Below are 57,262 nucleotides of genomic sequence, written 5' to 3' on the forward strand. Positions count from 1 at the left end.
CTCTGCTTTGGCGGCTTCGCGTGCGAGGGAACGATCACGCATTTCCTCGAACTTGGTGGCCTGACGCTCGAGGTCTTCGAGGAACACCGCCAGTTCTTCACGCTTGGATTCCCCGACACCGGTGAAGTCCTCGCGTTCGAAGATCTGCCACTTCCGTAGCACTGGCCACACCACGTCTTCGAGGTGCTGACGCAGATCGTAGATGCCGTGCTTGGCCATCAACACACCGTTGCGGCGGAAGTTCGGCATCCCGGCACCAGGCATCTGGAAGTTCATCACGATATGCGAGATCGCTTCCAACGTCTGATCCGGCGCGATGTCGAGCGCGGCAGCGGTGACGTTGCGGTAGAACATCATGTGCAGGTTCTCATCCGCCGCGATGCGCTGAAGCATCCGGTCGGCGATCGGGTCGTCGCACACCTTGCCGGTGTTGCGATGCGAGACACGCGTGGCGAGTTCCTGGAAGGTAACGTACGAGACCGAATGCAACAGTCCGGTTTCTGCGCCCGCCGGCGAGGCGAAACCGTTGGTCATGTGAATCATCCGGGCCTGCTCGAGCGCGACCGGATCGACACCGCGGGTGACCACCAGGTAGTCGCGCATGACGATGCCGTGCCGGTTCTCTTCGGCGGTCCACCGTCCCACCCAGGTGCCCCAGGCGCCGTCCTGTGAAAAGTTTTCGGCGATCTCGCGGTGGTAGGAGGGCAGATTGTCCTCGGTGAGCAGGTTGGTGATCATCGCTGCTCGCGCTACCTCGGAGAGTTTGCTCTGCTCCGGTTCGTAGTCCACCCCACCGAGTGCGGCGAAGTTGCGGCCTTCGTCCCACGGCACGTAATCGTGCGGGTGCCACTCCTTCGCCATCGACATGTGGCGGTTCACGTTGTCTTCCGCAACAGGAACCAGCTCGTGTAGCAGCTCCAGCTGTGTCAGATCCCTCGCCATGGACATGCCTCCTCTAGTGAAAAATACCTACCTAAGGGTAGGTCGATTTCCCTATCGGCGGGGACGTCCACGCGAGACTCTGTTAGATGTTGCAAACCCCGCTCACCACACTTGGGTGCCCTCACATGTGCTGGGCGCCAGCCACCTGAGCCCTGGAGTGATCCCAATCTGCAAGCAAGGTGAGCAGGCCCGACACCAACGGCAACGGCTGATCCAGCATGACGTGATGTCCGGCCAACGGGATCTCGATCACCGGCGCCGATCTGCCGAACATTTCGTACATGTCCGACGCTACGTCCTGGGTGACCATGCCCCGTTCGGCGCGGAACAACGCAGCCCGGCAACGAACCGATCGAAGCAGCTCCGGTGACGGGCGAGCGCTGCCGAACATGCTCGGATCGAACTTCCACGACCATCCGCCGTCGACCTCTCGCACCGACCCGCGGGCAACGTGGTCCATCACGTACGGCAACGAGTCTGCTTGGTCGGGAACAGTGCGGAACCGCACCAACGCTTCGTCCAGAGCGGCATAGACCTTCAGCGGTCCGAACGCTCGCTTGTCGCGCGCTGCGGTCTGCTCGGGTGAGGGAGATCGAAGCGGGGTGTCGATCACTGCCACGCCCGCAATTCTGGCGTCGCCCTTCGCGGCGTCCATGCAGACCCAACCGCCCATACTGTGCCCGATCAACACCGGGGGGCGAATGAAGTTCGACGCTTCCGCCACCGCGAGAACTTCGGCAGACCAGTACTCGACTTTGTAATCTTCCCGCCATGCCGAATCTCCGTGGCCGGACAGATCGAGCGCTACGACGCGATGGTCGCGGGCAAGAAATGGCGCGACGTGATCCCACCATCCCGAGTGCGCAGCACCGCCGTGGACAAGAACGACGCCGGGAAGATCTTCCTCACCCCACGAGCGGACATGAATCGAGGAGCCGAGCACCTCGATGTCGCTTTCGACCGGCTTGATTGCCACCGCATCCGAGAACCACTGCGGCGCATCGATATTCGTCACTATACAAGTCCTGCTTCCAGTGGGGACGTCGTTTGTTCCGGGCGGCATCGATGGCAGCGGCTACTCATTCGAGGGACTCTCCTTTTGCTGGAAACACTTTTCGGACTGCCGATTCGGCGCGATCCCGTCGGATGAGACCCGCGGTCTTGCACGAAACAGCGCCGACGTCACGGATACAAGTTTTGCATAACCTAGTTTCCCGGCTTTTCTCCCGCTGCGGATTCGTCCGTTTCGATGGTCGGCACACCCAGAACCAACGGATGTGTTCGTCCTGCCGACCCGAGTTCGGAGCCGAACCCCTGAGGATCAGCGACAGACGCCAGCGCGATGTCGAGGCCATCGGTCCATTCGCGCGCGATCTGAGCGTCCAGGGCGTCCAATCGAGCCAAGAGTGGGGGGTGCTGATCAGGCGGACAGGACGCGAGCAACGTCGCGAACAGCGAGCGAAGCCGGCGGTAGACCTGCGCGGAATGGGCGCTGAAGTGCCGAATCTCGTCGGTTGCAATCGCCACGTAATCGGGCCAGGTACGGACCGTCCCACGAATGCGTGTCGATACCGAGTCCGACGCCTCCAACCGAACTCTCGGCGCCAGCGTCATCAACAAATCCTCGAGATGGTCGATCGCCTGCACGGCTCGGCCGGGGTCGTTGATCGCGGGCGAAAGGCCCTTCAGTGCGATGTCGACGATGGCCGTCAGCCCAGCGGCCGGACTGACCGTCGGGCTATGGGTATCACCGAACACCAGGCACGCCATCAACTGATGCGGTCGCATTCGTAGCTGCGGCCCGTTCACCTCGAACAACACCGCGTCTTGCGCGACGAACTCACCGACATACGGCATCACCTCGATGGTGACACCCCATTTCTCAGCCAGTCGCTCGATACCGGAGAGGTTGACAGCCAACAGAATTCGACCGTCGGGTGAGAGTTGACGGAGCCGGATCGTTCTCGACTCACCCAGCGGCTCGGACATGTGGTCGTTTGGCTGCGTCTTCAGGACCGGAGTCTTCAGGTCCGGTGCGGCAGCGAAGTCCGGCCGTGGTCCTTGCTCCAGTTCCTCGATGAATCCCGGGTAGGTCCGCACGATCGAAGATCGACCCTGTGCTGCGATCCATCGCAGCAGCCGTGAGGAATTGAGCACCATCCCCACCCGTGACACCAGAGCGATGAACAGGAACGCACTGACCAACGCCAACAGTATGGCGATGGACGTCGAGATGATCGGTGCTGTCGTCTCGCCGGACAATGCCAGATCCGAGGCGATGACGACGGCGAAGACGAACGTGGACAGGAACATCCCGATCGAGACGCGCATGATGAGCTCCTGCTGCAGCATCGGCACCACCCGTACCGAGATCTGCGAGGCACCGAACTGCATAGCCAACGTGATGGCGGTGAAGACGAGGCCGGTGAGCGTCACCATGCCGCCGGCAATCACCGCGAGTAACGTCGCGGTGGATCCGATATCGAATGCCGATTCGGCGCCCACCGCGGAATCGCTGTCGGCGAACTCACTGTCCAGATCCACCAGAACCAGTGCCAGGATTATCGAGCACGACACCAGAATCATCGGTAGTCGCCACATCGGTGTCCGCCGCAAACGTCGGCGAGTTCGATTCCACCGCAAAGCGGTCAGGAATCGATTGGGGAGCTTGGTCGGCGCATGCCGATCGGGCGCCGCGACTTCGACTGGCGATGCAGCAAATTCGATCGGAACACCGAAGCGACCCGACAGTGCCTCCTGAACGAAGATCTTCGCCCGGATGACCGGCTCACGGAACCGCTTCTCGCGGGTGAACGCTTTCGCTCGTTTTCCTGGCTTGTCGGCGTATCGCCACCGATCCCAAGGCGACAACGGTCGACCGAGCCGGATGGCACCGACGATGAGTAACGGGGTGAAGAACAGGCCGATCAATCCTGTCCACAGCTTGCCCTTGAGCAGGGTGATCGCCGCGAGCCCCAGCTGAAGCGCCAATCCGAAGAGGACCAGGGCAAGAGTGACCAACGATCGATCCTGCTGATAGACGTCGAAGTCTCCGGTGAATCCGATGGGGTGAACGCCGAGAAGATAGAGGCCGGAGATCGCAATGGCTACGAAGACCGCGTCGATGGAGGACCGGCCTTCCTCCGCCCAGTAGACGTCGCGAAGATGCAGGATCAGTGCGAACTCGTCGAGCATCAACGCACTTCCGATGCCGAAGACGCTCGCGAGAATGCAGTTGGCAACGGGGGTCTCGTAGTTCGCGATGGCCACCAGCGCGAACCCGGAGACAAGGACCATGACCAGTCCGAACATCACGTGGTGAATATGCATGCCACCTGGTGTGACGTTGCCGGGCCACCAGGACACTTCGGCCCTGATCATTCGAACGCTGAACCGAATGAAAAGAAATGCCAATAGGAAAGACACGAGTAGAAAGAACAGCGGAAGACGGCCGTTGTTCACGACCGTCTCGGTGAACCATGTACCCATCGCGACCTCCTCGCTCGATCGAGCGAGGTCAGCCTATCTCTGCGCAGGGTCTGTATGTTGTATCAGCGCTGGGCGGACTCATCAGGCGGTCAGAAAACCCATCCGCGAAGCGCGATGAAGCGGAGCGCGCCGGTGGCAGCACTCACCGCGATGACGGCGACGACCTGCAGGATCCACGACGATCCGGGAAAAACAATATGAACGACGGCGAGGGCCGCGGTGCCGAGAGCCAGACCGGCGAGGGCGAGACCACCCGCCTCCCACTGCGTCTGCAACCATCCGACACGCTGCGTCGCATGAAAGGTATGCCGCCGATGGAGTTCATTGGCAAGAACTGTGCTCGCCGCGATTCCGGCAATATTTGCAACGAAGGTACCCAGAAAGGCCAATCCGAGGAACAGTCCGATATAGACGATGTTGCTGGACGCACCCACGAAAACGAATCTGACGAATTGTGCCTGGGCCGATTCACCCATGAAACGTGCCTTGATCTCTGTGGCACATATTCTCGGCCGCGTGTCCAGCGTGCTGCTCACGTCATCGTCTCCAGTTTTCGACGTCCTGGACCGAATACAGTCCTCCCGGTCCAACAGCGGGCGCACGAGATTCAAGGCCCAACTATGAGCCAAGTCACCCGTACCATCCGGCTAGGACGCGGTATCGCTCTTTTTCTTGTTGCGCGAGCGACGATCGAGATCGAAGTTCATCAAGTCCGGCTTGATCGATGCCACGAACAACATGACACAACCGAAGACCACGAGAACGACCGTCAGAACGATGACGACGATCCCTATGAATGCACCGATGCTTTCCATAACTGCCCTACCTCCCGTGTTGCCCCTTACCGTACTGGGCGCACTCGGCGTCGGTCGAATCCACCCCGTACCGAGTACTGGAAGTTGTACTGTCCGAAGCCATGATCACATCGACCGAACATCAACCACGACGCTTCGAGGGAAAGGTTGCCTTCATTACCGGCGCCGCCCGCGGCCAGGGAAGGGCCGAAGCAATAAGGCTCGCATCGGAGGGTGCCGACATCATTGCGGTCGACATCTGTGGCGAGTTCGAGTCGACATTCTATGACGGGTCCACAGCGGAGAATTTGCAGGAAACGGTGGCTGCAGTCGAAGCACTCGATCGCCGGATCGTCGCCACCCAAGCCGACACCCGAGATTTCGCAGCTTTGTCGGCTGCGTTGAACGACGGAGTCGAGCAGCTCGGCCGGCTCGACGTCGTCATCGCCAACGCCGGAATCTGCGCGGCGGGGATGTCTTGGGAAATCACCCCAGAGCAATGGAAAGAAACGATCGACGTCAATCTCACCGGCACCTTCTTCACGGCAAAGGCTGCGATTCCAATATTGCTCGGTCAGGGCACAGGCGGATCGATAGTCATGACCAGTTCGGTCGCCGGGCTACGCGGGCTGCCATTTCTCGCGCACTACACAGCGAGCAAGCACGGCATCGTCGGGTTGTGTCGGACGATGGCCAACGAGCTCGGACAGTTCAATATCCGCGTCAACACGATTCATCCGCACGGCGTCGCGACCGGCATGCAGCCCGGCGACATGATGACTCTCATCGAGAAGTACGGCGCTTCACTCGGGCCGATTTTCATGGGTTCGTTGCCCGACCCGGTCAGCGAGCCGGAGGACATCGCGGCAGCTGTCGCCTGGCTCGCCTCGGATGAGGCGCGGCACGTAACCGGCATTCAGTTGCCCTTGGATCTCGGAACTCTTACTCGCTGATCGCTGCGGTCGTGGCGTCGTCGACGAGGAAGTGCATGGACGAACTCAGCTTGCTGGTCGACACCCGTATGCAGCGAGAAAGACATCCACGCCCTCGGCGACAACGTGCTCGATATCGGTCACAGATGCGATCGAGTTGACCGTGCCGACACCTCCAACGGATCGGCGGATCCATTGGAAGAGCAATCTGCGCATTACTCGTCGCCGGCAATCGAACAGATCTCGCAGCAGCGTTCACTCAGGCTCATCTGGCGCTTGTGGTCGCTGCTGTGGGAGCCGCAACCGGGACCTGGCTCATCTACCGCGCGACGAAACCAGCCCGGTTGACCCGAGTCCCCGAATCCGGCACTGTCGACGATAGTCGCCGTGGGGTCGACGCGAACACGGACAGAATCGGGTCGACACGATGGCGCAGAGCTTCGGGAGATACAGCCACCATTACGAGCGGGAACGCCCAAGAGACGCCCGGTGCATAGTGTGCGGGGCGGGCGAGGACTCACACGACAAGCGAATCGAGACGACGGACCGAGTAGTCGAAGTCGAGGTCGCCAAAGTGGCGGACCACCCGATCGAGGCCGACTTGTCGGACTCGATCGGGTAGCTATCGAGACGAAGGGCTAAGAACTAGCCCGAGCCGGGGCGTATCGCCTGATCGCACGCATCGGCAGTTCCAGCCAAGCGGGCCGATTACGTGCTTCGTACTCTGCCTCGTAGACAGCCTTGTCCAGCTCGTAAGCGCTGAGCAACGCTGATTCCTCGCGTGGGTCCGACCCAGTGACCGATGCATAACCGTCGCAGAACGATGCCGAGTTTCTTCTCGCCCACTCCGAGGCCCTGGCGTAGGTCGCCTCGGTCGCGTCCGGATCGTCCAGCAGCAGATGATGAGCCGCATAGTCGAACGATCTCAACATTCCGGCGACATCACGTAGCGCACTGTCTCGCTGTCTACGCTCTTCCAGTGGCTTTGCGGGCTCACCCTCGAAGTCGATGAGCAACCAACCGGCCGAGGTGCGTAGGACTTGACCGAGATGCAGGTCGCCGTGGATACGCTGCACGGTTACCGTGCCCGCTGCCTCGGCTCCTGCGATGAGCTCGCGAGCAGCCGGAAGATGGTCGGCCAGTTCCGGAATCACTTCCGCCGCAGCTTCGACCCGAGCGAGAATCTCCTCGACGGCCGTCGAGGAGCCCGCGCGCTCGGCCGTACCCAACTCCCTCGCCAGATCCGCATGCACGTGGGCGACTGCAGCACCCAGGTCGTATGCCTCGCCGGAGAAATCGGAATCCAGCTCAGCTGGCTGTCGGTCGCTCGCCAGCAGGTCGCGGACACTCGCCAAGGCGGTGGTCCACCCCTCTGCAGCGTCGGCCACGAAGTCCTGCGCCATGCCGAGCATCGAGACTTCACCATCCGCCTCGGTCTCGATCCAGGCTCGCAGCGGAGCGACGAATCGGCATCCGGTGGCCGCCAACGCGCGATGAAGTTCGATGTCCGGGTTGACGCCCGGGGAGACCTGTCGAAAAAGTTTGAGCAGCAGCACTTCACCTAGCACCACCGAAGTATTCGACTGTTCCGCGCCCAACACCCGACCGAGCATTCCGGTCTCGACCGTTTCACCCGGCACGTTTCGGAAGTCGAGGGAGCCGATCGGCTGGGCGGCCGACAATGCGTCGGAATACAGCGCAATGATCTTCGGGTCACGCAAACCGTCGTATACGAATACGCCCTCTCGCACCGGCAACTGCCAGGGTGCCAAATCCTCGACTACAGTGCGCTGAAAGCCGAGTGGCACCTGGTAGCGCTGGACGCGGCCACCTTCGGCCACGTGCGCGTCCAGTCCGACGTCGACCAGGACGTGCTCTGCCTCCACCCCTGGCCGCGACCCTAGGGAGACCCGCGAGGCAACGGTGAGAGAGACGATCCGAGAACCCTTCGCGGCGAACCAGCGTTGCTGCGGAAGCCACGCCCGAAGTGCAGTTTCCAACTCTTCCGTGCTGATGTGCGTCGAATCGGTCATAGATGAGTTCACTGGCCTCCGCATTCGCTCGGTCTACTTCTCACTCTAACGATGGATCCGCCGATATGCGCGAGCTGAGGCGAGCTGAGGCGAGCTGAGGCGAGCTGAGGCGAGCTGAGGCGAGCTGAGGCGAGCGCAGAGTGGTCGAATCTTTCGAATACGGCTACCCGATCCCCCTGATCTCACACACCTGATGCACTGGATCGTTTTTCTTTCGTCGCGCGAAAGTTATCCGGGCCTGGCGACTATCGATCGTTCGACTCGTAGAGTGGGCCCATGTCCGCTCCACATCCTGCAAGCTTCGCCCCCATTCCCCACATCGACGTCCATCGCGCCGGTGATCGCGCGAAAACCCGTGTCACATGGCTCAGTTCGAAGCATTCCTTCTCCTTCGGGCAGCATTACGACCCGGACAATACCCATCACGGACTACTGCTCGTCAACAACGACGACACCGTATCTGCCGGAGAAGGATTCGAAACCCACCCACATCGCGACATGGAAATCGTGACATGGGTGGTGCAGGGCTCGCTCGTACACCAGGATTCGATCGGCCACTCCGGAGTCATCTATCCCGGCCTCGCACAACGCATGAGCGCAGGCAAAGGGATCATGCATTCGGAAAAGAACGACTCCTGGCGGCTGACCGGCGAACAGCACCACGAGCCCGTTCGATTCGTTCAGATGTGGGTTATGCCTGACACCCCTGGCATCACACCCGGATACGAACAACTCGAGATCGACGACGAATTACTGCGCGGCGGACTGATTCCCGTGGCATCCGGCATGAAGAAGCATCACGGGCAGTCCGCGATCGGCATCTCCCAGAAGTCGGCTGCCATGCATGCAGCACGGTTACAGCCCGGGCGACCGATCACGATCCCCGAAGCGCCGTTTCTTCATGTTTTCGTCGTCTCCGGGACAGTCCAGATGGAAGGCGTCGGCGAATTGTACGAGGGCGACGCCGTACGTCTGAGTTCCTCTGGTGGACAACGGATCGAGGCAACCGTACCTGCCGAGATACTGGTGTGGGAGATGCACAAACGCCTGGGTGGATGAGCAACACAGTCGATGACAGGTTGATCACGGCATCCAAATAGTCGAGTCCCCGGCCAGGCAAGGCGCTTAGACTCTCCAGCACTCACGCTCGTACGCATCGGAGGTCTCCGCCGTGTCAGACCAACCGCCACCCGAGAATCCACCCCCACCCCAGGATCCGCCCCCGGGTGGCTATCCCCCACCAGGTAACTACCCACCGGGTAACTACCCACCGGGTAACTACCCACCACCGGGTAACTACCCACCGCAGGGTAACTACCCACCGCAGGGCAATTACCCGCCGCAGGGCGGCTACCCACAGCAAGGCGGCTACCCACAGCAAGGTGGCTACCCACAGCCTCCACCGCCGCAGCAGAATACCGCCGGCATCGTGGCGGTCGTGCTCGCGATCCTCGGCATCGTGCTCTGCTGGACGGTCCTCGGCGGCATCATCTTCGGATTGCTTGCTGTGGTTCTCGGTTTCATCGGCCGTTCGAAATCCAAAAAGGGCACCGCAACCAACGGGGCCGTCTCACTCGCCGCGATAATTCTCGGTCTGGTCGCGGTTGCGCTGTCGATCGTCCTGCTCGTGGTCGGTATCGGACTGTTCAACAGCAGCGGAGGCAAAGACTTCGCCGACTGCATCAGTGATGCCGGCACCAACCAGAGTGAGCAGCAGCGATGCGCCGACAAGTGGCAGCAGAACATCGAGAACAGGTTCGACGTCACCATCCCCAACCAACCCAACTGACAACTACGCAGGCGCGACCGCGACCGCGACCGCGAACGCGACCGCGTCAGCCGTCGTCACGTGTTCGCATTGGGCGGCGGAGTGAGCCTCGCCGGACTCTTCGCTCGTCACCACGTCGGAGTGCGGTGATGGATACATCGGAGCCGTCGACCTGGGCATTCAATCACCCGTGCGGCCGGCGCGCACCGGTGGATACGCAGCTACCGGATCCGCAACGACGACTTGGTTGCCACCGAGGCGCTTGGCCTCGTACATTGCCCAATCTGCTTGCCGAAGCAGATTCGTCACGGTGCACACTCCGTCGCCTTCGCCGGAAGCAGAGTGTGCGACGCCGACGCTGACCGTCAATGGGCAGCTGTCCTGCGGCGAGTGCAAGCGAGTGCGCATCCATTCGGCTACCGAGATCGCTTGTTCGGCGGACACCGTCGTCACCACTGCGAACTCCTCTCCGCCGGTCCTCGCGACGAGCACTTCGTCGACGAGAAGTCTGCGTGCGATCAGGGTGAGCGCCAGGTCGCCCCCTTCGTGTCCGAAGCGATCATTGATCGATTTGAATCGATCGACGTCGATGACCAGGACCGACACCTCACTCCGACCTCGCAGAAACCGCGGGAGCGCCTCATCGAGCCCTCGTCGGTTATGCAGGCCGGTCAACGGGTCGAGCATCGCGTCATCTGCGTCCACCCGAAGGTTGAGCAGTATCGACTGGAGAAATACGGGCGTCGTGAACATGACGGGCAATAGCATGATCAGATGCGACCACGCGAGACCGTGATCGAGAGTGGGTGACGCCAGAATAAGTAGGAACATCCCTGCCACCGTTACCGCAGACCAGAGCAGATGCGCCATGAGTAGCTTCGGACTGTGAAAGACCTGGACGTACAACCCGGTTGCCGCGAGAAGTACACATACCGGAAACGACATCTGTATCGACCCGTAGGACAACAGTGCCATGGTGGTGCCGATATCGGCGTAGATGACGAAGAGTGTGCTGATCCGCTCACTGGGCCACGGACCGCGCACCCACAGGGCACCGACCACGAACGACGAGATGACAGCGGACACCAGGACGGTCCTGCTCACCACCGAACTCGGTGGAACCGCCGTCAGAAAAGCTGTGAGCCCGGCGAGCCCGAAGAATATGCAATTGAAACCGACTCCGATGCGGTAGGCCGTCAAGACACCGCGCGCCTGGAAATACTTTCCCATCCGCATGTAGTTGCAGGGCTGAGCCCACCATCTGCGCAGAAATCTCACGGTGCAGTGCCTTCCACGCCGTTACCCACCCCGTTGTCCCCCGGGGCCGCGATGGAACCAGGTTCATTCCGCGATCAGACTTCGCGGTAGTTTTCGATACGATACCCATTCCCGCTGGTCTCGGCGCGCTTTAGCGATCCCCGTTCGGCTTCGGGTCTCGGGTATCGGCCGAATCCTCACAAGAGTGTAAAGATGGATTGCATGACTGCTGTTGTTAATTCCGGAATCGACCTCGGCTACGCAGACCCTGACACGCGCGCGCAAGACGACCTGTTCGTGCATGTCAACGGCAAGTGGCTCGAAAACTATGCAATCCCGGCCGACCGGGCGGTCGACGGCGCATTCAGAACTCTCTACGACAAGGCCGAAGAAGACGTTCGGGCGATCATCCAGGAGTCCGCAGCCTCGAATTCACCCGTGGGCACCGACGCGCAGAAGATCGGCGACCTCTACTCGAGCTTCCTCGATGCCGATGCCGTCGAGGAAGCCGGTCTGACCCCGATTTCCGCGGAACTCGCTGCCGTCGCCGACGCGACCGACCTCCTGACACTGGCCGGCGTGCTCGGGGGTCTGCAACGCACCGGCATCGGCGGGGCGATCGGCCACTACGTCGATACCGACGCCAAGGATTCCTCCCGCTACCTCGTGCACTTCTCGCAATCGGGAATCGGTTTGCCGGACGAGTCGTACTACCGCGAGGACAACTACGCCGAGATCCGCGGCGCCTACGTGGCGCACATTTCGAGGATGTTCGCTCTCGCCGGGGTCGGTTACGATGGCGAGCGCGTTTTCGATCTAGAGAAGAAGCTCGCCGCAGGTCATTGGGATGTCGTCGCGCGTCGCGATGCCGAGAAGAGCTACAACCTCGTCGAATTCGCTTCACTCGCTCGGGACGAGCCCGGATTCGATTGGACCGCATGGATTTCCGGACTCGGCGGCACTACCGAGCAGTTTGCTGAGATTGTCGTTCGTCAACCACCGTTCGTGTCCACCTTCGCCGCACTGTGGGTTTCCGCAGACATCGAAGACTGGAAGGCATGGTTGACGTGGCGCGTCATCCACGGCCGAGCGAACCTCCTCACCGAGGCTTTGGTCGAGGAGAACTTCGCCTTCTATGGAAAAACTCTCAGCGGTACCGAGGAGAACCGTGAGAGGTGGAAGCGTGGAGTGTCACTCGTGCAGGATCTGCTCGGTGAATCCGTCGGCAAACTGTACGTCGATCGTCATTTTCCGGCCGACGCCAAAGAACGCATGCAGGTTCTCGTGAAGAATTTGCAGGAAGCGTACCGACGCAACATCTCCGACCTCGAATGGATGAGTCCGCAGACTCGGGAGAAGGCACTCGAAAAGCTCGAGAAGTTCACTCCGAAAATCGGCTACCCCGATCGCTGGCGCGACTATTCGGCCATTTCCATCGATGCGGGTGACCTTGTCGGAAACTACCGCCGCGGACATGTCGCGGAATATCAGCGCGAGCTGGACAAACTCGGGGGACCCGTGGACCGCGACGAGTGGTTCATGACTCCGCAGACGGTCAACGCCTACTACAACCCCGGAATGAACGAAATCGTCTTTCCCGCAGCGATTCTGCAACCGCCGTTCTTCGATGCGGCAGCAGACGACGCCGCCAATTACGGAGGTATCGGTGCCGTCATCGGCCACGAAATCGGCCACGGATTCGACGACCAGGGCGCCAAGTACGACGGCGACGGCAACATGGTCGACTGGTGGACCGACAGCGACCGTACCGAATTCGGAAAGCGCACAGCCGCATTGATCGAGCAGTACAACCAGTTCGAGCCCAAGGCACTCCCCGGTCACCGCGTCAACGGTGAGTTCACCATCGGCGAGAACATCGGCGATCTCGGCGGGCTGTCCATCGCCATCGCCGCGTACGAGATCGCGCTCGGCGACGAGCAAGCCCCCGTACTCGATGGACTGACCGGCCTTCAGCGGGTCTTCTTCGGTTGGTCGCAGGTGTGGCGGACCAAGGCACGCGACGAGGAAGCACTTCGCCGACTCGCGGTCGACCCGCACTCACCACCGGAATTCCGCTGCAACGGTGTGGTGCGCAATCTCGACAGTTTTCACGAAGCCTTCGATGTAAAGCCTGGAGATGCGCTGTACTTGGAGCCGGAAGAGCGCGTCAAGATCTGGTAGGCGCCTCGAGTAGGAGGGGAGCAAGAAAGATGAAAGCTCGAATCAGGTGGCTCGCCGCACACGGGGTCGTGCGCTACGGCGCCAAGAAAGCAGCGCAAGCCGGCGACCCACAGGCCATGCTCGTGGCCGATCCCGCAACACGGGAGAATCCGCGAGAGGTGTTCGAGCGCATTCGCGCGTCGGGACCGTTGGTGAAGACCCGGATTACCACGATCTCGGTCAGCCATCGCGTCGTGTTCGACCTCCTACGCTCCGACGACTTCCGCGTCAGCGAACTCGGGGCTAACCTCCCGAGGACGCTGCGCTTCATCGAAAAACACACGCGCTCGAGTGCACTGCACCCACTCAAGCCGCCCTCACTTCTCTCCGTCGAGCCTCCGGAACACACGCGTTATCGCAAGCTGGTCTCCTCGGTCTTCACTCCGCGCGCAGTCGCCAGGATGCGGGAGATGGTGCAGGATACCGCGGACGGACTACTCGACGACCTCACGGCAGGCGGGGTCGAAGTAGACATCGTCGACAAATACTGCGCACAGCTTCCGGTCGCGGTGATCAGCAACATTCTCGGCGTGCCGGACAGCGATCGGGCGCGTGTCCTCGAGTTCGGCGAAATGGCTGCACCGAGTCTGGACATCGGCTTGTCGTGGAAACAGTTCAACCAAGTCGAGAAAGGGCTGGAAGGTTTCGATGCCTGGTTGGGCGATCATCTCGCCGAATTGCGCAAGAACCCGGGCAACGACTTGATGAGCCAACTCATCGCGGCCACCGAGGACGGGGTCGGGCTGAACGACGAAGAGCTCCGCTCGACTGCCGGGCTGGTACTGGCAGCCGGATTCGAGACGACGGTCAATCTGCTCGGGAGCGGAATTCGACTTCTTCTCGACCACCCCGACCAGCTCGAGGTACTGACACGCGACCCTTCGCACTGGCCCAACGCCGTCGACGAAATGTTGCGCCTCGAATCACCGGTCCAGCTCACGGGTCGACTGGCCCGTCACGACGTCGTCGTCGAGGGCATCGAGGTACCCAAGGTCGGGCTGGTGGTCCTCGTGCTGGCAGGTGCCAATCGTGATCCGGACGTCTTCGACGACCCGTATCGGTTCGACGTCACCCGCACGAACGCGAACAAACATCTTTCGTTCTCCGGTGGGCGTCACTACTGTCTCGGTGCATCGTTGGCGAAGGCCGAGTCCGAAGTCGGACTGAAGACGCTCTTCGACAGATTCCCCCACCTGCGATCGGCAGGTGAGGGAATCCGGCGAGAAACCCGAGTCCTGCACGGCTGGGCCTCCCTACCCGTAAACCTCGGGCAACCTGCGGCTACAAGCGCAAGCCGGTAGTAGCGCAGAAGAAAAACACCTCGTCGAGGTTCGGAACGAGGCGCACCGTCTGGCCGAGACGGACATCCAGCTTCCGATCGATCCGAACAGCGAACCGGCCGGACTGGGTGCTCCAGTTCGCGCCGGGCTCGAGCGCCGCGTACAGGTACGATTCGGCGCCGAGTTCCTCGATCAGCTCGACTGTCGACGCCACCGAGCCTTCGTGCTCGCCCACGAGCCGCCACGATTCCGGCCGAACTCCCAGTACTACTCGCCCCACGGTGTCACGGAGAACAGGGCCACGAGGAAGGGGAATGCGAAGATCCCCGATCACCGCCGCACCCTCGACTACCGGAGCATCGACGAGATTCATTCCAGGAGAACCGATGAACCCTGCCACGAAGGTATTCACCGGATTGTCGTACAGCTCCCTGGGTGGAGCGATCTGCTGCAATTTCCCATCGAGCAGGACCGCAACTCGATCACCCATCGTCATGGCCTCGACCTGATCGTGAGTGACGTAGACCGTCGTCGTACCGAGTCGCTTCTGCAGCCCAGCGATTTGTGCCCTGGTACTGACGCGAAGCTTGGCGTCGAGGTTGGACAGTGGTTCGTCCATGCAGAACACCGTGGGCTTACGAACGATCGCCCGCCCCATGGCAACTCGCTGGCGTTGACCACCGGACAACTTGCCCGGCTTGCGGTCGAGCAGCGCTTCGAGCTCGAGCATCTTCGCAGCCTCATGGACACGCACCGCGGTGTCCGCCTTGCTCATTCCTGCGTTCCGTAGCGCAAAACCCATATTGTCGGCGACGGTCATGTTGGGGTACAGCGCGTAGTTCTGAAACACCATCGCGACGTCCCTTGCCCGTGGTGCGAGCCCGGTGACGTCGATCCCACCGATGTCGATTCGGCCGCTCTCCACCGATTCGAGCCCGGCGAGCATCCGCAACGATGTCGACTTACCGCATCCCGACGGCCCGACCAGCACGATGAACTCGCCATCGGCGATATCGAGATCGAGACTGTCCACTGCCAGCGACTCCGCACCCGGGTATCGGTGCGAGACGCCGGCGTACTGAATCGCTGCCATTACGCGGGAAGGTTCGGGGTGATCTGGCGGTCGATGATCTGCTGGAGCTGATCGGCGACACTCGCGAATGTGGTTGCCACATCGGCATTCTGCAGCGCGATCTGCTCGAGACCCGTACCGATGATCTTGTCAGCACCGGGAACGAAGACGCGGGCGTAGTCCTGACTGCGAGTGAACGCAAGCTGATCGACAGCCGTCTTCGCATTCGGGTTGGCCGCGAGGAACGCAATCTCGCTCGGATCCTGCTGGGCAGACTTACGAACCGGCATGTAACCGGTATTCTGTGAGAAGTACGCAGTGTTGGCGCCGTTGGTCACGAAGTCGATGAACTTGAGCGCGTTGACCTTACGTTCCTCGGAGATTTTCGACGGGATGGCCAGTCCGGCTCCACCCGTCGGGCATCCCGGCTTTCCATCCGACGACGGCAGGAATGCCGTGCCGAACTCGAACGACGCGCTCTTGGTGATGGTGGACAAGTCGCCCGTCGATGCAATGGTCGAGGCGAGGATGCCGGCACCGAAGTCGTTGGCGATGTCATTGGAGACCGCTGCATATTTTTTGGTGTGGACCATGTCCTTGAGGAATTGGCCTGCGGCAATTGTCTTCTCATCGTCGAACTTGAGGTCGAAGCCCTCGGAGTAGCTGCCACCGAATGTCCAGATCGGCCCTTCGTACGTCCAGCCGAGGTAATCGACCGCGTTGCCCCAACCGTGCGCCAGCTTGCCGTCGCCGACGACGGCCTGGATACGTGGGCCCCATTCGTCGAATTCGGCCCACGTCGCGGGTCCGCGATCCGGCAATCCTGCCTGCGACCAGACAGCCTTGTTGTAGTAGAACAGTGGGGTCGACCGCGCGTACGGTAGCGCCCAGTGGTTGCCGTTCCAGTTGTAATCGGCGAGAAGCGAATCGACGTAGTCGGCAGAGTCGACGCCTGCTGCGGAGAAGTGCTTGTCGAGCGGTTCGATCGCGCCGGTGAGCGCGTAGTTGAACCACCACACATCGGACAGCACGACGACGTCCGGGACGTCGTTACCGGACAGTGCCGCGTTGAACTTCTGCGACACCTCCTCGTAGTTCTTGCCGCCGTCGATCAAGTTGACGGTCAGGCCCGGGTTCTCGGCTTGGAAGCGCGAGATGAGCTCCTTCTCGAACTCCTGTGACTTTCCGGGATGGTTCGACCAGAAGTTGATGGTGTTCGCGTCACCGGCCGCTACGTCCCCTGACGAGCTGGTACCAGGGCTGCTGCATGCTGCGAGCGCCGCACCTGCCGCCAATGTTCCGGTGAGAGTGAGGAAACCGCGCCGATTGAGATTCGCCATGATGTTGTGCTCCTGTCGATGAAGATGAATCAGCCTTTGACCGCACCGGAGGTGAGGCCTTTGATCATGTGGCGTTGGAGGGCTAGGAAGACGATGAGAATGGGAAGGATGGTGAGGATCGTGGCAGCCATCACCGCGCCCCAGTTGGTATAGCCCTCGCTGTTCTGCAACAGCGTCAAGCCGACCGGCAGCGGTGCGACCGAGGAGTCGTCGGACATCAGGAACGGCCAGAGGTATTCGTTCCACTCGGTGACAATCGTGATGATGGCGAAAGCGACCATAGTCGGACCGGACAGTGGCAGAACCACACGCAGCAGCAGCCTGATCGGCCCCGCTCCGTCCATTCGTGCCGCTTCGATGATCTCGGCGGGAAGCGACAGAAAGTGATTGCGCATCAGGAACGTTCCGAAAGCCACGCCCGCCAGCGGCAGAATTATGCCTTGGAAAGAGTTGCGCCATCCCAGATCTGAGATCAGCGAATAGTTCGAGATGACCGTGATCTGATTGGGCACCATGAGTGCCGCAATAATCACCAGGAACACGAAGTTCTTCCCCGGAAATCTGAGGAATACCAGGCCATACGCGCTCAGGACACCAAGCACGAACTTGATCGACGACGTGGCGACCGTGATGATCAGTGAGTTCTTCAGATAGGTGAAGAACGGCACTTCGGTCACTGCCTCGGTGTAGTTCTGTGGACGAAACACACCCGGCCACCATGTCACCGGCTGGACATAGATATCGCCCCGCTCCTTGAACGAGGTGATGAGAATCCAGAACAGTGGCAGCCCGATCATGATGAGTACCAGCACCATCGCGATATAGCCGAAGACAGTGGAAAGGCGCCGGTTCCGAGACACGTCGGGAATGTGGACCGGCGGCGACGTCTCCGCAGTGATACGCGGCGCAGTGAGTGTCATCGCTGGTCGTCTCGATCCATGATTCGAACTTGCAGGAGGGTGATGATCAACAGGACGACGAACATGATCGTTGCCACCGTTGCGCCGTATCCGGCACGGAAGTTGCGGAAAGTCTCTTCGTAGACCTGGAACACCATCGTCGTCGTGCCGTTGCCGAGTGGCCCTCCACGCGTCATCACGTTGATGATGTCGAAGACCTGCAACGAATTGAGCAGGACTGTGATCGAAAGAAAGAAGGTCGTCGGACGTAGTTGTGGGAGAAGAACTTTACGGAAGGTAGTCCACCTACCAGCGCGGTCGATCTCCGCCGCCTCCATGAGTTCCTTGCGAACTCCCTGCAGCGCAGCGAGGTAGATGACGAATGCGTAGCCGAGGTTTTTCCACAGATACGTCACCGTCACCATGAACAATGCCCAGTGCGGATCCTGATAGAAATCCGGGGAGGTCAGCCCGACTCGGTGCAGAAGGTCCTGCACGAGACCGAAGTTCGGATCGAACACGAACTGGAAGGCGATTCCGATCGCAGCGCCCGAAATGACGAATGGGGCGAAAATCGCGGACCGAACGAAGTTGCGGCCGCGGAGTTTCCGATCGAGCAGCATTGCCAGCGCAAGCCCGAGCACCAGGCTGCCGACCACTGCCACGATGGTGAACACGACAGTGTTGCCGACGATGATCCAGGTGTCGTCACGAGAGAACCATTCGCGATAGTTGTCCAAGCCGATGAACTTCGACGTCGGCGAAGAAAGATTCCAGTCGTAAAAGGAGAATTGGAAGTTCTCGATCAAAGGTCGGTAGGTGAACACGACCAGCAGAACGAGATTGGGTCCTAACAGAATCAGGAACAGTGCGTAGTCACTCCACGGCCGACCGAAGAATGATCTTCGGCCTGCCGTGGGCAGCACTCGTTCGGTCGTTGTACTCACATCCGGGACTGTGCTCACCCGCAACGAATGAAAGGTGAACTACTCCCGAACTAACAAGTACGGCAAAGCCAAGAGCTAGCGGTTCCAGTCACCCAAGCCGTCGGAGCCGCTCAAAGTGCCGCCACCACTGTTGACGACAACGACGGGATCCCCCTTCTGTGAATTCTCGAAGAACCATCGTCCGTCCTCCGTGCTGACGTTCAGGCAACCGTGGCTGACATTCTCGTAGCCCTGTGAGTCGACCGACCAGGGGGCGGCATGGACGAAGATACCGCTGTAGGAGATGCGCGTGGCGTACTCGACGTAGGTGCGGTATCCCTCGGGCGAATCGACCGGTACGCCGTAGGTAGACGAATCCATGTACATGTCGCGGAACTTCTCGTCGACGAGGTAGGTGCCGTTGGGCGTCTCGTGCCCAGCCTTGCCCATCGATGTCGGCATCGTCTTGACGACCTCACCGTTGCGCGTGATCGTCATGGTGTGGGTTGTGTCGTCCGCGGTGGTGATGACGGAGTCCCCTGTCGAGAAGTCGGTGCGCGACCCAGCTGCCTCGACGGTCACCTGCGTATGTGCCGGATAGAACTCGTTGGGCAACCACCGGACCTGACTGTCGTTGATCCAGTAGAAGTGACCGTCGACAGCGGGTGAAGTGGTGACGTGAATTGCGCGTTCGGCCGCTCCGCGATCGCCGATCGCCTCGTTGAAACGGATGGCAATCGGCTGCGCGACGCCGACTACTTCACCGCTGGACGGGCTGATGGACGGATCGGAGAAGTTCGCAGGTGACAGGCGCGGGATCTGCGGCTGAGGCACCGGCGCGGCCGGGTCCGACGAGCCAGGGAACGAGGGGAGGGCGGGTGCCTCGGGACCGCCGGGCCACAGTGGAGCGGCCTGAGCCGGCGCGATCAGCGCACTCATACCCACTGCAGCCGTCACGGTCGCTAGAGACAGCCGGACTGCCAATCGGCGCGATGTCTTAGATGCGAATGCCATAACTGTTCGGTCCATCCTTAGTCTTCCCCGAGCGTGCAGATCAAAAGCCATTAACACATACCCGGCCGACATTGTGCGAATCGAAATCGAACGTTTCAGATCATTCCGGCTTTTTTTGCCATCGATCGCAACTGGAATGCCGAAACGACGAATGCGATGCCGAAGAGCAACGCGAACACCCCAACCAGCCAGACGATGCCCAGAATGCCGCTGCCAGGGAAGAACACCAGAATCAGGCCGAAGATGAGTTCGAGAACACCCGCGACCATGAGCGCTGCCCAATGCGTTGCACCGTCGAGTCGGCGTAGGCGCACAGATCCTGCAATCTCCAGAATTCCCCCCAGGATCGCCCAAATTCCTATGACGAAGACGACAGCGAGTGCCGTTATGTTCGGCCATACGAACGCCACGATTCCGGCGCCGAGCGAGACGAAACCGCCGAGCATCCACCACACCCAACCCGATTCGACCTTCCTCGCCCGAGCGGCGCGAACGATAGCCGACACTCCGTCGACGATCGCGTAGGCGCCGAAAACGACTACCAGGGCCCACACCGTGACGTCCGGCCAGGCCAGGGCAACGATGCCGAAGACGATCGCGACTATTCCGCGAATCAGCACGGCCCACCAGAGGTCCTTGCCGATTTGGAGAAATGCCTCTTCGTTGGTGCTGAACTGTGTTGTCATTGCCGTCCCCCTCATTTGTTGGCGAAGCGAAGATTCGTGATTGTAAGACACTCACCGAGGTGAGACGACGCCGGATCTCCAGGTGGTGGCGCCGTCGGACAGGCAATTCTGTCCGGTAGTGAGGTTCAGTGCCAGACCTGCCCCTGCGTCACACCGCACGCCTTCCGAAGCAGTCCCGACGAACGTTTGGCCGCGGGCCAGCGAGAAGGCCACCGCGACTGCGCCAGGATCAGGCGAGACGATCGACACCGCGTTGTGTCCGAACGCGAGGGCACCGACCTTGCCTGACGCTGTTTCGGCGGCGGCGACGGCACCGCCTTGGGCAAGCCCGACCGCGCTGCCACCTACCTCGGCGCGCGCGAACGCGACTGCATCGAGTGCATGGGCGAATGCGTTGCTCGTGGCGTCGGTGCGTACTCCGCACGCACTCGTCCCGTCGACGAGCACATTTTCCACCGGGGGCTGCCCACCGCAAGACAGCTCGGCTCCGTTCGCCGTTCCGGCGGTCAGCAGCGCCACCGGAAACCCGATCAGCACGGGGCCCGCCGCCAGCGCCACCTTCCGCGCTACTCCACGTTGAAAGAACACCGTCACGCCTTTCCTAGCGACCTCCCGACCCGTGTTTGGATTGTGCCACTAACGGGCACTCCCAGGCGGGTCTATTGGGCCTATCAGCATTCCGTCGAGCCACCGGCGGCAGAGCATGTCGAGTCGGAATCGCAGTTGACGAATGCGCCGGGCAGCCCAGGTCCGGACGTTTCGCTGTCCCTGCCTTGCCATCGACGTCCGCGAAGGAGGGATACGTGAAAAACCATTCGGCTCGTATTCGACAGATCGTCGTCGTTGTGCCGGTTCACAATGAGGAGGCTCTGCTGCTGCAGGCATTGATTTCGCTGGCCCACTCCCGCGCGTCCGTCCACGATGTGGAAGTCCGCACCATCGTGGTACTCGACTCGTGCTCTGACAACTCCGCGACGATCGCAGCGGAATGGGCAGGACATGCCGGTGAGAGCTCGGTGATATCGGTCGACTTCCGCAATGTCGGGTCCAGTCGCGCGGCAGGCTTCAGAGCCGCCGAAGAACGCTACTCCGGGCTGAGCGGAACGAACCTGCACGAAACCTGGTACGCGACGACCGACGCCGACAGTACGGTCCGTCCCGACTGGTTGGCCTCACATCTACGACATGCGCAGCTCGGTGCCCAGGCCGTCGCGGGCACGGTGCGCGTCGATCTCGACTCCGCCACCCCTGGCCTCGAACGTGCCTACCGATCCAAGTACCGCAACCATGCCGGGCACCGCCACGTGCACGGGGCGAACCTCGCTCTCCGCGCGGACGTCTATCGCGCCGTCGGCGGGTTCGGGTCGTTGACGACCGGAGAGGACGTGGATCTGATTCGCCGGGTGGAGAGCAACTCGATCCCGGTGCTGTACGCATGCGACTCCCCGGTATCGACGTCGAATCGGCGGGACGGCCGTGCACCCGATGGATTCGCCGGGCATCTCCGCACCCTCGAAGCGGCGTTGACGCAGTGACAATCGACATTGGGTCGCGCCTACGTCAGTGGGTTGTCGATGAAGCCGCCGACCTGCCGCTGCCCGGCGCAGGCAACACCGATGCGCGGTGGCAAGCCTTGGCGATGCTGAGCCGAGAGAACACCGTGCTCGGACGCCTCGCCGAGGGGCACGCGGATGCCATCGCCATCCTCGCCGAACTCGATGGCCCGAAGCCCGAGCGTGAGCAGATCTGGGGTGTCTGGGCAGCGGAGCCGCCCACCCCGGTACTCCAGGCCGTTCAGAGCCAGGGTGGTTGGAAGCTCACCGGAGTGAAACCGTGGTGCTCGGGTGCGCACATCTGTACCGATGCCCTGGTGACCGCGAAGGTCGGCGACCGATCGCAGATGTTCGCAGTGGATCTGACGCAGAACTGGTGCGCACCGATCCCACACACATGGCATGCCGTCGGCATGGCAGGAAGCGACTCGGGATCCGTGCGTTTCGACGGTGCCTCGGCGGTCCCCGTCGGTGAAGCCGGCGCCTACATCGAACGGCCGGGTTTTTGGCACGGTGCCATCGGCGTCGCATCGTGCTGGTTCGGTAGTGCATGTGCGGTGGCCGACACCCTGCACGTGGCCGCTCGTTCCGGCGGTGATGCTCACAAGAACGCGCATCTGGGCGCGGTCGCAGCCGCACTAGGTGCCGCTTCGAGCGCGTTGACGACCGCTGCTGCCGAAATAGATTCCGATCCAATGGATTCCGATGGACAGGGTCGAATTCGCGCCAGAGTAGTACGGGCCATCGTCGAGAGCTCCGCCAGCGAATGCATCGATCGAGTAGGCCGGGCATTGGGGGCAGGCCCCCTGTGCGCCGACGCGGTACACGCCCAGCGGGTCGCGGATCTGAGCGTGTATCTGCGGCAGAGCCACGCCGAGCGCGATCTGGCAGCATTGGGTGAAGACATTGCGAAGGAGGACTATCCGTGGTGAGCGGCCGAGAAGACATCACCCACTCGTTCGACGCAGAATCCGACTCGGGGACTCCCGAGTCGGATTGGCGAGCATGGGATCGCAACTTCCCTCCCCTCGATCTCACGCGATGCAGCAAATTGATCGTCGTCGCACCGCACCCCGACGACGAGGTGCTCGGCGTCGGCGGACTGATGTCCATGGCTGCCGCAGCCGGAATCGAAGTGACCGTAGTTGCCGTCACCGATGGTGGTGCCTCACATCCCGGTTCGCCGACGCTCTCGCCCGCCGATCTCGTGTCCGAGCGCCCCCGCGAGTCGGAACGGGCTGTGGCACGACTGGGGGTACGCAACGATCCGATCCGCCTGGGGTTCGAAGACGGCGCTGTTGCCGAGCACGAGGACGAACTCGCGCATGTATTGACCGACTCGTTGCACGGCGGCCCGGGAACCTGGTGCCTGACGACATGGCGCGGAGATGGCCATCCGGACCACGAGGCCACCGCCCGCGCCTGCATCACTGCAGCCTCGCGTACCGGTATCGCGATCCTCGAATACCCGATCTGGATGTGGCACTGGGCCTACCCTGATCATCCCGACGTACCGTGGAGCCGGGCGTTCGAGGTCGATCTCGACACGAATGCACGAAAGGCCAAAGAGGCTGCGGTTCAAGAGTTTCAGACGCAAATCGTCCCACTGTCGGAGCATCCGGCCGACCGGGCGGTGCTGCCTGCCTTTGCGCTGGAACGCCTGCTGCGTCCTCGTGAAGTGATCTTCGGATGACACTGCACAGCGACTACTTCGATGCCGTTTACGCAGAAGGCACGGACCCATTCAGGTTGCGCGCCAACTGGTACGAAGAGAGAAAGTACTCGATCACCGTCGCCGCCCTCCCCCGGCCGCAATACCGTCGCGGCCTCGAACCCGGTTGCTCGGTTGGGGTTCTGACCGAGAAGCTGAGCGCGCGGTGCGGGACGCTCATCTCGACCGACATCGTCGATTCCGTGCTGGATACCGCCCGCGCCGCCGTCGACAATGCGACAGTGGACTTCGTGAAGTGGTCATTGACCGACGACTGGAGTGAGGTAGCCGGTGAGGAGCCGTTCGACCTCATCGTGCTCAGCGAGGTGGGGTACTACCTCGACGAGTCCGACCTTCGGCTGGCAGTCGATGCTGCCACGGCGCATCTAGAACCAGGCGGCACTCTTCTCGCAGTGCATTGGCGTCATCACGTATCGGACTACCCTCTGACGGGAGATCGCGTTCACGCGGTGATCGGCGAGAACGCCGAGCTCGAGCGGTTGGGGGGCTACATGGACGAGGACTTCGTGTTGGACGTCTTCACCACCACACGGGGCGACGCGGTGCAGTCGGTAGCAAGACGTGAGGGATTGGTATGAACGGAGACACCACGACCAGGAGTTTCGACGGCGGGGGCCTCGAGTCGATTCTCGGGCCAGGAAGCCTTCACATCGATTTCGTGCCGCTCGTCGACCTGTTGACCTCCGAGGTCATCGGACACGAAGCTATCGTCGGCGGCCCCGAGGGCTCCGCATTCGGTGATCCGACCGCACTCGCCTCGGCCGCCCGTGCGATGAACATGACGGTCGATCTCGACCTGGTTCGCTGGGAAGGCGCCGTCGGTCGTATTGCCGACTCCGATGCTTTGAAGGCCGTTCCACTGTTCATCGCCATCGACCCCGACTCGCTTCCCCACCTCCCTGACCGCGCCCAGGCAGGTTCGGGCATCGCAGTCCTACAACTCGACGAGACCTCCCTCATCCGCCGGCCTGCACAGCTCCTACGTGCCGTAGCGGATGTTCGACGCCTCGGCTGGGCCATCGCCGTCGATCACCTCGGAGTCCGACCGGAGTCCCTGGCTCTGCTGCCCCTCCTCGAGCCTGATGTAGTCAAGCTGGATCGCTCCTTGATCACCCAGAAACCGAGCCTGTTCACCGCCCGCGTCGTCAATGCCGTTGCGGCGTACACCGAACGAACCGGTGCCATCGTCATGGCCGAGGGTATCGACAGCGCGGAAACCGTGCACATCGCAATCGCACTGGGTGCACGCGTCGGGCAGGGCCGCTACTTCACCGAACAGAATCGGTCACCGGTCGAGCCGTCGGAGAAGCTGTCTCCGTTGAACTTCGGCACCTCCCCGGAACGCGGATCGATGCCACGGTCCTCGCCGTACCAACTTGCCGCCGCAGGTCGTGACAGCAAGCCGTCGACCAAACGTCTACTCGTCGAAATGAGCAAAGGGCTCGAATCCATTGCGAGCCAATCCCTGCAAACCGCAGTGATCCTCGGTGCGTTCGAGAAGCGCGAACACTTCACCTCGCTCACCGCGCGTCGATGGGAAGTGATGGCAACTCAGGCAGCACTGGTCGGCGCGCTCGCCCTCGGCATGGGCACTGAACCGGCACCGAAGGTACGCGGAGCCGATTTGGAGCCAGGCGATCCGGTGTGCGAGGAGTGGGTAGTGGTGGTTCTGTCACCGCATTTCTCGGCGGTTCTTGCCGCGAAAGATCTCGGTGACACCGGCGCGGACATGGATCGCAGGTTTTCCTACGTACTCAGTCACGACCCACAACTGACCGTCGACTGTGCGCGCAGCCTGCTTTCACGCCTACCCGTGGAAAGAACCGGGCTCTAGCTACTGAGCCTTGGCATTCGTCTCGACATCGGCGACCACACGGTTGGCGATATCGGCGAGCTTCGTGTTCGTCTCCTGCGACAGTTTCGACAGCAACGCGAATGCCTCTTGCGCGCTGAGCTTGTACCTCTCCATGAGCATGCCTTTGGCCTGCCCGATGATGTCGCGGCTGGTCAGGGCGGCACGAATCTGCTGTTCCTCACGGGCAGTGGAAAATGCTATTGCGGCGTGCGCGGCGAACAACGAACCGATCGACTCCGCGTCCACCCCGAACGCATGCACCCGCGACGAGTGGAGGTTGAGCGCACCGAAGTTGTACCCCTCCACGTAGAGCTGAAAGCAGATCATGGATTTGACACCGAGCGCGGAAGCCGCGTCGGCGAAACGAGGCCATCGGGAGTCGGCATCCATATCGTCGATCCGAATAGTGCGCTGTTCGATGGCTGACTCCAGGCAGGGGCCTTCGCCCAACTGCTCCTGAAGGGAATCACACGCGGCCGCGACGTCACCGGACAAGGCAGCGCTGTACACGAACTTGCCCTGCAGAACCGTGGTGATGCTGGCGTATTCGGCAGCAGGCACGTTCACCACTGCGGATTCGGTGATCGCAGCCAGGGTCTTGTCCGGATCATTGTGCTGCCGACGCAAATCACGCGCTACCGCGGCCAGTCGATGGCTCAGATCCAAATCGAACGGCATCCGCGTCGGTAACTCTGTATTGAGAACCTGCTCACTGATGGGAATCACCTCCGCGAACACCGATCGACTTTCGACCGGCCAAAAACAGAATCCTAGCGCCCGACCCGCCGCGCGCTACCAGCGATGAGCTGATTCGGTGAACCGTAACGGCAGCCGGGCAGTTCGATAACCGGCACTCATTCGACGCGGTTACCCTGCTCGTCCCAATGTTCGGCAACTTTCTTCGACGGCTGCACCCGTGGCGGTTCACCGGGCATCTTGGGGTAGTCGGGCGGAAAATTGAGCTCACCACCAGGCAGGGTCTCCCACAGCTCCAAAAGAGGCTCGAGCGAGTACGCCTGGGAATCCATGTCCTCCCACGGGTCCCCGTCCTCCAGGTGTCCCAGGACGGTCGTGATGTTGTAGTCACGAGGATCGGTGACGGCTGCCAACTGCGACCAGGTCAAAGGTGTACTCACCGGCGCTCCCGGACGAGCCCGAAGACTCCACGCGCTCGCGATGGTTCGGTCTCGATTGTTCTGGTTGTAGTCGAGGAAGATGCGCTCGCCGCGTTCCTCTTTCCACCATCTTGTCGTCACACCCTCGTCACGCCGTTCCAGCTCGCGACCTAGTCCGATAGCGGCATGTCGTACCTGCTCGAACGTGTACTCCGGCCGAATGCGGACGTAGATATGGATCCCCCGGTTACCACTTGTCTTCGGATACCCACGAAGACCGAGTTCGGCCAACAGCTCGCGAGTCACCTCCGCCACCCGCTGTGCATCGGCGAAGGTCGTACCAGGCTGCAAATCCAGATCGAGCCGAATTTCGTCGGGGTGGTCCAGGTCCGGCTTTCGCACCGGCCATGGATGAAATGTCAGCGTGCCCATCTGCCCGGCCCACACCAGCGCAGCTGATTCATTCGGACACAATTCGTCTGCCGTACGGCCACTCGGGAAAGTGACCTTCACTGTCTCGATCCATTCGGGCGAGCCTTTGGGCAGTCGCTTCTGGTAGAAGCCGTCACCCTCCTTGTCCTGCGGCCCGAGCGCAAGCCTCATGCCCTCACGAAAGCCGTCGGGCCACCGTTCCATGGCAATCGGCCGAGCGCCGACGGCCCGCAGAAGCGGCTCACCGACCGCCGCGAAGTACTTGCACACCGCCAACTTGGTGATCGCCGGAGTCCGGTCGGTTGCCTCGTAGATGACGCGGTCGGGGCTCGACACCCGTACTTCACGTCCACCCGCATCCACGAACGCAGGGGGCGTCTTCGCGGCCATCTCAGTAACCTCCCGCGATGACATCGGCAACGTCGTACCGCACCGGGACCTCCAACTGCTCGTACGTGCACGAGAGAGGGTCCCGGTCCGGTCTCCACCGAAGGAATCTCGCCGCATGCCGAAGCCGCTCACCCTCCATCTGGTCGTAGGCAACTTCGACGACGCGTTCTATTCGAAGCGGCACCCAGCTCCGATCCTTGTTCGACGTCCATCTGTTCGCCTGCGCGTCGGAGACGACATCCTCCCCTACGCGCAGCGGCGCGAGCTCGTCGAGCAATTCCACCCGTCGCTTGTCGGTGAACGCCGAAGCACCACCGATCATCCGAAGCTGATCGCCGTCGTACAAGCCGAGCAGTAGCGAGCCAATTCCCTTACCCGACTTGTGAACTCGATATCCGACGAGAGCGCAGTCTGCCGTACGCGCATGCTTGATCTTGATCATCTCTCGCTTGTTCGGCAAATACAGGCCGTCGAGCTTCTTGGCGACGACACCGTCGAGGCCGGCACCCTCGAATCGTTCGAACCAATCCTCGGCAGTGGCCGCATCGTCGGTGGCACTGGTGACCTGGCATTGGGTGCCACCCACGACGGACTCGAGAAGCTGTGCGCGACGGCTGCGAAACGGCTCACCCGTCATATCCGTCGAGCCGAGCGCCAAAAGGTCGAACCCCACGAACATCGACGGCGTCTTCTCCGCCAGCATTTTTACTCGACTGTCGGCCGGGTGAATTCTCTCCGACAGTGCATCCCAGTCGAGTCGAGTCCGACCGTCGATCTCACGCGGCACCACGATCTCGCCGTCGACGACGATCCGATCGGGCAGTTCGCGGCGCACTGCGTCGACCAACTCTGGGAAATATCTCGCGAGATCCTTGCCGCCTCGTGAGCCGAGAACTACCTCGTCCCTGTCGCGGAAGATGATGGAGCGGAAGCCGTCCCACTTCGGCTCGTACGACCATTCGGCGTCCCCCTCTTCAGGCTGTTTGGGCACCGCCTTGGCCGCCTTGGCGAGCATCGGCTGGAGAGGCCATGCGAGAGGTAGTTCCACCTGGTCGATCTTGCCTCATACCACCGACAATCACGTGGAAAAGATCGGCAGGGTGTCACTTCGCCGGGTCGTCGGATACTTTTACCGGACCGCGTTCGAAGTTCACTCGAAAGAATTCAGGATCCAAGAACATGACTTCGTCACACCGTTCACTTCGTGGCGTCGCCCGCCGTTACCTCGCGGTGTCGGCCGCCTTGGCGTGTGCAACGTTGATCGTTGCGAGCTGTAGCTCCGAAATCACTCCTCGGGCGATTCCGGCCGCCGACGCCGGTCCGAATCCCACGACAGCAACGACATCGAGGCCCCCTCCCGCTCAGGAAGACATCGACATCGACATCGACGTAGAGATCGGCGAGTGCGTCGAACTCGGTGGCACATTCGACGATGCCGACATCGACAACGCGACGTGCGGCAGCCCCTCGTCCAACTACAAGGTGATCGCGAAAGCGCCTTCCGGTGACGAGTGCATCAGCGACGCCGACCAGTACTACTACGAAACCTTACGAGGCGTCGAACAGGGGGCACTGTGCCTCGACGTCGACTGGGCGGTCGGTGGGTGCATGGAGGTCTCCGGTGACGACCCTGTTCGAGCCGACTGCGCGAGTCCCGGCACAGAGACGGTCCGAGTCGTCGAAATCTTGCCCGGCACTACCGAGGTGAACGACTGCTCGGATCCCGCCACCAGCGGCTACGCCTACGATGAGCGCAACTTCATCGTCTGCGTCGAGGATCTTTAGCTCGAATTGCGCGTGTCGCGAGCAGCGATCAGTGCCAGACTTCGCACGTGAGCGCTGAAGCGTCGGTTCCACTGGCGTCCTCGCGGGGACGTTGGATCGTCGCCGCCACCGTCCTCGGTTCCTCGCTGGCGATGCTCGACGGCACCGTAGTCAACGTCGCCCTGCCGGACATCGCTCGGGATCTCGAATCCGGTGTCTCCGGGCTGCAATGGACGATCAGTGGATACACGCTGACTCTCGCGTCGCTCATTCTGTTGGGCGGCGCACTGGGCGATCGGCTCGGCCGTCGAAAGGTGTTTCTGTGGGGCACCGTCTGGTTCGCGCTCGCGTCGATTCTGTGCGGACTCGCCCCGAACATCGAGGTGCTGATCGCTGCCCGGCTCGTCCAGGGTGTCGGCGCCGCGCTACTGACTCCGGGCAGTCTTGCTCTCATCTCGGCCTCGATTCACTCCGACGATCGCGGTGCCGCAATCGGTCTGTGGTCCGGGCTCGGCGGCGTCGCATCGGCCGTCGGCCCACTGCTCGGTGGGTGGCTCGTCGAAATTGCCGGATGGCGTTCGGTGTTCATGCTCAACATTCCGCTGGCCATCGTCGTCGTATGGGTCGCGCGCAAGCACGTGCCGGAAAGCAGCGACCCGAATGCACACGGTCGGCTCGACCTCCCCGGCGCCGCCGTCGTCGCGCTCGCACTCGGGCTACTCACCTTCGGGTTCATCGAATCGTTGTGGATCTTCGTCGGCCTCGGCGTCGTGGCACTCGCAGTTTTCGTCGTCATCGAGCTGCGAACCAAGAACCCACTGGTTCCGCCGTCACTGTTCGCTTCCAGACTTTTTCTCGCGGCCAACCTCGTCACGTTGGCTGTCTACGCGGCGCTGGGGGGAGTGTTCTTCCTGCTGATACTGCAATTACAACTGGCGTTGAACTACTCACCGATCGCAGCCGGTGTCGCAACATTGCCGATCACCATTCTCATGCTGACCCTCTCTTCTCGCACCGGCCGCCTGGCCCAGCGCATCGGTCCGCGGATGCCGATGACGATCGGGCCACTCGTCGCAGCGGTCGGCCTGCTACTGATGCTCCGCATCGAACCAGGCTCGACCTATCTCCTCCAAGTCTTCCCCGCCGTCCTGGTGTTCGGTCTCGGGCTGTCGTTGCTCGTCGCGCCACTGACTGGCGCTGTACTCGGCGCCGTCTCCTCCGATCGGGCCGGTACCGCCTCCGGGGTCAACAATGCCCTCGCGCGAACCAGCCAACTGTTGGCCGTCGCCGCACTGCCCGGGCTCGCCGGTATCTCGGGTGTGGACTACGACAACCCCGCCGTATTCTCCGCCGGTTTTCATACCGCAATGATCATCTGCGCTGGCCTACTCGTCCTCGGGGCGATCGTCGCGGCGGCGATGATCAGGGGCGAGCGTCGCGCCGATCCCGAATCCGTCGACTGCCTCCCACATTGCGACGTGTCGTCCCCGGCGGTGACTCCGCGACAGCAGGTTTAGGCTTGCCCTTGGATAACAGCCCCCTATCCACGCAAACAGGTCAGGAGTGTCATGTCGACCCCGCAGGATTATTCGGACAAACAGTCACCGGACGTCAAGCCGCGTAGCCGAGACGTCACGGACGGTTTGGAGAAGACCGCTGCGCGCGGCATGCTTCGAGCCGTCGGGATGGGTGACAAGGACTGGGGTAAATCTCAGATCGGCGTCGCGTCGTCGTGGAACGAGATCACCCCGTGCAACCTCTCGCTCGAGCGCCTCGCCAAAGCCGTGAAGGTCGGCGTCCACGCCGCCGGCGGCTTTCCGCTCGAATTCGGCACCATCTCGGTGTCCGACGGCATCTCCATGGGGCATGAAGGCATGCACTTCTCGCTGGTATCCCGCGAGGTGATCGCCGACAGCGTCGAGACCGTCGTCAGCGCGGAGCGACTCGATGGATCGGTACTTCTCGCCGGTTGCGACAAATCACTGCCCGGCATGCTGATGGCGGCCGCAAGACTGGACCTTGCCAGCGTCTTCCTCTACGCCGGTTCCACGCTGCCCGGCTTCGCAACGCTGTCCGACGGCAGCGAGCACCAGGTCACCATCATCGACGCGTTCGAAGCCGTCGGTGCCTGCTCACGCGGACTGATGTCGCGCGCTGATGTCGACACCATCGAACGCGCAATCTGCCCCGGCGAAGGTGCCTGCGGCGGCATGTACACCGCCAACACGATGGCCAGTGCCGCAGAAGCCATGGGCATGTCCCTGCCGGGCAGCGCATCCCCGCCCGCGCCGGACCGTCGCCGCGACGGCTTCGCCCACGCAAGCGGTGAAGCCGTCGTCGAACTCCTCCGACGCGGAATCACCTCACGCGACATCATGACCAAGGAAGCATTCGAGAACGCGATCGCTGTCGTCATGGCCTTCGGCGGATCGACCAACGCCGTGCTGCACCTACTTGCCATCGCCCACGAAGCAGAAGTCGAACTCACCCTCGACGACTTCGTCCGAGTCGGTGCCAAAGTTCCACACCTCGCCGACGTCAAGCCGTTCGGCGAGCACGTCATGACCGATGTCGACGCCATCGGTGGCGTCCCAGTGGTCATGAAAGCACTGCTCGACGCGGGGCTCATGCACGGCGACTGCCTCACCGTCACCGGAAAGACCGTGGCCGAGAACCTCGCTCACATCGCACCCCCGGACCCCGACGGAAAGGTGCTGCGCGCACTCGACAAGCCCATCCATCCGACCGGCGGCATCACCATCCTCAAGGGCTCCCTCGCCCCCGGGGGCGCCGTCGTCAAATCCGCCGGATTCGATTCCGACGTATTCACCGGCACTGCAAGGGTTTTCGAACGTGAACGCGCCGCAATGGACGCCCTCGAAGACGGCACCATCGCCGCAGGTGACGTCGTCGTCATCCGCTACGAAGGCCCCAAGGGCGGCCCAGGTATGCGCGAAATGCTCGCCATCACCGGCGCCATCAAGGGCGCTGGCCTCGGCAAAGACGTCCTGCTGCTCACCGACGGCCGCTTCTCCGGAGGCACCACAGGCCTCTGCGTCGGCCACGTCGCACCCGAAGCCGTCGACGGCGGCCCAGTGGCCTTCGTACGCGACGGCGACCAGATTCGCCTCGACGTCGGGAAAGGCACCTTGGACCTGCTCGTCGACGAAGAAGAGCTCGAAAAGCGCAAGGAGGGTTGGGCGCCACTACCTCCCCGGTACACGCGCGGTGTGCTGGCGAAGTACGCCAAACTCGTCGGCTCGGCATCCCAGGGTGCCGTCCTGATCTAGTTTCTCGCGCCGGCCGGCGGGTTCGTCGGCCGGCGGGTTGCGGCGGCCGGCGGGTTGCGGCGGCCGGCGGGTTGCGGCGGCCACCCGATCGCTTGAATGGCCACCCCAAGCCAACTGATCGTATGAATGTGCCATTGAAGCAGTGGCGGCGAAACACAAATGGGCCATCGCAACAGTCGAAACCGTCGCGATGGCCCACTCGGGCAAAACGGGTGCGCTAGGGAATCGGGCTGAACCCGGTTCCTACTGCATTTCCTGCGCTGATGTGACGAAGAATCGCATCCATATTGGTGCCGACCTCGGGTCCGAAGCAGGCGACACCGAGGTAGGCGTTGACCATGCCGACCAGCGTTGTACCCACGACGACCGGACTTCCCGAATCACCTTCGACGACGCACAGCTGCGACCAGGTTTCCTGGGACTGCAGGATGTCTCCGTACGCGATACCGCACGTGTTGCCGGTGGTGCGGCCCTCTTTGCAGACGATGTTGGGGAACGCCGTCGGAGGCCCGACACGGGTGATGGTGACGTTGCCGATGTGGTTGACCGGGATGACCTTCGCGCGATCGAACTCGATGACGGCGTAGTCGTATTCCGGGTTCGAGAACGCGATATGCCCTACGACTCCGGCGTCGGTGTTGGCCTCGGCCGTGATTGTTGCGCCCGCTCCACCGCAGTGACCAGCGGTAATGCCGACCAGGCGACCTGCTGCGTCGTTACCGATCGTGGTGAGCGTGCACTCGGCAGCGTTACCCACGATGATTCCGGAGCCCCCTCCCAGAACCGCCGGAGCTGCAGCAGATGCGGTACCTACCCCGACACTGGCTGCAACGGCGGCGGCCGCGACGACGACCAGCATGAACTTCTTCAACAATGTATTCCCTCTCCAGCGGTGTCCGCAGACACTAGCAATAAGAAGCACCGATGGACGAGTGCGTGGGAAAATTCGTTCTTACTCCGCATCCTTCTGCTCCAGCGCAGCCAGCGTCGATCGTGCCACCTCGAGTTGCTGGCTCAGTTCTGCCACGCGTTGTGCTGCTTCCTCGCGTGCATGTGAAATAACGGCTTCGACGGCGTCGCGGACCGCGTCGTCGCCCAGTTCACGGACGGCACGCGAGACCGACTCCGGCGACACCGGCTGCGCCTTGCCCGGGCGACGAGCACCGTGCGTGACCGTCACCGACCAGTCGTTGTCCGGGCCGGCATGGATGGTGACGCTGAGGCTGTCGGGGCCCTTCTTGCCCTTGCGCGCTGCAGGTGGCTTCGGAGCCGCGACGGGTCGCGACGGCGCTGGTGTCGGTGTCGTTGTCGGCTTCACAGCAGCAGCCTTGACCGGTTTGGGGGGTGCGACAGGTTCGGTCCACTCGGCTATCTCGACCTTCACCGGGGCAGGTTCGGTGGCCGGGGGCGTCGCCTTGGTGGCCCCTGACGTCGGGTTGCGCGTCATCCGCAGTTCCTCGGCCTCGAACGGAAGCTCGTCGTTGACGCCCTTTGGCGAGATGGTGACGGTGTTGCCGTCGACGGACACGACCTTGGCCGAGGTACCTTCGGGGAGTCCGAGGCTCGGCGTTGCCTCGACAAGGTACACGGTGGCGCGCCGTCCCTCGGCGACTGCGGCGGCAAGGCTCTCCAGGTTTTCGGGCGTGAGTGCGTCGGTCTTCGGCGATCGTCTACGCGGTGGCATCCAAGCAGCCTCTCTCGAAAGTGTTTGCGAATACTGTCCCACAAACTCGGGCAGTACTGCACCGGGCCGGGAAGTCGTCGGCCATTCTTGCGCACTGCTCGGGCTGGGGTGACGTCGGGCGCGGGGTCGCGGGATCGGAAACCCCCTGATCGACCAGCGCTTCCGAGTAGCCTGACTTTCGTACCTGTAACGAGGTGCGGAACAGGAGTATTTCGGTGGACCACGTCGAATCGCGAATACAGAAGTCACACGACGTTCAGCAGGTCTACCTCTTGGACGCTGCCTCGACACTCGAGGTGCAAGCGTTGAACCAGTGGATCGATGCGACGACACAGGAAGGCGCCCGACGTACACCGTCGGTCGTTCTGTCAGGAGAGGCATCGCAGCAAGTCGCGGACACCGTCCGCGGCATCGCCGGAGACCCACTTCTCGTGCCGCTGAGAGTGACGCTGACAGAGAAGAAACGTCGAGGGATCCTGTACCGGACATTCGCACCGCGCGGAAACTCCATGCCCACCAAGGCGTGGCAGCGATGGGTCACCGCTGACGACCCTGATCATTCGGCCGTCTTGGTCGGCGAGCCCGCCACGCTCAGCGAGTTGCAGGCAAGGTTCGATCGAGTAGGCGGAACCTCGCTGTCCTCCTTCATTCGCAGGCAGGCCAGCCTCACGCTGGATCGAGCCGAACTCGACGTGATCGGTTCCGAGTACAAAATCCCGCGCTTCGTCGTCGAGGACATGACCGAGCAGAAGAAGTTCCACGACGGGATGAAAGAACTCGCCGAAAGGGTCGGCGAAAACCTTACCGACGTCGAGCGCCGTGTCCACGGGATCCTGGACGAAATGGTCGCCACCGAGACACGGCGGGCGGTGGAAATGTGGGGGACGCTCGGCGCATACTTCTCGCGGGCATATCGCGTCGACGTCGATCGAACGAAGTTGCAGAAAGTCCGCGAGCTCAACAAGAACTATCCGCTGGTCTTCCTCCCGAACCATCGTTCCTATCTCGATCCTCTGGTCCTTCGACCCGCGCTGCTCGCCGAGGGACTCCCGCTCAATCACGTGATGGGCGGAATCAACGTCGGATTCTGGCCACTGGGCCCGATCGCCAAACGTAGTGGCGTGGTGCTCATCCAACGTAAGTTCTCCGACGAAATCTACAAGTGGACGCTGCGTCAGTACATGAGTTTTCTGCTGAGCAAGCGATTCAACCTGGAGTGGTACATCGAAGGCGGACGCAGCCGGACGGGCAAATTGCGGCCGCCGCGGTTCGGGTTGCTCACCTACCTCGTCGACGCACTCGAGAACAGCGACGCCGAGGATGTGTATCTGGTTCCGACCTCGATTACCTACGACCGCTTGCACGAGGTCGGTGCCATGGCCGCGGAATCGCATGGAGCGAAGAAGCAGGCCGAAGGAATCCGAATGATGCTCGGATATATTCGCGCGCAGGGCAAACTACGCGGAAACGTGTACCTGACGTTCGGCGAGCCGATCTCTGTCCGGTCCATCGTCGATGCCAGCGAGGACAAGCGTGTCGCGGTCCAGCGGATCGCCATCAACGTCGCACACGCCATCAACAATTCGACGCCGGTCACCCCGGCGGCACTGGTGACGATGGCACTACTCGGAATCGAAGACCGAGCTTTGAACGTGCACGAGATGTGGGCCATCATCGCCCCCCTCGCGTCGTACATCCACCGGCGCGGGTTACCCACCGCAGGTAACGTCGATATCAGTGAGGTCGATGTGGTCCGCGCGGCTGTCGTCGCGCAGGTCGCGGCGGGTGTCGTCAGGAGGTTCGACGACGGCCCGGAGCCTGTGTTCTACCTTGCCCAGGACAAACATCTGGTTGCAGCATTCTTCCGCAACAACGCAATTCACTATTTCGTGATGCGGGCGATCGGCGAACTCGTCGTCTTGCCCGATCAGGGGCAAACTACGGCATCGACGCCGGAGTCGATGTGGGCGGCTGCCCTCGCACTGCGAGACCTGCTGAAGTTCGAATTCTTCTTCGGTGACAAGAAAGAGTTCGGCAAACGCCTCGAGACCGAAGTCGAACTCATCGATCCGAATTGGCGGGCCACCCTGTTCGACCCTGATTACGCAGTGCAACAACTACAATTACAGGACTTGCACCTCGCGCACCGCGTTCTGCAGCCGATCATGGAGGCGTATCAGGTCGTTGCCGATCAGTTGATGTTGCTGCCAGTGGATGCGGAGTTCGACAAGGCGGTCTTCGTCGCCCAATGCTTGGGTGCCGCTCAGACCCGCCGACTGCGACAGCAACTCGACCACAGTGAGTCCATTTCCGGTGAATTGTTCGACACCGCTCTGCAATTGGCCGAGAACCGCAACCTCATAGATCCCGCCGGTGAAGATGTGGCGCAGTGCCGACGCGACTTCGCCCGGGAGATCAACGAATGGGCACGCAAAGCCAGGTTGATTCGCGACATGGCTCGTCGACAGTTGAACGAGGTCGACCCGATCAACTCACCGGACGGCTCACCGTGCGGTGACACCCCGAACAGCGTCGAACCTGGAGACGAGGGCTGATGATTCAGCTGGCCGATCAGTTGACAGCTATCGCTGAGGCGCCCCCGGGACCGGACACTGCAGCGTTCTTCGATCTCGACGGCACCTTGATCAACGGCTTTTCTGCCAAAGCCGTGTTCCTGGAACGACTGAAGACGCTCGATGTGACAGTGCGTGAACTGTGGGAAATCTCGAGTGCGGTCGTCGAAATGCGAATGCGGAACTCCCCCGTCGACAATTTGATGGGCAAGGCCGTCAAGGGCCTGGAAGGTCGCCTCGAAGAAGACCTGATGGAGCAGGCATACACGTTGTTCCGCAACGAGATTGCGCCGATGATCTACCCGCAGGCTCGCATTCTCGTCGAAGCACACCGGCATGCAGGCCATCGGCTGATCATCGCGACGTCGGCGACTCCGTACCAGGCGATCCCGGTACGAGAAGACATGATGTTCGACGAGTTGTTGTGCACGACGCCCGTCGTGACCGACGGGGTTCTGACCGGTGAGCTGGTCGGAAATTCGTTGTGGGGACCGAGAAAAGCCAAAGCTGTCACCGACTACGCCGAGCGCGAGAACCTCGATCTCGCCGAGTGCTTCGTCTACTCGAACGGCGGCGAGGACGTCCCGATGCTGCTCGAAGCCGGACGGCCGGTCGCGTTGAACCCTGACGCCGAGCTCGACCGTTATGCAAAGAAGGCGGGGTGGCCGATATTGCACCTCGAAAACCCTAGACGTGGAACCGATCTCACATCGGCAGTTCGCAGCACCGCTGCGATGGGGGCAGTGATCGCCAGCGCCGGCATCGGCATCGGGCTCGGCATCCTCACGCGCAGTCGGCGGACCGGCGCCAACATCACCTCCACCGTCGCACCGGACATCGCCTTGACGCTTGCCGGCATCAAGCTCGACGTCACCGGCACCGAGAACGCCTGGTCCGCGCGGCCCGCAGTGTTCATGTTCAATCATCAAAGCGCGGCCGATTCACTGATCGTCACCTCGATTCTGCGCCGGGACATCACCGCCGTCGCCAAGCGCGAACTCGAGCGCGATCCCCGGTTTGCCCTGCTCGGAATGATTTTCGACGTCGCCTACATCGATCGAGGCGATCCGGCCAAGGCGCGTGAAGCGCTGCTCCCCGCCATCGAGAAATTGCATTCGGGTATCTCGGTCGCGATCGCGCCCGAGGGCACTCGCATGCCCACCTCGAGATTGGGACGCTTCAAGAAGGGTGGCTTCCATCTGGCGATGCAGGCCGAGGTTCCGATCGTTCCCATCGTCATCCACAACGCCGGTGACGTGATGTGGAAGAAGGACTTCACGGCGCACTCCGGTACCGTCAAGGTGACCGTCGGCGAACCGATTCCGACCACGGGCTGGGACCCGGACAAGCTCGACTCCTACATCGACGAGGTTCGATCGTATTTCGACAGAACGCTGGGATATGACTGAAAATCAGATCAGTTCGCTTGTGCAGACCGAGATCGAGAAGACTCTTCTCGGTGGCGAGCGGAAGTACACGCGATCCGATATCGCCGAAAAGTCGGGCCTTCCGCTCGAGCGGGTGGTGCAGTTGTGGATCGCGATGGGTTTTCCCGTCCACACCGACCCCTCCGCGGTCGTGTACACCGATGCCGATCTCGATGCGTTGCGACTGATCACGACCCTCACCGAGCAGAAAGTGATCAAGCCGGAGATGGAGGTCGCCATCGCGCGCACTCTCGGGCAGTCGATGTCCAGGCTCGCTGAATGGCAAGTGGCCGTGGTGAATTCCCACATTCTCGACCGAATCACCATTCATTCCGACGGCGAGGATCCCACCGACCTCGACGTGATCAGACGTGACGCAAGATCCATTGCAGCTCAAACGGTTCCCACCCTGGAAGCTCTGCAGTCCTACACCTGGCGCCGACATCTGGCTGCCACTGCTGGCAGGTCCGTCACCGGCCCGACCGAGGAAACCTCCGGCCGCATCCTCGCCGTCGGATTCGCGGACATGGTCGGTTACACCAGCCTGACCCGACGCCTCGGTATCGACGAATTGACGACACTGCTCGAAGAGTTCGAGTCCATCGCCACGGACATCGTTGCCCGTGGCCGCGGATCCGTCATCAAGAATGTCGGCGACGAGGTCATGTTCAGTGCGCAGAGCGCCGAGGATGCGGCGCACATCGCACTCGATCTCCAGCATGCGTTCGACGCGCACGAGGACATGCCGGAACTCCGTATCGGTCTGGCGTGGGGATCGGTGCTCGCCCGGTACGGCGACCTGTACGGCTCGGTGGTCAACATAGCTGCCAGATTGACCAGTTCGGCACGTCCGGGAACCATTCTGGTGGACACCGCGATGACCGAGATGCTCGACGGCGACTCGGAGTTCCATCTCAAAGCCATCAGATCCCTGCGGGTGCGTGGTTTCCACAAACTCAAGCCGCATGCACTGCGCAGAAGCACGGACGATCAGCCGAAAGAAAGGTAGGCGTCCACGGGCGGATACCCTGGGGTCTGTCCGCACCACTCGCCAGTAACCAAGAGGAACAAAGATGATCGGCGCCGTCAGCGGCCTGTTGTATGCGATGTCACTGGTCGTCGGCGTATGGGTTGCCGTCAAACTTGTTTCGAACAGCCCGGTGCTGTTGAAGAACCGAGCAGATCGCGCGCTCTTCTGGACCATTTCAGCGACCGAGGTAGTGGTGCTCGCGCAGGCCATCATCGGATTTGTCGCGATGTTCACCAGTGATCGCGAGATTCATCGTCTCACCTTCGGCGCGTATCTGATCGGCTTGCTGCTGCTACTTCCGATCGGCACGTGGTGGTCGCTGGGCGATCGTTCTCGCGGCGGCACAGCAGTTCTGCTCGTCGCCGTCCTCACCCTCGCAGCCATGGTGCTGCGCCTGAGCCAGATATGGGCCGGATATGCCTGATACCTCCCAAGACGACAGCCTCAAACAGGCAACTCGTACCGGTTTCGGCCGCTTCCTCATTGCGGTCTATGCCGTCTTCGCGGTCGCGGCGACATCGAGATCTCTGGTCCAGCTGACAACGCGCTTCGACGAAGCCCCGTTCGCGTACATCTTGTCGGCGGTGGCAGCGGTGGTCTACATCATCGCGACCGTCGGGCTCGCCCGAGCAACCGAGGCCTCGCGACGGGTGGTGATGGTGTCCTGCATCATCGAGCTGGTCGGAGTGTTGGCCGTCGGCACCTTCAGCTACCTTCAGCCCGACGATTTCCCCGATGCGACCGTGTGGTCACACTTCGGGCAGGGATACGTATTCATCCCGGTGATTCTTCCGATTGCCGGCCTGTGGTGGCTGCGTCGCACCCGCAACGCTGGGGTCTAGGCGGGTAACGCGGCGAGGTTCGCCACCGACTTGGTGACATCGGAGCCCAAAGCCCGCGCGACGACACTGCCGACCGGCCCGAAGAGCACTCCCCCACCGAAGTAGGCTTCGAGCGTCAGTTTCGAGCCGCTCCGATGCTTGCGGACGTGGATGGTCAGCGAAATCTTGATGCCGCCTTTGCCGGTTCCCGACATCTCGATCAGCTTGGGCTCATCGAACTCGGTGAACGTCCAACGGATCGTGTTCTTGAAGCCTTTGACCTTGACGAGGGACTCCACCTCGGTGCCTTTGCCGAGCACTTTGGGGGGCGGAGCGCACCAGCCACCGTGAATTGTCATCCACTCGTCGAACCTGTCGAGCGCCGACGCTTTGTTCCATGCGCCTTGCGGATCTTCGGGCATCTCTACCGAGACGCTGATCTTTGCCATGCTTCGAGCTTGGCACAAGTGCCTCGCGGCGCCGCTGGCGACCGTTAGCCTGAGCGCATGGCGACGCTCGACATCGCAGGTCGGAAAGTCTCGGTAACAAATCTCGACAAGGTGCTGTTTCCGAGTACAGGCACCACCAAAAGCCAGGTCATCGAGTACTACACGAGCATTGCGCCGGCAATGCTCCCACACATCATCGGCCGACCGGTCACCCGGAAACGTTGGCCGAACGGCGTCGAACAGTCCTCGTTCTTCGAAAAGAATCTTGCGGCTTCCGCTCCGGACTGGCTCGATAGACGCGAGATCTCGCACTCCGATCGCGTCGTGACATACCCCCTTTTCTCAAACGCCGCCGATCTAGCGTGGCTCGGCCAGCAAGGCGCGATCGAGGCGCATGTTCCGCAATGGCGATTCGACGGGAAAGCACCCGGCCTTGCCACGAGGATGGTGTTCGACCTCGATCCCGGCGACGATGTCGATCTGGACCGATGCGCCGAGATCGCATGCGAGATTCGAGACATGATTTCCGAGATCGGATTCCGGGCGTTTCCCGTCACCAGCGGGAGCAAGGGGATACACCTCTATGTGCCATTGGAGAAGCCGCTGACGTCCTCTGGTGCGTCAACGGTCGCCAAGCGTGTGGCAACGTTGTTGGAGGATCGATCGCCTGATCGCGTGACGGCGACGATGGCGAAGGCCAAACGCACCGGCCGCGTATTCGTGGATTGGTCGCAGAACAACGGGAAGAAGACGACCGTTGCGCCGTACTCGCTTCGAGGTCGTGCTGAGCCGACCGTCGCGGCCCCGAGATCGTGGGAAGAACTCGAGTCGCGAGGGCTGAGGCAGCTACGTTTCGAGGAAGTCCTCGATCGTTACCGCCGCGACGGTGACCTACTCGCGGAGCTGGATCCACCGATCGAACACTCCGAGCCGGACAAGCTGACCACTTACCGGAACAAACGCAGCGCCGCAAAGACCCCGGAACCGATACCGGAGAGTACCGAGCGGACGGGGAACGGTGACACGTTCGTCATCCAAGAGCATCATGCTCGACGGTTGCACTACGACTTCCGACTCGAACACGACGGCGTCCTGGTCTCATGGGCGGTGCCAAAGAACATTCCCGAGGACTCGGTGAAGAACCGCCTCGCCGTACGCACCGAAGACCACCCGCTCGAATATGCATCGTTCGAGGGCAGCATCCCCAAGGGCGAATACGGGGGCGGCGAGGTGTCCATCTGGGACAGCGGCACCTACGAGCTGGAGAAGTGGCGCGAGAACGAGGTGATTGTCGTCTTGCATGGCGATAAGGCCAGGGGTCGCTATGCGCTGATTCGCACCAAGGGCGATCAGTGGCTCATGCATCTGATGAAGGATGCAGCTCCGGTCAAGGTAGATATCGCGCCGATGCTCGCCACGGCGGGTGACATCACCGACCTTGCCGACGGAGATTGGACGTTCGAGGGTAAGTGGGACGGATTCCGCGTGATCGCACGGTGTGCCCACGGAGAAATGAAGCTCGTATCGCGGACCGGAAACGACCTCACCGCACGCTTTCCTTCGCTTTCTACGTTGGCCGCCGAACTGGCAGACCACGATGTCATTCTCGACGGCGAAGCTGTTGTATTCGACGCCGACGGAATTACAAGCTTCGAATTACTACAGAACAGTTCGGGTCGGGAAGTGCGCTTTATCGCCTTCGATCTACTGCATCTCGACGGCACGTCGCTGGTGAAAAAGAAGTACTCCGACAGGCGACGCCTACTGGAATTACTGACGACCGGACTCGAGTCGGTGCTCGTGCCGGAGCAACTGACCGGCACGGCCGAAGAGGCACTCGCCGAGAGCGTCCGACGCGGCTGGGAGGGGGTCGTCGCGAAACGAACCGACTCGATCTATCAGCCGGGCAAGCGCGCCAAGACCTGGATCAAAACGAAGAACTGGCGGACCCAGGAGGTGGTCATCGGCGGTTGGCGACGCGGCCGCGGGCGTCGCGCAGGCGGCCCTGGGTCACTGTTGGTCGGTACGCCCGGGCCTGACGGGCTTCGATATCTGGGCCGCGTCGGAACCGGTTTCAGCGACCGCGCGCTGGAGCAGCTGAGTGAGCGGTTGGCTCCGCTCGAGACCGACGTATCACCATTTTCCGAGCAACTTCCCACCGCAGACCGGAAAGAAGCCGTCTGGACCACACCGACTCTCGTCGCCGAAGTGCGCTTCTACGAATGGACCGACTCCATGCATTTTCGTCATCCGAGCTGGCGTGGAATTCGTGAAGACAAACAGCCGTCGGAGGTCGTCATCGAGAACAACCAATAACCTTGTACGATGCCCACTTCATGGGGCTCCAACATTTTTCCGGCCCATATTCCCCACTGCGCCCTGGGTGGGCGGAGAGTAACGGGTGGGATATCTTTTTACATATACCCCTCGTGTGGTTGCGAAATGAGCCAGTCTCAGTTCGAGTCCAAAATTTTCCGAAAGGGTACGACGCTATGCGCGCTATTGCATTGATGGGAGCAGCGGCCCTGGTCGCGTGTTCCGCCCTGGTGGCAGTGGTACCGGCTGCTGCCGATCCGTTGCAACCGACGCCGATCTCGGACGCGTTCTACGGTCCGACGCCGGATCTGGAGGCGAAGAACCCGGGCGACATCATCTCGAGTCGACCGATGGCTCCCCCTGCCGGATTCTTGGACGTAAATGTCTGGCAGCTTCGATTCCGTTCGACGAGTTCGACCGGCGCGCCGATCGCGGCGGTCACCACCGTCATCGCTCCGAGGAACAAAGCGCCCAATGGCCCCTTGCTTTCCTACCAACACATCATCAATGCACTCGGTTTGGAATGCGCTCCGTCACAGGCGCTGTGGTCCAACGACCCCAACCTCGTCATTCGCGAAGCCCCGGCACTCAACGCTGCTCTGCAGCGCGGCTGGACCGTCAACATCGCCGATCACCTCGGACCGAACAGTGCGTACGGCGCCGCGAAGTTGGGCGGACAGATCGTCCTCGACAGCATTCGGGCCGCCCAGCACTTCGATCCACTCCAAGTAGCGCAGAGCCCGGTGGCCCTCGCGGGATACTCGGGCGGCGGAATGGCGACGGCGTGGGCTGCGGCATTGCAGGCGGCCTACGCACCGGAACTGAACATCGTCGGAAGCGCAGCAGGTGGAGCTCCGATGAACCTCGAACGGATGGCTCGCGACCTCGGATTCAATCCCCATCCCGTCTTCGGCCTCGCTTTCGCAGCAGCCCTCGGTCTCGAACGCGAATATCCAAACCGCATTCCGATCACCGCGCAGCTCAACCCGCTCGGACAGCAAATGGCTCGGGAAATGCAGAACGGATGCACCAACGACATCCTTCGAGTGGGCGCAGGCAAGAGCGCGACCCAAGTCGCCAACACCACCGACCTGATCAACAGCCCAGAAATGGTCGCCGCCGTCAACGAGAACAGCGTCGAAATGTACCCCGGAGTGCCGAAAGCGCCTTACTTCGAGTGGCACAGCCCGACCGACGCACTGATTCCAGTCTCGTCGATCACCAACACTCTCGGCCGCTACTGCGCAGCCGGCGTGCAGGTCCAAGAGGTACAGGTAGAAAGCAACGACCACCTCACCGCAGCAGTCCTTGGACTGCCGCAGGCACTGGACTGGATCAGTGCCCGCTTCGACGGAGTCCCTGCACCCACCAACTGCTGAGCCCCGCACACCCCCCACCCCCCGGGTCACTCCGCAGGCTGCGCTCCCACCCCCCGGGTCACTCCGCAGGCTGCGCTCCCACCCCCCGGGTCACTCCGCAGGCTGCGCTTCCACCGAAAACTGGGTTCGATGCAGCTCCTCGTAGCGTCCCCCCGCTGCGAGGAGTTCATCATGGGTACCGCGCTGGACGATCTGGCCTGCTTCGACGACCAGAATGACGTCGGCGGCACGGATGGTCGAGAGTCGGTGCGCAATTACCACGGACGTCTTACCTTCCAGTGCTTCACTCAGCGCAGCCTGGACGGCGACCTCCGAAGTCGAGTCCAACGACGCCGTGGCCTCGTCCAGAATCACTACACGCGGGCGCGCTACGAGTAGACGTGCGATCGTCAATCGCTGCCTCTCACCGCCGGACAACCGGTACCCACGCTCGCCGACGACAGTGTTCAGCCCGTCGGGAAGCGAAGCGACGAGATCGCTCAGCCTGGCCCGGTTCAGCGCATCCCACACTTCCTCGTCCGTCGCGTCCGGTCGCGGCAACACGATGTTCGCTCGGATGGTCTCGTGGAACAGATGCCCGTCCTGGGTCACCATCCCGACTGCACCGCGAATCGACTCGGCGGTCAGATCGCGCACGTCTACACCGGCGAGGCGTACTGCGCCACTGTCGACGTCGTAGAGCCGTGCGATCAGCTGGGCGATCGTCGACTTACCTGCACCCGAGGTGCCGACGAGGGCCACCATCTGGCCGGGCTCCGCGCGGAACGACACACCGTGCAGAACTTCCTCGCCGCCGCGTGAATCGAGCGTGGATACTTCTTCGAGCGAGGCCAGGGACACCTTGTCCGCCGACGGGTAGGCGAATCGAACGTCGTCGAGTTCCACCGAGACCGGCCCGTCGGGAACGTGTGCCGCATCGGGCTTGTCCTGGATCAACGGAACCAGATCGAGAACTTCGAAGACTCGCTCGAAGCTGACGAGCGCACTCATGATCTCGACACGGGCGCTGGCCAGCTGGGTCAACGGCGAATACAACCGAGTGAGTAGCAGCGACAGTGCCACGACAGATCCGGGGTCGAGCTGACCACGAAGCGCGTAGAAACCGCCGAGCCCATAAACGACGGCGAGTGCAAGCGCCGACACGAGCGTCAACGCCGTGATGAAGACCGTCTGCACCATCGCGCTGCGGACGCCGATGTCGCGGACACGGGAAGCGCGCACCGCGAACTCGGTGGATTCGATGTCGGGTTGGCCGAACAACTTCACCAAAGTCGCTCCCGGGGCGGAGAACCGCTCGGTCATCTGCGTGCTCATCGCCGAGTTGTGATCGGCCGCCTCACGTTGCAGGCGCGCCAGCCGCCGGCCCATCCGCCGTGCTGGTATCACGAAGACCGGCAACAGAATCAAGGCCATCAGTGTGATCTGCCACGAGATCCCGATCATCACGACCAAGGTCAGCACCAAGGTGACCAGGTTGCTGACCACTCCGGACAGGGTGTCGCTGAACGCCCTCTGCGCGCCGATGACGTCGTTGTTGAGTCGACTGACGAGGGCGCCCGTCCTGGTACGAGTGAAAAACGCAATCGGCATCCGCTGCACGTGGTCGAACACCGCGGTACGTAGGTCGAGTATGAGACCCTCGCCGATGTTCGAGGACAACCACCGACTGAAAAGGCCGATAGCCGCGTCGACGATGGCGATGAGCCCGATCAGCAGTGCCAGGCGCAGAACAACCTCGAACGCGTCGCCGTCGACGATTGCGTTGACGACTCGACCGGCCAGGACGGGCGTTGCGACCGCCAGCGCCGCCAGCACGACACTGAGCAGGACGAATCCGATCAGCTTGCGGCGGTGTGGCTGCGCGAATGTCAAGATTCTGCGTGCGGTCTCAGCCGAGAACTTCGTCTGGTGGGAGGAGGCACTCATCGACCGATACAACTGGTTCCGCGCCGTGACTTCCATGCTCATGTCTTGACCGTAGAACCTCGATGAAAATCGAGTTCGAGCGGTCACCGTGGAGACGGTCGACCGTGCAGCAGTTCTAGTGGCGGCCCGTCGGAATCGTCGACGCGAGCCAGACGACGGCGTCTGCAATCTCGCTCGGCGAGGCGAGTCCCCTCGACGGACGGTCGGCTGCGGCATGTACGTTCTTCACCTTGATCCGGGTGCTCCCCTTTGTTCGACCTTCTCCAGCGAAGCGAGCGATGCCATCGCTGTCCGTTCGATCCGTTCGATCGTTGTGAGCACCTCGGCCGCCTCGCTCAGGAAGTCCGCCTTTCCCGTACTACCGGCGCGGCCGATCAACTCTGAGGCTCGGGTCCAGAGCAGTGCGGATTCCGCGAACCGGGCCGCGTTCTCGACGATGATGTCCGCGTGTGATCTGCGTGCAACGAGCTCCTCACATTCGGTCAGGAAGTCCCGATACAGGTTGCGGAACAGCGCCCCTCCCGTGCCCGCCCGCTCCATCAGCATCGCGATGACCGGGAGATCGCGAGCAGGCTCGCCCACTCGGTCGAACCATGATGGGATCCGCTTGGCCGCAGTGAGGATGCCGCGGTTGCCGAGGTTGGCGATCGGGGGCGCAAGGAATTCCTTTGCGCAGGCAGTTATCGCAGGAACGATCGCCTCGTGAATCTGCTCGGGCATCGTCGCCGCGGTGGGCACGTTCACGGTGAAGGCGCGTTGGTGTGCAGACATCGGTCCTCGCGCTGCTCGTGCCCGCGCCAAACTTTCCAGGGTGGTCGTGACCTCCCCGCCCTGCTGAGCCGTATCGATCAAGAAGGCCGTGTCCTGGTCGTAGCCGTACATGGCAACGACGTGACCGGCGAAATGCACCCTGGATCCGAAGTACTCCAGATCGTAGCTGTCGAGCTGCAGGCCGACAGGTGTGCCGCGGTCGATGGTTGTGCGCAGTCGATCCCACGCCTTCCGCGCCGAGGTCGTCTCCTCCGCACGCAGAGTCACTCCCAGACGTGAGGTCAGGGTCTGGGTGAGCGCGAACGGCTTGACCCGGCCGCCGAGGAACGGCAGGTCCTGCTTGTTGGAATCCCAGTAAACGAAAGACAACCCCGCGCCCAAACCGAACAGCATCGGCTCGGACAGCGCGAGCCCGGCGTGCGTCAGGAGAACGCCGAGCGCCGTCGTCTCGCAATGCAATCCGCCGGCGGTGTGGACTCCGTCGATGATCGTTGCGTTGACCGGCCCGTCGCTGCTTCCCCGAGGCATCGAATCACTCATTGGACACCGGGACCCGAGTCGCGAGCCACGACCTTTCTGCCTCGAGGAGGCTCAGCGAATACGAGAAGACTTCGCGAGCAGGACGAGGGAGAGGTGCTTGGGAGCGCTCGGCAGCGGTGACGGCGCTGATCCGCTCATCGATCCAGATCAGGCGTCGCTGGAGTGAGTCGACGTAGTCCTCCTCGGAGATCAACGACAGGTTGGCGAGCCCGATGAGCACGGGGTGCACGACGGTTCGCTGGTCAGCGATGAACGTGACGGCACTTTCTTTCGCGGCGTGCCGCCCGGCTGCGGTCGCATGGAACACCCGTCTGGACTTGGCACCGGCCTGAGCGCCATCGGACTCGATGAGTCCGCGACCTTCAAGTTTCGTGAGCACGTAATAGATCGACGAGAAGCCAACCTCCGCCCAGCGCCGGATCCCACGTTGTTCGATCACCTGGTCGAGGTCGTAGCCATGCCTCGGCCGCTCTGTGATGAGACCGAGGATGGTCAGTTCGGTCGCCGTCAATTCCACCGGTCTATTCTAGCACTAGAACACCACTTAGCGACCAGATCCACACGTCCCGACCACGACCGTTGCATCGAGCTCATCCGACCGCACCACGTGCGTGTCGAAGCCGGCCTCTCGAACGAGGCTCGCGGTCTCGGGTGCCTGCAGTGCGCTGGTTTCGATCAGCAGATGACCGCCGGGTACGAGCCAGCGCGGTGCGTCCGCTGCAACCCGACGCTGCACCGCGAGACCGTCGACGCCGCCGTCGAGGGCCACAATCGGTTCGTGATCGCGGGCTTCCGACGGCATCGAGCCGATCTCATCCGTCGGAACATAGGGCGCATTCGCCAGCACGACATCGACGTTGCCGCGCAGGTTCACCGGTAGTGCCGCATACAAGTCACCCTCATGCACCTGCCCTCCGAGGGATGCGATATTGATTCGGGCGAACTCCAGAGCAACCGGATCGACGTCGGCGCAATGCAATTCGATTCCGGGAAGCTCGGACGCGAGAGCGGCTCCAACCGCGCCCGAACCGCAACAAATATCGACCACGGTCTCGATCGGTAGGGATGCGGCCTGCTCCACCAACAGTTCGGTCCGTCGGCGAGGTACGAAAACACCGGGGCCGACCGCAATGCGTATGCCACAGAACTCGGCCCACCCGAGCAACTGCTCCAGCGGAGTACCCGACACGCGTCGATTGACCATGTCTTCGAGCTCGACACCATCGAAAGCCGCTGTCAGCAGTTCCGCCTCGTCCTCGGCGTAGACGCATCCGGCGGAACGGAGAGTGTGGACGATGTCGAGCAATGAAGCAGAGGGAGCCGAATCCGAACGAATCATGAAGGAGCCTTCCTGGACGAAGGTATGAGCGCCCCTATCTACTGCGTTGCTGCCGATTCGACTTTAACGCACCTACGACGCTCGAGCAGGAAGGAAGATCGGTCCCGTAACCGATCCGCGCATCGTGTTGTGGAGCCACGCATCGAGTAGCGGGCACGACTGCTCGACGTCGTCGAACAGTCGTGCCCAGCTTTTGGAATAACGGTCACTTCGAGGACAGGCTCGATAGGGACGCACTCCGCCGATGCCATGCGGGGTCGTAGATATGAGCAAGGCTCCCCAGTGCCAACGCAGCCAGCAGCAATCCGAAGTCACGCAGAGCGACGTCGTAGAAACCGGTGTGAGTCAGCAGGTTGATGATGATTCCGGTGAGCCAGGCGGCCACGACGTACGCCGCGTAGCGCGGTTTCACCGCGACAGCGATGCCCGCCACGATTTCCACAACACCCACCACCAGCATGGCGTGATATGCGCTCATGGGAACGATGTCGACGATCCATGGCGCTAAATAGTCCTGCCAATTGGTGAGCACATTGGTGAATTTGTCGATGCCGAAGACGATCGGCAACGCGGTGAATCCAATCCGCAGCAATAGGAACGCACCGTAGGCGGGGTCATGGCGAGCATGCTGCAGTGCGTGCGCCGAAGCGTGAACGGTCGATGGGTGAGACGTAGAAGCAGTCATCGCAATCTCCTCTGTAAGACCAATAAAGACTAGTTTTAGATTCTGCCGATTTTTCGTATTTGTCAAGACTTTTTGGTGTTAGAATTTGGAATGGCTTCCACCTTTCCCGACGACTCCGCCATCCTGACGGCGCTGAGCAACCTCGAGGACCCGCTTCGACGCCGGCTGTACCAGTACATAGCCGAGCGTGAAGGGCCGGTGTCCCGTGAGCAGGCTGCGGACGCCGCTGGAATCGGGCGGACGCTGGCGGCCTATCACCTGGACAAGCTGGCAGATGCAGGTCTGCTGAATGTCAGTTATCAGCGTCCCGCCGGACGGGGCGGGCCTGGCGCTGGTCGACCGGCGAAGATGTATTCGCCGACCACAACAGAAATGTCCTTCGGCGTGCCACCTCGCGACTACGAATTGCTCGCGCGGTTGCTCGTCTCGGCCGTCGAGGACGACACCACCGGAGCGATTCGGGCAGCAATCGACAGCGCGGCACGGGACGCCGGCCGTAACGCCGTCGATAAGACCCATGGAGACCTCATGTCGGCCCTGCGGGAGTGCGGATTTCTACCGCACATCGCTGAAGACGGCGTGATTCGATTACGCAACTGCCCTTTTCATGCTGTCGCGCGAGACCATCGAGACATTGTGTGCGGGTTGAATCTAAGGCTGATCGAAGGTGTTGTCGACGGCAGTTCATGTCACGATGCACACCCGGAGCTGAGTCCACAACCAGGTCGATGCTGTGTCGTACTCCACAGCTCGGGGTACGTGCGTAATGACGACACGGAAGACGGCCCGGACGAATGAGCTATCGGCAGGGTATGTCCGAGAGAAGATTTCGGTGACCACGGCGTTCGTTTTGTCGGGTGGCGCGAGCCTTGGTGCCATCCAGCTGATCGCGCGCGCCTACGCGCAAACGACGGAATGGCTGCAGCAGCGCATCCCGTCGTTCGGCCAGGCGTACCTGTTGAAGCCCCATCAGCACGACGCCGACTGTGCGAAGTAGCAGACGCTTGCAATGACCGCAGTGGGCGCGCGCCCTACCGGCTGCGTATCTTCCGACCCGACTTCGACCCGGCCCGCTCTTACGCAGGGAGAAAGATGCGGCCGGACAGCGATCCGCGAACCGTGTTGGTCGCGACGACCGCCCAGGCGGTCACGAGGAGTACGAACAATGCGACGGCCAGCAGATGCAGCCCACTACTGTTCGTTGCTGTTCCGAGAGCTGCTGCACCCGTAACACAGGTGCCGACGGGGAAGGTGAAGCTCCACCAGGTCAGCGAGAACGTCAGTCCCTGCGACGCAGCCTTGACGGTCAACGCTGTGGCCGTCGCGAACACGAGCGCGCCGAATATCGCCATCACAATTCCGTACACGATCCCGAAGACGTGCAGACCCGACGCGATCGCTGCATCGTCACCGGAAAACACCTTTGCCGAGACGGTGCCGAGCAGGTTCGCTGCGGTGATGGACTGGCCGATCAACCCGAGGCAGATCCACACTGTCGGCATGGCCGCAAGCGGCGGAGTGCCACCGCGAAGCAGGTGCCGCCCGATCAGCGCCATGGTGAACATGCCGACGGTCAGGCTCGAGGCGAACATCGCATAGCAGGCGACAAGGAGAACCAATCGCGGCCGACCGTCCATGTGCTGCAACAGAAACACTCCTGTCGAGGCTGAAACCATGGGTGGGACGACGGGCATCAGCCAAGCCGGCAGTGGCGCAGCGTGGGCGCGCGCAGCGATCATCCGCCATGGAATCCACACGGTTGTCGCCAGGCCCATCAGCGTGCCTGCAGTCCACAGGACCACGTCGATCGACAATGCCGCGCCCTGCCCCAGCACGTCTTTGCCGACGAGGAGCGTTCCGGCGCCGACCGTCAGAAACGCCATCGGTGGGGCCCCGTAGAACAGTGACGCAACCGGGTGGCGTGCGTATCGACGGGCATTGCCGCCGTGCAGGATCCAGTGCGCTGCGAAAGCGGCGACCAGTGCGATCAACGCCGTCGACGCGATCGCCCACACGATAAGCGCGAATGTATGGAGGCCGGTGAACTGCAGCGGAAGCGTCGCTGCCGCATTGGCGACGATGCCGGTGCCCATGATCGATGCGAACCAGTTGGGGCCGAGGTGTTCGAGCAGCTGCCCTGGGCGGTCGAGGTCTTCGAACAGCCGTGTCCGCGATGAGGTCAGGATGGCTGGTGGGGGCATGCCTCCACGTTGACTGCTCGATTACGCAGCCGGTAGAGGTCTTACACTTGTGCGGTCACAACTCCCGCTTGTTACGTCAGGTCGATCGAGGTAATTTGACCGGCGCATCCGGATCGGACGACAGTTGACGGGTGACCCCGCTCGCCCCACGGCCCAACCTGCTCGCCGACTGTTCGAGCTGCTTCGGCCTCTGCTGCGTCGCGCTGCCGTTCAGCCGATCCTCCGACTTCGCGGTGAACAAAGATGCAGGCGAGCCTGCCGCAATCTGCAGGAGGACTTTTGCTGCGGAATTCACACGAAGCTCCGTAGCTCGGGTTTCCGTGGGTGCACGGTGTACGACTGCTTCGGCGCCGGCCAACAAGTCTCACAGCACACGTTCGGTGGCCGGAGCTGGCGCGAGGATACCGCTCTTGCAGGTCGGATGTTCGAGGTATTGCTGACAGCCAGCGATCTGGTTCGGGCGCAGGCCAAGGGCAAGAAGAAGAACTATCGAGAGGCGGACCTCATCGGGAAGAGACTGACGGGCATCGGCCTGACCGGCGCCGACTTCCGCGGCGCCTATCTCATCGCAGCCGATATGAGAGGGGCGGATCTGCGAATCGCCGATATGATCGGTGCAGACCTACGCGACACCGACCTCTCCGGTACGGATCTTCGAAAGAGCTTGTTCCTCACACAGTTTCAAATCAACGCCACCAAAGGCGACACCGAAACCAGGATTCCCCAAGCGCTCGAGCGGCCATCGCACTGGAGCTAGGTGACGACTCCACATTCGTAGGTCGCAGATACCGGACGACTGCATTTCTCAGGCAAATCAAGCCAATGGTTCGGACCGTGAGGACACCGAGCAGGTCGGTGCCGCGACAGGCCTCAACAATTCATAGGACTCCCCTTTCCGCTCACTGAAAGGTTGGTTCGTCGAAAAACAGGTTTCACGTGGCGTATTCGGTGGCGAACGCAAGATCCAGAACATCCATGGCGCGAATATGGCAACCCGGCGCTCGACGTGGCTACAGGTCCGCGACTCGGTCAGCGTGCGCCCCGAAATTCACGAGGACCTCGATCTCGCACTGTGCATAGTCGAGCGCGAGATCCAGATCGCACAATTGACCGATATGCGCATCGATATGCTGCCTCGTCGCGCACTGACACCCACTCGTGAATTCACGAAATATATCGATTCCGGCACCAAAACATTCGATCTGCACGGAAAAATGACTCCTGCCATCGCAGCGTGCACTCCGAATTCACCGGGCATGGCACGTGTCGCTCTTCGCTTTGCACAAGCCGTACGACACGAAGCGCGGTAGATACTCGCTACGTTATGTTCTCGGCCAGAACCGCGCACGTGGACTACCGATCGACATGAATCGATAGAGGGCTCCTGGGAATCTTGGCTCAGCTCAACGCAACGCCGGTAGCGTCGGCCACCTGCTGGACAGTGACGCCCGGTGCACGTTCTGCAAGGACCAGAGTCCCGTCCCCGACGACGTCGATCACCGCGAGATTGGTGATGATGCGATCGACGACGCGTTGGCCGGTCAGCGGGAGGGTGCAGGTGTCGAGAATCTTGGGGTTGCCGTCGCGGTCGGTGTGCTCCATGACGACGATGACCCTGCGTGCGCCGTGAACGAGGTCCATCGCGCCTCCCATGCCCTTGACCATTTTGCCCGGGACCATCCAGTTGGCCAGGTCACCTGTTCGCGATACCTGCATGCCGCCGAGCACCGCGGTATCGATGTGGCCACCGCGGATCATCCCGAAAGACAGCGACGAATCGAAATATGCGGCACCGGAATTGACGGTGACGGTTTCCTTGCCCGCGTTGATGAGGTCGGCGTCCACCTTGTCTTCCGTCGGGTAGGGCCCGGTGCCGAGGATTCCGTTCTCCGAGTGCAGCACCACGGAGATGTCCGCCGATAGATAGGCCGGAATCAGTGTGGGCAAGCCGATCCCGAGGTTGACGTATTCGCCGTCGACCATCTCGGCCGCGGCGCGTCGAGCCATTTCATTGCGGGTCCAGCCCGCTGCCACCGATGCCGTCATGACTGTCCTCCTGTACTGACCGTGCGCTTTTCGATGCGCTTGTTCTGCTGTCCGGTATGAACGATCCGCGTGACGAAGACACCTGGCAGGTGGACTGCGGCAGGGTCGATCTCACCTGGTTGGACCAACTTTTCGACCTGCGCGATGGTCACTCGGCCTGCCATTGCCGCAAGTGGGTTGAAGTTCATCGCGGATTTGTCGAAGACGAGATTTCCTTCGGTATCCCCGAGCGCGGCATGCACCAGTGCGAAATCGGCGTTGATCGCTTCTTCCATCACGTACCGCTTGTTGCCGAACAGGCGCGTCTCTTTGGGCGGGGATTCGATCGCCACGGTGCCGTCGGGGTGATAGCGCCACGGCATCCCGCCGTCGGCGATGGGGCTACCGACGCCGGCGGGGGTGAAGAACGCCGGGATACCGGTGCCCCCAGCTCTGAGGCGCTCGGCGAGTGTCCCCTGTGGAGTGAGTTCGACTTCGAGTTCGCCACCGAGGTACTGGCGTGCGAACTCCTTGTTCTCCCCGACATACGACGCTGTGACTCGACGGATGCGGCCGATCGACAGCAGGATGCCGAGTCCGTGATCGTCGACGCCGCAATTGTTGGAGAACACCTCCAGGTCGCTCGCCTCGGTCTCGGCGATCGCTTCGATGAGTGCGTCGGGGATGCCGCACAATCCGAAACCACCGACCGCGAGACTTGAACCGTTGCCGATATCATCCACCGCCGCCGCTGCGGACTCGAATACCTTTCCCGACGTTCTCACAGATCTGGGCATCGGAACTCCTCATGTGTTCACTCAGTAAACGCTTGGACTTTGTGTCACTCAGTAGACGTCGAAGTGCAGCTGATGAGAAGTGAAAGCCATGGATCCGCCCTGTATTGCTCGTGGATCGAACGGACAAGCGATGGGCGTTCACTCAGTGGACGTTAGGCTGGCAGCCATGACTTCACAGCGCGGCGGGCCCAACGTCGTCGGGCGAGCGACGGCGCTGTTACGCGCGGTCGGCGCCGCCGAACCCACCGGCGCTTCGACCACCGAACTTGCCAAGGCGACCGGTCTCGCTCGCCCGACTGCACACCGCTTGCTGACCTCGCTTACCGAGGAAGGGTTTCTCGACCGAGAGGCGGCCACCGGGCGATGGGCGCTCGGACCGGAGATGTACCTGCTGGGTTCTGCAGCCGCAGGTCGCTACGACATCACCGAGCAGGCTCGGAGCGTCGTACACGCACTGGCGAGAGAAAGCGGCGAGAGTGCTTTCCTGTCCACCCGCCGCGGCGACGAGACAGTGTGCCTGCTGCGCGAGGATGGCAGCTTCCCGCTGCGGTCACATGTGCTGTACGAGGGCATCCGGTTACCGCTCGGCGTCGCGTCGGCCGGGTTGGTGATTCTGGCGCACCTCCCCGACCGCGAGATCGAAGAATATCTCGGACGAGCCGATCTGCAACCGGAATGGGGACCGCAGCACCATCCCGACGGTGTCCGCGAGCGCATCGCAGACACCCGCGAAGCGGGGTACGCAATCAATCCGGCGCTGCTGGTCGAAGGCAGTTGGGGCATCGGTGCCGCGGTATTCGATCGGTCAGGCAAGCCCGCGTGGGCGCTCAGCCTCACCGGCGTCGAGACGAGGTTTCGACCGGAGCGTCGCCGCGAACTTGGAACGCTCCTGCTCCACCACGCCCACGTTCTGACGGGACGACTCGAACGACGTTGGTAACGGCTTTCTGGCGAGGTGGAGTTCGCGTGACTCCTTCAGCTCAACGCGATCAGATTTCTGGGGTCGGACAGCATCGAGGCGATGTCGGCAAGAAATTTCGACCCCTGTTCGCCGTCGACGAGACGGTGATCGAACGACAAGCTCAACGTGGTCACCGATCGTAGCGCGATCTCACCCTCGAACTCCCACGGTCGACGCCGGATCGCCCCGAAGCATAAGATCGCTGCCTCACCCGGATTGAGAATAGGGGTCCCCGAATCCACCCCGAAGACACCGACATTGGTGATCGTGATCGTTCCATCGGCGAGATCGCCGGGCCCGATCTTGCCTTCCTTTGCCGTCCCGGTCAACGCGGCCAATGCATATGCAAGGTCTTTCAGGGCGAGCAGGTGCGCGTTCTTGATGTTGGGCACCATCAGGCCCCGAGGCGTGGCAGCGGCGATACCCAGATTGACGTAGCGCTTGGTGACAACTTCCTGCCGGTCCTCGTCCCACTCGGAGTTCAAGCTCGGATTGCTCCGCAGCGCAACCAACAACGCTTTGGCGACCATTGCCAAGGGCGTGAGGCGCACTTCGCGAAAATGATCTGTGGTCCGCAGAGTGTCGAGCAATTCTACAGTCGGCGTGACATCGACAGTGATGAACTCGGTGACGTGGGGAGCGGTGAAGGCACTGGCGACCATCGCTGCGGCCGTGTGCTTTCGGACGCCCGCGATCGGAGTGCGGGTCTCGTCTCTCCCATCACCGACCTTTGCGGGTGTCTTCTCGGGGGTTCGGTCGAGGTACGCAGCAATATCTGCGCGAGTGACGTCGCCATGAACTCCGGTGGCGGGCACTTCCGCCAGATCGACACCTTCCTGCTGCGCGACGTGACGAACAGGCGGTGACGCCAACGGCTTGGCCGCGGTCGGATCGTCCACGGTAGCAGCGGGTTGTCGGCGGTTCGCTCGTCTGCTGGGCGCAACACCGGCAACTCCGTACCCGACGAGGACAGGAACATGCTCTTCATGTTGGGCCGGTTCTTCCGGTGCCGGATCAACCTCCGCTACGTCGGAGATATCGATCAACGCGGTGCCGACCTCGACGGTGGTTCCCTCCTCCGCACGGAGAGCGGTGACGATGCCCGCGTAGGGGGAAGGCAGTTCGACACACGCCTTGGCGGTTTCCACCTCGGCGATGACCTGATTGAGTTCGATAGTGTCACCGACCTTCACCAACCAGGTGATCAGATCGGCTTCGGTGAGGCCCTCCCCGAGATCTGGAAGCAGGAAGCTCTTGACGGGCGCCATGTCAGTTCTGTCCGAAAGCGAGTGCGCGGTCCACGGCGTCGAGGATTCGGTCGGCATTCGGCAGGAAGTGCTCCTCGAGCTTCGCCGGCGGATATGGAGTGCTGAATCCACAGACTCGCAGTACCGGAGCCTCGAGGCTGAAGAAACACTGCTCCTGAACGCGCGCAGCAACTTCCGCACCGATGCCGAGGAAGGTAGCGGCCTCGTGCGTCACGACAACTCGGCCGGTTCTGCGCACCGAGGCGGCGATCGTGTCCATGTCGAGCGGAGAAAGGGAACGCAAGTCG

Annotated in this window: 57 protein-coding genes (1 of these 57 cut by a window edge); 25 read left to right on the top strand and 32 right to left on the bottom strand. The window is 62.0% G+C overall.

What is annotated here, in order from left to right; genetic code table 11:
• From BJI47_RS18835 to BJI47_RS24195, 5 genes are all read right to left on the bottom strand, one after another.
• Window positions 1-942: acyl-ACP desaturase (locus tag BJI47_RS18835; protein WP_088945159.1), on the bottom strand; the 942-nt coding region annotated here is incomplete at its 3' end.
• A 121-nt stretch (window positions 943-1,063) separates the two neighbouring features.
• A complete protein-coding gene (locus BJI47_RS18840) occupies window positions 1,064-1,957 on the bottom strand; it encodes an alpha/beta fold hydrolase (RefSeq protein ID WP_217808561.1) in 894 nt (297 codons plus the stop codon).
• Window positions 1,958-2,148: 191 nt separating this feature from the next.
• Window positions 2,149-4,431, bottom strand: a complete 2,283-nt coding sequence (locus tag BJI47_RS18845) for a DUF2254 domain-containing protein (protein WP_088945180.1) — start codon at window positions 4,429-4,431, stop codon at window positions 2,149-2,151.
• Between the two features lie 89 nt (window positions 4,432-4,520).
• Window positions 4,521-4,967 (bottom strand): GtrA family protein, encoded by a 447-nt coding sequence (locus BJI47_RS18850; protein WP_254900691.1) that lies wholly within the window; start codon window positions 4,965-4,967, stop codon window positions 4,521-4,523.
• A gap of 111 nt (window positions 4,968-5,078) precedes the next feature.
• On the bottom strand, window positions 5,079-5,246 hold the full coding sequence (locus tag BJI47_RS24195) for a hypothetical protein (RefSeq protein ID WP_176224965.1): 168 nt from the start codon (window positions 5,244-5,246) through the stop codon (window positions 5,079-5,081).
• Between the two features lie 101 nt (window positions 5,247-5,347).
• Here BJI47_RS24195 and BJI47_RS18855 point away from each other — a divergent pair, with 101 nt between their 5' ends.
• Window positions 5,348-6,178, top strand: coding sequence for a mycofactocin-coupled SDR family oxidoreductase (locus BJI47_RS18855; protein WP_088945181.1), 831 nt, complete (start codon window positions 5,348-5,350; stop codon window positions 6,176-6,178).
• Window positions 6,179-6,795: 617 nt separating this feature from the next.
• On the opposite strand, the gene BJI47_RS18865 is transcribed toward BJI47_RS18855, so the two are convergent.
• Window positions 6,796-8,190, bottom strand: coding sequence for a hypothetical protein (locus BJI47_RS18865; RefSeq protein ID WP_088945183.1), 1,395 nt, complete (start codon window positions 8,188-8,190; stop codon window positions 6,796-6,798).
• A gap of 276 nt (window positions 8,191-8,466) precedes the next feature.
• Between BJI47_RS18865 and BJI47_RS18870 the strand changes: the two genes are divergently transcribed.
• Both BJI47_RS18870 and BJI47_RS18875 read left to right on the top strand, forming a co-directional pair.
• Window positions 8,467-9,249 (top strand): pirin-like bicupin family protein, encoded by a 783-nt coding sequence (locus BJI47_RS18870; RefSeq protein ID WP_088945184.1) that lies wholly within the window; start codon window positions 8,467-8,469, stop codon window positions 9,247-9,249.
• A 112-nt stretch (window positions 9,250-9,361) separates the two neighbouring features.
• Entirely contained in the window at window positions 9,362-9,979 is a 618-nt protein-coding gene (locus tag BJI47_RS18875; protein WP_088945185.1) for a DUF4190 domain-containing protein, read from the top strand.
• Between the two features lie 3 nt (window positions 9,980-9,982).
• On the opposite strand, the gene BJI47_RS24200 is transcribed toward BJI47_RS18875, so the two are convergent.
• Together BJI47_RS24200 and BJI47_RS18880 are read right to left on the bottom strand one after the other, a co-directional pair.
• Entirely contained in the window at window positions 9,983-10,138 is a 156-nt protein-coding gene (locus BJI47_RS24200) for a hypothetical protein (protein WP_176224966.1), read from the bottom strand.
• Complete coding sequence (locus tag BJI47_RS18880; protein WP_254900692.1) at window positions 10,139-11,236, bottom strand: GGDEF domain-containing protein; 1,098 nt, start codon at window positions 11,234-11,236, stop codon at window positions 10,139-10,141.
• Between the two features lie 192 nt (window positions 11,237-11,428).
• On the opposite strand from BJI47_RS18880, the gene BJI47_RS18885 reads away from it, so the two are divergent.
• Both BJI47_RS18885 and BJI47_RS18890 read left to right on the top strand, forming a co-directional pair.
• Window positions 11,429-13,396: a M13 family metallopeptidase gene (locus tag BJI47_RS18885; protein ID WP_088945187.1), complete on the top strand. Its 1,968-nt coding sequence runs from the start codon at window positions 11,429-11,431 to the stop codon at window positions 13,394-13,396.
• A 29-nt stretch (window positions 13,397-13,425) separates the two neighbouring features.
• Window positions 13,426-14,736, top strand: coding sequence for a cytochrome P450 (locus tag BJI47_RS18890; RefSeq protein WP_088945188.1), 1,311 nt, complete (start codon window positions 13,426-13,428; stop codon window positions 14,734-14,736).
• On the opposite strand, the gene BJI47_RS18895 is transcribed toward BJI47_RS18890, so the two are convergent.
• From BJI47_RS18895 to BJI47_RS18925, 7 genes are all read right to left on the bottom strand, one after another.
• On the bottom strand, window positions 14,717-15,808 hold the full coding sequence (locus tag BJI47_RS18895) for an ABC transporter ATP-binding protein (protein ID WP_088945189.1): 1,092 nt from the start codon (window positions 15,806-15,808) through the stop codon (window positions 14,717-14,719). The genes BJI47_RS18890 and BJI47_RS18895 overlap by 20 nt on opposite strands.
• Entirely contained in the window at window positions 15,808-17,127 is a 1,320-nt protein-coding gene (locus BJI47_RS18900) for an ABC transporter substrate-binding protein (RefSeq protein WP_088945190.1), read from the bottom strand. Before BJI47_RS18900 ends, BJI47_RS18895 begins: the two co-directional genes overlap by 1 nt.
• Window positions 17,128-17,156: 29 nt before the next feature.
• Complete coding sequence (locus tag BJI47_RS18905; RefSeq protein WP_088945191.1) at window positions 17,157-18,047, bottom strand: carbohydrate ABC transporter permease; 891 nt, start codon at window positions 18,045-18,047, stop codon at window positions 17,157-17,159.
• Window positions 18,044-18,973, bottom strand: coding sequence for a carbohydrate ABC transporter permease (locus BJI47_RS18910; RefSeq protein ID WP_176224968.1), 930 nt, complete (start codon window positions 18,971-18,973; stop codon window positions 18,044-18,046). The genes BJI47_RS18905 and BJI47_RS18910 overlap by 4 nt, the downstream gene beginning before the upstream one ends.
• A gap of 75 nt (window positions 18,974-19,048) precedes the next feature.
• The gene (locus tag BJI47_RS18915; RefSeq protein WP_088945193.1) at window positions 19,049-19,981 is read right to left on the bottom strand and encodes a L,D-transpeptidase; all 933 of its coding nucleotides are present in this window, start codon (window positions 19,979-19,981) and stop codon (window positions 19,049-19,051) included.
• A gap of 80 nt (window positions 19,982-20,061) precedes the next feature.
• Window positions 20,062-20,652 carry an HdeD family acid-resistance protein gene (locus tag BJI47_RS18920; RefSeq protein WP_088945194.1) on the bottom strand — a complete coding sequence of 197 codons (591 nt, stop codon included), beginning with the start codon at window positions 20,650-20,652 and terminating at the stop codon, window positions 20,062-20,064.
• Window positions 20,653-20,703: 51 nt separating this feature from the next.
• Entirely contained in the window at window positions 20,704-21,246 is a 543-nt protein-coding gene (locus BJI47_RS18925) for a DUF6764 family protein (protein WP_088945195.1), read from the bottom strand.
• Window positions 21,247-21,455: 209 nt separating this feature from the next.
• Here BJI47_RS18925 and BJI47_RS18930 point away from each other — a divergent pair, with 209 nt between their 5' ends.
• The 5 genes from BJI47_RS18930 to BJI47_RS18950 are packed head-to-tail and all read left to right on the top strand — an operon-like array spanning window position 21,456 to window position 25,771.
• Window positions 21,456-22,187: a glycosyltransferase family 2 protein gene (locus BJI47_RS18930; protein ID WP_088945196.1), complete on the top strand. Its 732-nt coding sequence runs from the start codon at window positions 21,456-21,458 to the stop codon at window positions 22,185-22,187.
• Window positions 22,184-23,137, top strand: coding sequence for an acyl-CoA dehydrogenase family protein (locus tag BJI47_RS18935; RefSeq protein WP_088945197.1), 954 nt, complete (start codon window positions 22,184-22,186; stop codon window positions 23,135-23,137). Before BJI47_RS18930 ends, BJI47_RS18935 begins: the two co-directional genes overlap by 4 nt.
• Complete coding sequence (locus tag BJI47_RS18940; protein ID WP_254900693.1) at window positions 23,134-23,898, top strand: PIG-L family deacetylase; 765 nt, start codon at window positions 23,134-23,136, stop codon at window positions 23,896-23,898. Before BJI47_RS18935 ends, BJI47_RS18940 begins: the two co-directional genes overlap by 4 nt.
• A complete protein-coding gene (locus BJI47_RS18945) occupies window positions 23,895-24,515 on the top strand; it encodes an SAM-dependent methyltransferase (RefSeq protein ID WP_088945199.1) in 621 nt (206 codons plus the stop codon). The genes BJI47_RS18940 and BJI47_RS18945 overlap by 4 nt, the downstream gene beginning before the upstream one ends.
• The gene (locus BJI47_RS18950; protein ID WP_088945200.1) at window positions 24,512-25,771 is read left to right on the top strand and encodes an EAL domain-containing protein; all 1,260 of its coding nucleotides are present in this window, start codon (window positions 24,512-24,514) and stop codon (window positions 25,769-25,771) included. The genes BJI47_RS18945 and BJI47_RS18950 overlap by 4 nt, the downstream gene beginning before the upstream one ends.
• On the opposite strand, the gene BJI47_RS18955 is transcribed toward BJI47_RS18950, so the two are convergent.
• The 3 genes from BJI47_RS18955 to BJI47_RS18965 all read right to left on the bottom strand — a co-directional run bounded on the left by BJI47_RS18955 (window position 25,772) and on the right by BJI47_RS18965 (window position 28,777).
• Window positions 25,772-26,470, bottom strand: a complete 699-nt coding sequence (locus BJI47_RS18955) for a GAF and ANTAR domain-containing protein (protein ID WP_088945238.1) — start codon at window positions 26,468-26,470, stop codon at window positions 25,772-25,774.
• Between the two features lie 176 nt (window positions 26,471-26,646).
• Entirely contained in the window at window positions 26,647-27,729 is a 1,083-nt protein-coding gene (locus BJI47_RS18960; RefSeq protein ID WP_088945201.1) for a DNA polymerase domain-containing protein, read from the bottom strand.
• A 1-nt stretch (window position 27,730) separates the two neighbouring features.
• Window positions 27,731-28,777, bottom strand: a complete 1,047-nt coding sequence (locus tag BJI47_RS18965) for an ATP-dependent DNA ligase (protein ID WP_088945202.1) — start codon at window positions 28,775-28,777, stop codon at window positions 27,731-27,733.
• 131 nt (window positions 28,778-28,908) lie between these two features.
• Between BJI47_RS18965 and BJI47_RS18970 the strand changes: the two genes are divergently transcribed.
• Genes BJI47_RS18970 through ilvD form a run of 3 tightly spaced genes read left to right on the top strand, consistent with a single transcriptional unit; the run spans window position 28,909 to window position 32,783 of the window.
• Window positions 28,909-29,514 carry a hypothetical protein gene (locus BJI47_RS18970; RefSeq protein WP_088945203.1) on the top strand — a complete coding sequence of 202 codons (606 nt, stop codon included), beginning with the start codon at window positions 28,909-28,911 and terminating at the stop codon, window positions 29,512-29,514.
• Window positions 29,515-29,561: 47 nt separating this feature from the next.
• Complete coding sequence (locus tag BJI47_RS18975; RefSeq protein ID WP_088945204.1) at window positions 29,562-31,010, top strand: MFS transporter; 1,449 nt, start codon at window positions 29,562-29,564, stop codon at window positions 31,008-31,010.
• A 51-nt stretch (window positions 31,011-31,061) separates the two neighbouring features.
• Window positions 31,062-32,783, top strand: coding sequence for a dihydroxy-acid dehydratase (gene ilvD, locus BJI47_RS18980; protein WP_088945205.1), 1,722 nt, complete (start codon window positions 31,062-31,064; stop codon window positions 32,781-32,783).
• A 217-nt stretch (window positions 32,784-33,000) separates the two neighbouring features.
• On the opposite strand, the gene BJI47_RS18985 is transcribed toward ilvD, so the two are convergent.
• Window positions 33,001-33,657: a peptidase S1 family protein gene (locus BJI47_RS18985; protein WP_088945206.1), complete on the bottom strand. Its 657-nt coding sequence runs from the start codon at window positions 33,655-33,657 to the stop codon at window positions 33,001-33,003.
• A 78-nt stretch (window positions 33,658-33,735) separates the two neighbouring features.
• Entirely contained in the window at window positions 33,736-34,467 is a 732-nt protein-coding gene (locus BJI47_RS18990; RefSeq protein ID WP_088945207.1) for a DUF6319 family protein, read from the bottom strand.
• A 215-nt stretch (window positions 34,468-34,682) separates the two neighbouring features.
• Between BJI47_RS18990 and BJI47_RS18995 the strand changes: the two genes are divergently transcribed.
• The 5 genes from BJI47_RS18995 to BJI47_RS19015 all read left to right on the top strand — a co-directional run bounded on the left by BJI47_RS18995 (window position 34,683) and on the right by BJI47_RS19015 (window position 40,339).
• Window positions 34,683-37,022: a glycerol-3-phosphate 1-O-acyltransferase gene (locus tag BJI47_RS18995; protein ID WP_088945208.1), complete on the top strand. Its 2,340-nt coding sequence runs from the start codon at window positions 34,683-34,685 to the stop codon at window positions 37,020-37,022.
• The gene (locus tag BJI47_RS19000; RefSeq protein ID WP_088945209.1) at window positions 37,022-38,449 is read left to right on the top strand and encodes an HAD-IB family hydrolase; all 1,428 of its coding nucleotides are present in this window, start codon (window positions 37,022-37,024) and stop codon (window positions 38,447-38,449) included. Before BJI47_RS18995 ends, BJI47_RS19000 begins: the two co-directional genes overlap by 1 nt.
• Window positions 38,442-39,476: an adenylate/guanylate cyclase domain-containing protein gene (locus tag BJI47_RS19005; protein ID WP_088945210.1), complete on the top strand. Its 1,035-nt coding sequence runs from the start codon at window positions 38,442-38,444 to the stop codon at window positions 39,474-39,476. The genes BJI47_RS19000 and BJI47_RS19005 overlap by 8 nt, the downstream gene beginning before the upstream one ends.
• A 64-nt stretch (window positions 39,477-39,540) precedes the next feature.
• Entirely contained in the window at window positions 39,541-39,921 is a 381-nt protein-coding gene (locus tag BJI47_RS19010; protein ID WP_088945211.1) for a hypothetical protein, read from the top strand.
• Window positions 39,914-40,339 (top strand): hypothetical protein, encoded by a 426-nt coding sequence (locus tag BJI47_RS19015; RefSeq protein WP_088945212.1) that lies wholly within the window; start codon window positions 39,914-39,916, stop codon window positions 40,337-40,339. Before BJI47_RS19010 ends, BJI47_RS19015 begins: the two co-directional genes overlap by 8 nt.
• Here the strand turns inward: BJI47_RS19015 and BJI47_RS19020 are convergent.
• Window positions 40,336-40,767, bottom strand: coding sequence for an SRPBCC family protein (locus BJI47_RS19020; protein WP_088945213.1), 432 nt, complete (start codon window positions 40,765-40,767; stop codon window positions 40,336-40,338). The two genes, BJI47_RS19015 and BJI47_RS19020, sit on opposite strands and share 4 nt — an antisense overlap.
• A gap of 57 nt (window positions 40,768-40,824) precedes the next feature.
• Here BJI47_RS19020 and BJI47_RS19025 point away from each other — a divergent pair, with 57 nt between their 5' ends.
• Both BJI47_RS19025 and BJI47_RS19030 read left to right on the top strand, forming a co-directional pair.
• A complete protein-coding gene (locus BJI47_RS19025) occupies window positions 40,825-43,083 on the top strand; it encodes an ATP-dependent DNA ligase (RefSeq protein ID WP_088945214.1) in 2,259 nt (752 codons plus the stop codon).
• A 176-nt stretch (window positions 43,084-43,259) separates the two neighbouring features.
• Complete coding sequence (locus tag BJI47_RS19030; protein WP_088945215.1) at window positions 43,260-44,462, top strand: lipase family protein; 1,203 nt, start codon at window positions 43,260-43,262, stop codon at window positions 44,460-44,462.
• A 90-nt stretch (window positions 44,463-44,552) separates the two neighbouring features.
• Here BJI47_RS19030 and BJI47_RS19035 read toward each other — a convergent pair whose 3' ends face one another.
• The 5 genes from BJI47_RS19035 to BJI47_RS19055 form a co-directional block, all read right to left on the bottom strand.
• A complete protein-coding gene (locus BJI47_RS19035; RefSeq protein WP_088945216.1) occupies window positions 44,553-46,430 on the bottom strand; it encodes an ABC transporter ATP-binding protein in 1,878 nt (625 codons plus the stop codon).
• 183 nt (window positions 46,431-46,613) lie between these two features.
• Window positions 46,614-47,687, bottom strand: coding sequence for a BtrH N-terminal domain-containing protein (locus BJI47_RS19040; RefSeq protein WP_088945239.1), 1,074 nt, complete (start codon window positions 47,685-47,687; stop codon window positions 46,614-46,616).
• Window positions 47,688-47,691: 4 nt separating this feature from the next.
• A complete protein-coding gene (locus BJI47_RS19045; RefSeq protein WP_088945217.1) occupies window positions 47,692-48,216 on the bottom strand; it encodes a PadR family transcriptional regulator in 525 nt (174 codons plus the stop codon).
• A gap of 27 nt (window positions 48,217-48,243) precedes the next feature.
• A complete protein-coding gene (locus BJI47_RS19050; RefSeq protein ID WP_088945218.1) occupies window positions 48,244-49,038 on the bottom strand; it encodes a putative protein N(5)-glutamine methyltransferase in 795 nt (264 codons plus the stop codon).
• A 205-nt stretch (window positions 49,039-49,243) separates the two neighbouring features.
• Complete coding sequence (locus BJI47_RS19055) at window positions 49,244-49,723, bottom strand: DoxX family protein (protein WP_088945219.1); 480 nt, start codon at window positions 49,721-49,723, stop codon at window positions 49,244-49,246.
• A gap of 90 nt (window positions 49,724-49,813) precedes the next feature.
• Here BJI47_RS19055 and BJI47_RS19060 point away from each other — a divergent pair, with 90 nt between their 5' ends.
• Complete coding sequence (locus BJI47_RS19060) at window positions 49,814-50,521, top strand: metalloregulator ArsR/SmtB family transcription factor (RefSeq protein WP_088945220.1); 708 nt, start codon at window positions 49,814-49,816, stop codon at window positions 50,519-50,521.
• Window positions 50,522-50,555: 34 nt separating this feature from the next.
• Window positions 50,556-50,720, top strand: coding sequence for a hypothetical protein (locus BJI47_RS24205; protein WP_176224969.1), 165 nt, complete (start codon window positions 50,556-50,558; stop codon window positions 50,718-50,720).
• A 79-nt stretch (window positions 50,721-50,799) separates the two neighbouring features.
• On the opposite strand, the gene BJI47_RS19065 is transcribed toward BJI47_RS24205, so the two are convergent.
• Both BJI47_RS19065 and BJI47_RS25060 read right to left on the bottom strand, forming a co-directional pair.
• Window positions 50,800-51,924 (bottom strand): TDT family transporter, encoded by a 1,125-nt coding sequence (locus BJI47_RS19065; protein ID WP_088945221.1) that lies wholly within the window; start codon window positions 51,922-51,924, stop codon window positions 50,800-50,802.
• Window positions 51,925-52,000: 76 nt separating this feature from the next.
• Complete coding sequence (locus BJI47_RS25060; RefSeq protein ID WP_368655908.1) at window positions 52,001-52,219, bottom strand: hypothetical protein; 219 nt, start codon at window positions 52,217-52,219, stop codon at window positions 52,001-52,003.
• Window positions 52,220-52,255: 36 nt separating this feature from the next.
• On the opposite strand from BJI47_RS25060, the gene BJI47_RS19070 reads away from it, so the two are divergent.
• Window positions 52,256-52,681, top strand: coding sequence for a pentapeptide repeat-containing protein (locus BJI47_RS19070; RefSeq protein WP_368655909.1), 426 nt, complete (start codon window positions 52,256-52,258; stop codon window positions 52,679-52,681).
• Window positions 52,682-52,910: 229 nt separating this feature from the next.
• Window positions 52,911-53,234 (top strand): hypothetical protein, encoded by a 324-nt coding sequence (locus tag BJI47_RS19075; protein ID WP_125458766.1) that lies wholly within the window; start codon window positions 52,911-52,913, stop codon window positions 53,232-53,234.
• A gap of 88 nt (window positions 53,235-53,322) precedes the next feature.
• On the opposite strand, the gene BJI47_RS19080 is transcribed toward BJI47_RS19075, so the two are convergent.
• Both BJI47_RS19080 and BJI47_RS19085 read right to left on the bottom strand, forming a co-directional pair.
• Window positions 53,323-53,970, bottom strand: a complete 648-nt coding sequence (locus tag BJI47_RS19080) for a 3-oxoacid CoA-transferase subunit B (RefSeq protein WP_088945223.1) — start codon at window positions 53,968-53,970, stop codon at window positions 53,323-53,325.
• Window positions 53,967-54,746, bottom strand: a complete 780-nt coding sequence (locus tag BJI47_RS19085) for a CoA transferase subunit A (RefSeq protein ID WP_088945224.1) — start codon at window positions 54,744-54,746, stop codon at window positions 53,967-53,969. The genes BJI47_RS19080 and BJI47_RS19085 overlap by 4 nt, the downstream gene beginning before the upstream one ends.
• A gap of 166 nt (window positions 54,747-54,912) precedes the next feature.
• On the opposite strand from BJI47_RS19085, the gene BJI47_RS19090 reads away from it, so the two are divergent.
• Window positions 54,913-55,686 (top strand): IclR family transcriptional regulator, encoded by a 774-nt coding sequence (locus BJI47_RS19090; protein ID WP_088945240.1) that lies wholly within the window; start codon window positions 54,913-54,915, stop codon window positions 55,684-55,686.
• 35 nt (window positions 55,687-55,721) lie between these two features.
• Here the strand turns inward: BJI47_RS19090 and BJI47_RS19095 are convergent, their stop codons facing one another.
• Window positions 55,722-56,975 carry a dihydrolipoamide acetyltransferase family protein gene (locus BJI47_RS19095; protein WP_088945225.1) on the bottom strand — a complete coding sequence of 418 codons (1,254 nt, stop codon included), beginning with the start codon at window positions 56,973-56,975 and terminating at the stop codon, window positions 55,722-55,724.
• A 1-nt stretch (window position 56,976) separates the two neighbouring features.
• A protein-coding gene (locus BJI47_RS19100) for an alpha-ketoacid dehydrogenase subunit beta (RefSeq protein ID WP_088945226.1) crosses the window boundary here: on the bottom strand, window positions 56,977-57,262 show its 3' end. Its footprint extends 749 nt past the window's final position; only the last 286 of its 1,035 coding nucleotides appear in the window; the start codon falls outside the window, past its right edge — the gene reads right to left on this strand; the stop codon is at window positions 56,977-56,979.

Origin of the sequence: Rhodococcus sp. 1168 (assembly GCF_002091955.1) — a bacterium.
Taxonomy (GTDB): Bacteria; Actinomycetota; Actinomycetes; order Mycobacteriales; family Mycobacteriaceae; genus Rhodococcoides.

What these genes read in the sequence shown, in the direction of transcription:
- BJI47_RS18845 (WP_088945180.1), bottom strand. Translation starts at nt 4,431, where the DNA reads ATGGGTACATGGTTCACCGAGACGGTCGTGAACAACGGCCGTCTTCCG.
- BJI47_RS24195 (WP_176224965.1), bottom strand. Translation starts at nt 5,246, where the DNA reads ATGGAAAGCATCGGTGCATTCATAGGGATCGTCGTCATCGTTCTGACG.
- BJI47_RS18855 (WP_088945181.1), top strand. Translation starts at nt 5,348, where the DNA reads ATGATCACATCGACCGAACATCAACCACGACGCTTCGAGGGAAAGGTT.
- BJI47_RS18865 (WP_088945183.1), bottom strand. Translation starts at nt 8,190, where the DNA reads ATGACCGATTCGACGCACATCAGCACGGAAGAGTTGGAAACTGCACTT.
- BJI47_RS18870 (WP_088945184.1), top strand. Translation starts at nt 8,467, where the DNA reads ATGTCCGCTCCACATCCTGCAAGCTTCGCCCCCATTCCCCACATCGAC.
- BJI47_RS24200 (WP_176224966.1), bottom strand. Translation starts at nt 10,138, where the DNA reads ATGCCCAGGTCGACGGCTCCGATGTATCCATCACCGCACTCCGACGTG.
- BJI47_RS18885 (WP_088945187.1), top strand. Translation starts at nt 11,429, where the DNA reads ATGGATTGCATGACTGCTGTTGTTAATTCCGGAATCGACCTCGGCTAC.
- BJI47_RS18890 (WP_088945188.1), top strand. Translation starts at nt 13,426, where the DNA reads ATGAAAGCTCGAATCAGGTGGCTCGCCGCACACGGGGTCGTGCGCTAC.
- BJI47_RS18895 (WP_088945189.1), bottom strand. Translation starts at nt 15,808, where the DNA reads ATGGCAGCGATTCAGTACGCCGGCGTCTCGCACCGATACCCGGGTGCG.
- BJI47_RS18900 (WP_088945190.1), bottom strand. Translation starts at nt 17,127, where the DNA reads ATGGCGAATCTCAATCGGCGCGGTTTCCTCACTCTCACCGGAACATTG.
- BJI47_RS18905 (WP_088945191.1), bottom strand. Translation starts at nt 18,047, where the DNA reads ATGACACTCACTGCGCCGCGTATCACTGCGGAGACGTCGCCGCCGGTC.
- BJI47_RS18915 (WP_088945193.1), bottom strand. Translation starts at nt 19,981, where the DNA reads ATGGACCGAACAGTTATGGCATTCGCATCTAAGACATCGCGCCGATTG.
- BJI47_RS18920 (WP_088945194.1), bottom strand. Translation starts at nt 20,652, where the DNA reads ATGACAACACAGTTCAGCACCAACGAAGAGGCATTTCTCCAAATCGGC.
- BJI47_RS18945 (WP_088945199.1), top strand. Translation starts at nt 23,895, where the DNA reads ATGACACTGCACAGCGACTACTTCGATGCCGTTTACGCAGAAGGCACG.
- BJI47_RS18950 (WP_088945200.1), top strand. Translation starts at nt 24,512, where the DNA reads ATGAACGGAGACACCACGACCAGGAGTTTCGACGGCGGGGGCCTCGAG.
- BJI47_RS18955 (WP_088945238.1), bottom strand. Translation starts at nt 26,470, where the DNA reads ATGCCGTTCGATTTGGATCTGAGCCATCGACTGGCCGCGGTAGCGCGT.
- BJI47_RS18960 (WP_088945201.1), bottom strand. Translation starts at nt 27,729, where the DNA reads ATGGCCGCGAAGACGCCCCCTGCGTTCGTGGATGCGGGTGGACGTGAA.
- BJI47_RS18970 (WP_088945203.1), top strand. Translation starts at nt 28,909, where the DNA reads ATGACTTCGTCACACCGTTCACTTCGTGGCGTCGCCCGCCGTTACCTC.
- ilvD (WP_088945205.1), top strand. Translation starts at nt 31,062, where the DNA reads ATGTCGACCCCGCAGGATTATTCGGACAAACAGTCACCGGACGTCAAG.
- BJI47_RS18990 (WP_088945207.1), bottom strand. Translation starts at nt 34,467, where the DNA reads ATGCCACCGCGTAGACGATCGCCGAAGACCGACGCACTCACGCCCGAA.
- BJI47_RS19000 (WP_088945209.1), top strand. Translation starts at nt 37,022, where the DNA reads ATGATTCAGCTGGCCGATCAGTTGACAGCTATCGCTGAGGCGCCCCCG.
- BJI47_RS19005 (WP_088945210.1), top strand. Translation starts at nt 38,442, where the DNA reads ATGACTGAAAATCAGATCAGTTCGCTTGTGCAGACCGAGATCGAGAAG.
- BJI47_RS19010 (WP_088945211.1), top strand. Translation starts at nt 39,541, where the DNA reads ATGATCGGCGCCGTCAGCGGCCTGTTGTATGCGATGTCACTGGTCGTC.
- BJI47_RS19015 (WP_088945212.1), top strand. Translation starts at nt 39,914, where the DNA reads ATGCCTGATACCTCCCAAGACGACAGCCTCAAACAGGCAACTCGTACC.
- BJI47_RS19020 (WP_088945213.1), bottom strand. Translation starts at nt 40,767, where the DNA reads ATGGCAAAGATCAGCGTCTCGGTAGAGATGCCCGAAGATCCGCAAGGC.
- BJI47_RS19025 (WP_088945214.1), top strand. Translation starts at nt 40,825, where the DNA reads ATGGCGACGCTCGACATCGCAGGTCGGAAAGTCTCGGTAACAAATCTC.
- BJI47_RS19030 (WP_088945215.1), top strand. Translation starts at nt 43,260, where the DNA reads ATGCGCGCTATTGCATTGATGGGAGCAGCGGCCCTGGTCGCGTGTTCC.
- BJI47_RS19035 (WP_088945216.1), bottom strand. Translation starts at nt 46,430, where the DNA reads ATGAGCATGGAAGTCACGGCGCGGAACCAGTTGTATCGGTCGATGAGT.
- BJI47_RS19040 (WP_088945239.1), bottom strand. Translation starts at nt 47,687, where the DNA reads ATGCCTCGGGGAAGCAGCGACGGGCCGGTCAACGCAACGATCATCGAC.
- BJI47_RS19050 (WP_088945218.1), bottom strand. Translation starts at nt 49,038, where the DNA reads ATGATTCGTTCGGATTCGGCTCCCTCTGCTTCATTGCTCGACATCGTC.
- BJI47_RS19055 (WP_088945219.1), bottom strand. Translation starts at nt 49,723, where the DNA reads ATGACTGCTTCTACGTCTCACCCATCGACCGTTCACGCTTCGGCGCAC.
- BJI47_RS19060 (WP_088945220.1), top strand. Translation starts at nt 49,814, where the DNA reads ATGGCTTCCACCTTTCCCGACGACTCCGCCATCCTGACGGCGCTGAGC.
- BJI47_RS19065 (WP_088945221.1), bottom strand. Translation starts at nt 51,924, where the DNA reads ATGCCCCCACCAGCCATCCTGACCTCATCGCGGACACGGCTGTTCGAA.
- BJI47_RS19075 (WP_125458766.1), top strand. Translation starts at nt 52,911, where the DNA reads ATGGCAACCCGGCGCTCGACGTGGCTACAGGTCCGCGACTCGGTCAGC.
- BJI47_RS19080 (WP_088945223.1), bottom strand. Translation starts at nt 53,970, where the DNA reads ATGACGGCATCGGTGGCAGCGGGCTGGACCCGCAATGAAATGGCTCGA.
- BJI47_RS19085 (WP_088945224.1), bottom strand. Translation starts at nt 54,746, where the DNA reads ATGCCCAGATCTGTGAGAACGTCGGGAAAGGTATTCGAGTCCGCAGCG.
- BJI47_RS19090 (WP_088945240.1), top strand. Translation starts at nt 54,913, where the DNA reads ATGACTTCACAGCGCGGCGGGCCCAACGTCGTCGGGCGAGCGACGGCG.
- BJI47_RS19095 (WP_088945225.1), bottom strand. Translation starts at nt 56,975, where the DNA reads ATGGCGCCCGTCAAGAGCTTCCTGCTTCCAGATCTCGGGGAGGGCCTC.